Origin of the sequence: Paenarthrobacter sp. NPDC089307, from assembly GCF_040685055.1 — a bacterium.
Classification (GTDB): Bacteria; Actinomycetota; Actinomycetes; order Actinomycetales; family Micrococcaceae; genus Arthrobacter.
In genome coordinates this window covers 272,076-328,936 of the sequence record NZ_JBFBHE010000006.1, presented here as the reverse complement: position 1 = coordinate 328,936, position 56,861 = coordinate 272,076, and the positions used below count along the sequence as shown (strand labels likewise).

Genomic DNA, 56,861 nt, shown 5'->3' with positions numbered 1-56,861 from the left:
GGGCGGAGGCGGGCACGGCGTTCGTGGCGGCGGGCGATGCGGAGGCGGGCACCGCTCCCGCACTGTCCGCCACGATCCTGCCGTCCCGAAGCTCCACAACACGCTGGCAGCGGGCGGCCACCTGGGGATCGTGCGTGACCACCAGGAGCGTCCGCCCGTTGGCGGCCACAGAATGCAGCAAAACGTCCAGGACTTCAGTGGAAGTGGCCGAATCCAGGGCACCCGTTGGCTCGTCGGCAAAGACAACCCGGGCGCCTGTCACCTGGGCCCGGGCGATGGCCACGCGCTGCACTTGGCCTCCGGAAACTTCCCCCAGCCTGCGCTGTTCCATGCCTGCCAAACCCAGGGCACCGAGCCATTCCGCGGCCCGGGACTCGGACGTGGACCGGTCAGTGCCGTTCAACATGAGTGCCAAGGCAACGTTCTCCACGGCAGTCAGTTCCGGCAGCAGCATGCCCTGCTGGAACACGAAACCGAACTCTTCACGGCGCAGGCGGGAGAGCGCTGCGTCCCCCAAGCTGTCCAGGCGCAGTGGTGCCGACGGAGTGTTCAAGGTGATGGCGCCGTCGTCGGGCCTCAAAATCCCGGCGAGGCAATGCAGGAGAGTCGTCTTGCCGGAACCCGACGGACCGATGATTGCAATGGATTCTCCGGCGTTCGCGGTGAAGTCGACGCGGTCAAGGGCGATGCTGCCGGGGTAGTGCTTGGTGAGTTGCTGAGCGTGGAGGATGGCGTTCATATATCCAGCATCTCCAAAGGCCCCAGCCAGCGGCGTCCAACCAGTGGCTGAACTCTGCGGCCAGCCCTCCACCCGCGGTATGAGACCCACTGAGTCGCAGTTGAGGCCGTTCTGAGCGCTGGGAACGACCTGATCTGCGACCTAGTTGGGTTCGGCGTCCGCGATCCGCAGCTTCGCCACGTTTTCAGCCAGTACGCGGCGGGCATCGTCCCCGAGGAGTGAATCCGTGATGAGCTCGTCTGCTTCTTCCAACTGGGCAATCGAGGCAATACCCACCACACCCCACTTGCTGTGGTCAGCGAGGACGACAGTGCTGCGGGCCGACGACATGAAAGCCCTGTCAGTCTCCGCCTCGAGCAGGTTGGGGGTGGTGAAACCTGCCTGCGCATCCATGCCGTGGACACCGAGGAAGAGCAGGTCAAGGTGGAGTTGTTTCAGGGACGACGTGGCGATCGGTCCCACCAAGGCGTCCGAGGGCGTGCGCTCACCGCCGATCAGGATCACCGTGGATCCGAAACGGCCCGGGCCCGAAGAGGCTCCATGGTGGAAGAGGTCCGCAATCCGCACCGAGTTGGTCACGACGGTGATCCGGGGTCCGTTGACGAGTTCCTTGGCCAGCGCCCACGTGGTGGTGCCGGCGCTCAGGCCAATCGCCATGCCTTCCTGGACCATGGAGGCGGCCTCGACGGCGATCGCATGCTTTTCCGCTGTGAGCTGGGTGGATTTCAGCTCGAATCCGGGTTCGTGCGTGCTGGCATCGCCGGGAAGCTTTGCCCCGCCGTGGATGCGCTCAACGCGGCCTGTTTCCTCCAGGGCTTCGATGTCGCGCCGGACGGTCATGGGGGAGACGCCCAGCAGTTGGGCAAGGTCCGAAACCCGCACCACGCGTTCGCGCTGGACGGCATCGATGATGGCTGAGTGGCGTGCTGCCTGAAGCATCAGGGCCTTTCTGGAAACCTCGTCAAACATGCGTCTGGTCTGGCACCAGTCTAGGACGCGGTCCCCTTTTAACCGCACGACGACGCCGGTTAACCACACGACGGCGCCCCTCACCCCGGGAGGTGAGCGGCGCCGTCGAGCGTTCAGGCCTTGGGACGCTACTTGCGCAGCGACTCCGCGATCTGGGTCATGATGCCCGGGTCTGCCAGGGTGGTGGCGTCGCCGGTGTCGCGGCCTTCTGCGATGTCTTTCAGGAGGCGGCGGACGATCTTGCCGGAGCGGGTCTTGGGCAGTTCCGGCACGATCAGGAGCTGCTTGGGCTTGGCGATCGGGCCGATTTCCTTGCCCACGTGGTTGCGTAGTTCCAGGACGGTTTCGTCGCCGTTGTTCACGGCGTCACCGCGAAGGATGACGAACGCGACGACGGCCTGGCCGGTGGTTTCGTCGGCGGCACCGACGACGGCGGCTTCGGCGACGGACGGGTGCGAGACCAGCGCGGATTCGATTTCCGTGGTGGAGAGGCGGTGGCCGGAGACGTTCATGACATCGTCCACGCGGCCAAGGAGCCAGACGTCGCCGTCTTCGTCCTTCTTGGCACCGTCACCGGCGAAGTACATGGCCTCGAACCGGGACCAGTAGGTGTCCTTGAAGCGCTCGGGGTCACCCCAGACACCGCGCAGCATGGAGGGCCAGGGTTCGCGGACCACCAGGTAGCCGCCTTCGCCGTTGGCCACGGACTCACCGGCCTCGTCCACCACGTCCACAGCGATACCGGGGAGCGGAACCTGCGCCGAGCCGGGCTTGGTGGCGGTGACTCCGGGCAGGGGTGCGATCATCTGCGCGCCGGTTTCGGTCTGCCACCAGGTGTCCACGATCGGGGCGGGGTGTTCCTTCTTTTCGCCCTTCTTGCCGGCGTTCGCGCCGATGACGTCGCGGTACCACATCCACGCCTCCGGGTTGATGGATTCGCCCACGGAGCCCAGCACCCGGATGGAGGAGAGATCGTACTTGTCCGGGATGTCCCGGCCCCACTTCATGAACGTGCGGATGGCTGTGGGCGCGGTGTACAGGATGGAGACCTTGTACTTCTCCACGATCTCCCACCAGCGGCCCTGGTGCGGGGAATCCGGTGTGCCTTCGTACATGACCTGGGTTGCGCCGTTCACGAGCGGCGCATAGGTGACGTAGGAGTGGCCGGTGACCCATCCGACGTCGGCCGTGCACCAGTACACGTCCGTCTCTGGGTGGAGGTCGAACACGGTCTTGTGCGTGTAGGCGGTCTGGGTCAGGTAGCCGCCGGTGGTGTGCAGGATGCCCTTGGGCTTGCCGGTGGTACCCGAGGTGTACAGGATGAACAACGGGTGCTCGGCGTCATGCCCGACGGCGGTGTGTTCCGTTGCTGCCTTGTCCACGGTATCGCTCCACCAGAGGTCGCGGCCTTCAACCCAGTTGACGTCCTCGCCGTTGCGCTTGACCACCACGACATTCTGGACGGTATGACCCTCTTTGCCGAGGGCTTCGTCCACGGCTGGCTTCAGGGGGCTGGGCTTGCCGCGGCGGTAGGTGCCATCGGCGGTGACCACCAGCTTGGCTTCGGCGTCTTCGATCCGGGAGCGCAGTGCGTCCGCGGAAAAGCCACCGAATACTACAGAGTGCACGGCGCCGATACGGGCGCAGGCAAGCAGCGTGATGACGGCCTCGGGGATCATGGGCAGGTACACGGCCACACGGTCGCCCTTGGCAACGCCGAGTGACTCGAAAGCGTTGGCAGCTTTCTTTACTTCCCGGGTGAGTTCCGCGTACGTGTAGGTGCGGGTATCGCCGGGTTCGCCTTCGAAGTAGATCGCAACGCGGTCTCCCAAGCCGTTTTCAACGTGGCGGTCCAGCGCGTTGTAAGCAGCGTTGACTTCGCCGCCGACAAACCACTTGGCGAACGGCGGGTTGGACCAGTCAAGTGCCTCGGTGAAGTCCTTGTCCCAGCTCAGCAGCTCGCGGGCTTGCTTTGCCCAGAACGCCGGACGGTCAGCCTCGGCCTCTTTATAGGCATCCGCCGTTGCGATGGCGTTCGCGGCAAACTCTGCCGATGGCGCGAACTTGCGGTTCTCGTGAAGGAGGTTTTCAAGGGCCTCGACGTGTGTGGATCCGGTGGTGTCCTGGGACATGGTGAACCTCATTATTCATCGATCTTTGCTGCGGGAGCCCGCCGTCAGGCCCGCAGAGTACTGTCCGCCCTCCACACTATCGCCTTGGGAGGTCCTACGTGTGCGTGGTCACAAATGCGCCAGCGAGCGGCATATTTTTAGCGCCGAATGGCACCTTTCGCGTTTGGGAAACGCTTACATGACGAACGACGGCGACCCCCGCCTCCCGCGCGAAGGCCTCCGGGGTGGGGCGGCCGTCTGTAAGTAACCTTGGAGTTTGCTGTGGGCCGGACGCTGTGACCGTTTTCAGCTGGAACGCTGTCAGGGGGGTGGCATAGGCTGAAGAGGTCTTGGGACGCATCTTCAGGCGTGTCCGGTGATGCCGCGGAATCCTGCGGAAGTCATTGGACCGGACTGCCCAAGGCGCCGCCGCACGAAGGAGAAATACATGAACCAGCTGAGCCCAGGACCGCATGACTCACAAGCGACGGGACCGGACACCACGGCTGGAACGGCCACTGCACCAGGTGGCAACGCTGCTGCGCAGGGTACCCCTGCCGCACCAGGAAAAAGTGACACCACCGCCAGCGGAGCGTCCAAGTTCGACGCCGTCGCTGGCCCCTTCACCGTCCGGGACCTGACCGTCTTTGGCTCCGCGCTCCTGATGTTCGTTGCATCGCTTCTGCCTATGTTCGGCTCGCTCTACAACCTCTGGAACGTGGGAAGCCTGTTCTTCCTTTTGTTGGGCATCATCCTGCCGTTGATCGTTGTGGCGCTTTTCGTTGCCCGTCGGCTGCAGCCGGGAACCATCGTCCGCGTCGGGTCCCTTTCAATTGACCAGTTCGCGTCCGTCGTAGCGTCCTTTGCGTTCACGTTGTTCTTCCTGGTCGCTGCCAGTTCATTCAACGGCAGCGTACTTCTGGGCCTGGTGGGCTCCGTTGGCTTGCTGGCCTCCACGGTTCTTGCGCCGCACCTGCCTTTGCTCTCCGCCGACTTCAAGGGACGAGCCGAAACACCGGCCCATGTGGTTGCCCGTGAGGCAGCAGTTCCCAGCCGTAAGCCTGCAGCACCCAAGGCACCGAAGGAACCCAAAACCCCTAAGCCGAGCGCTGCTGCGGCCCCTACGTCCATGGCGGGCGCTTCCGGTGTGGGTGCTTCCGGCGTGGGCGCTTCCAGCGTGGGCGCTTCCAACGCTGGCGCTTCCAACGCTGGCGCCGTGTCCAGCCCCTTCGCACCGCCGGCCACATATGGAATCACGCCGTCGCAGGCAACTGAAGCTCCCGCCGTCGTGCACTCTGCCGACAGCAAGTCCGCCGGAGCCGCCGTGCCCGAAACCGCATCGGGAATTTCCGGCGCCGGTGCCTCTGCCGTGCCGGCAGCTGCGGGGGATGATTCCGTCAAGGAAGCGCCCACCCCAGACGCTCCCGCAGAAACCCCGTCTCCCTCTTCCGAGCCCGCCACCACCCAGCACGCCCAGCAGCCGGCGGCGCAGCAGCCAGCAGCTCAGCCGGCGGCGCAGCAGCCCGCAGCTCAGCCGGCGGCGCAGCAGCAGCCGTGGGCGGCAACCATGGCAACCCCGATCGTCTCCGGCGACACCCGGAAGGTCAGCGATACGATTGGCGCCACGGTGGACCCGGCGAGTCGTCCGGAAGAGTCCGACGCCCCGCAGTACGAGGCGTTTTGGTTCGCCGTAGCCCAGCCCCGCACCGCGTACGACGAACACTCGGGCGCTCCGTCCTTCACCATCGAACCCGGCGGTTGGGTGCTCGCACTCGAAGACCGAGGCCATGAGTTCCTGGTCCAGGACACCGACGGCAAGGTCGGGGTTCTCCGGGAGCTCAGCAACATCGAACGCGGCTAGGCAGGGACGCCGTGGCCATCGCCGAAGCTGGTTCGCTGCTCGCACTCAAGCGCCGGGCACGCAAGATCAACAGGGTCCTGGCAGACAAATATCCGTATGCGCATGCGGAGCTGGACTTCAGGAACCCCTTTGAGCTGGTGGTGGCCACGGTCCTTTCCGCCCAAACCACGGATGTGCTTGTCAACCAGGTCACCAAGATCCTGTTTGCCCGGTATCCGGATGCCCGCACGATGGCCGAGGCCGATCCCGCCGAGCTTGAGGCCATTCTTCAGCCGACGGGCTTCTTCAGGGCCAAGGCCCGGAACGTCCTGGCGCTCAGCACACGGTTGGTGGATGAATACGACGGCGAGGTCCCCGGCAGGCTCGAAGACCTGGTGACGCTTCCCGGCGTCGGGCGCAAAACCGCCAACGTAGTGCTGGGTAATGCCTTCGGAGTACCCGGCATCACGGTGGACACGCATTTTGGACGGCTGGCCCGCAGGTTTGGCTGGACCGCTTCGGATGACCCCGTGAAGATCGAGTTTGATGTTGCAGAACTTTTTGAGCCGCGGGACTGGACCATGCTCTCGCACCGGGTGGTGTTTCACGGGCGTCGGGTTTGCCACTCCAGGAAGCCGGCCTGTGGGGCATGCCCGGTGGCCAGCCTTTGTCCGAGCTACGGCGACGGCGAAACGGATCCCGTCAAAGCCGCCAAGCTCCTGAAATACGAGCTCGCTCCGGGCAATGAAGAACTGCTGGAAAAGCTGTTGGCCGAGACCCACCGCGCCGCGGAGATCCGCATGGAATCCCAAAGGAGGCCGGGGTGACGGCTCTGGAGGAACTGGCCGCCCTGGTGACCCGTTTCGAGACGGGCCAACAGGAGCACTCCGCTCTCTGGGACATGCTTCCCGTGACGGCCGAGACCAACCGGGCAGCTGCCGTGCTCATGCTTTTCGGCGTCCTGGATGACATTCCAGCCGAGTCGGGGCGGCCCATCGCTCCAGCCGACCTCGACGTCCTGCTGCTGGAGCGGGCACACACCCTGGACGATCATCCGGGGCAGGTGGCGTTCCCCGGCGGCAGTGTGGACCCCGAGGATGAGTCGGTAATAGCTGCGGCACTGAGGGAAGCCGTGGAAGAAACAGGGCTCGACGCCGGAGGCGTGCGCGTCCTGGGTGTCATCCCCGAACTTGGCCTCATCCGCAGCAATTTCCGGGTGACGCCGGTGCTGGCGTGGTGGGACGCCCCGTCACCGGTGCGGGTGGTGGACTACGCCGAATCCGCACAGGTTTTCAGGGTGCCCGTCCGGGACCTTCTGGACCCTGCCAACCGGGTCACGGCCACACTCTCACGCTTCGGCCGTACTTTTACGAGCCCCGGCTTTACCATCAATGGCGTTCTGGTTTGGGGTTTTACCGGAATGGTCCTCAGCGGCCTCTTCGATGAACTGGGCTGGACGGTCCCTTGGGACCGGGCCAAACTTCACCACATCGACCTCTGACCGCGCCGCCGGTGCAGCTGTTCAGGCGGCCTTGCGCTCCGGCGTCGAGCGGTCCACGATCAGTCCTGTTGCGGCGTTTTCCCGTACAGCGTTGATGCCTGCCACCACCCCGTCCAGATGGGGAAACGTGGGCGACTCGGCCACGACGGTTCCATCGGCTGCCGTGAGGCGAAACCGGTACGCGTGGTCGTTTTCCTTGAGAATTTCAAACCTGCCTGCCATGCTCTTCCCCCTTGTGATGCTTCCTTGCATGCTCCGTGGAACGTATCCACATAGTGAAAATATCGGGAAGTGGAGGCCAACCAAAGTCGCCCGTAACGGCTTGGTCATCGAACCTCATATGGGGTGATGTGACTGGATACTCCGGCCGCATCCCGCTAACCTGCGGCTACTTCGCCTTGTCGTAAGACTCGACGACGGCGACGCTCACCGGAAATTCCACCGGAATCCGCCCGAACATCAGCTCTTTGGCAGCAGCGGCGGACTCTTCAATGGCGCGGATGCAGGCGTCAACGGCGATGTCAGGGGCGTGGATCATCACCTCATCGTGCAGGAAGAAGACGAGTTCCCCGGACGGCGAACCTTCGGCGCGCAAGGTGCGCAACCGCCGTCGCAATTCAGCCAGCCAGCACGCCGCCCATTCTGCTGCCGAGCCCTGGACAACGAAGTTTCGCGTAAAGCGGCCCCGTGAGCGCGCCAGGTTGTCCGCCCGGCGTTGTTCCTCCGCGGTGGTCGATTGCTGGCTCCGCACCCAACCGGTCGACGGCGGCGGGCTGCTTCGCCCGAGCCGTGTGGTTACTGTCCGGCCGGCTTCACCCTCCCGGGCTGCCTGCTCCACGAAGCCCACTGCGCGCGGATATGTCCGTGCCAATTGGGGCATCAGCCTGCCCGATTCACCCGTGGTGGCACCGTAAATCGCACCCAGGAGCGCAATTTTTGCTTTGGCCCTGTCGCCACCAAAGCCCTGTGCTGCGATGCCCGCATAGAGGTCCTTATCGCGTGCAGCCTCGGCCATTTTCGTGTCTTGGGCCAAGGCAACCAGAACCCGGGGTTCGAGCTGTGACGCGTCAGCGACGATCAGTTTGTGCCCGGGGTCTGCGTGCACCGCCGCGCGGATGTTGCGCGGGATTTGCAGGGCGCCGCCGCCGCGCGAAGCCCAGCGGCCGGATACAACGCCACCCACCACATACTCGGGGTGGAAGCGTCCGTCGCGGACCCATGCGTCCAGCCAGGCCCATCCGTTGGCGGTGTGGAGGCGGGAGAGTTTTTTGTACGCCAGCAGGGGCTGGATGGCAGGGTGCTTCGACTCCTGGAGTTCCCACTGCCGCGTGCTCTTGACCTCGATTCCGTTGCGGTGGAGTGCACGCATGAGGTCCTGCGGGGAATCCGGGTTCAGGCTGGGGGAGTTGAGGATCGTCCTGAGCTCAGCACACAGTGCTTCCAAGGCCGGCGGCCGGTGTCCGGGGGCCGGGCGGGGCCCCAACACATCGGCCAGGATCTGCTGGTGCAGCTCCTCACGCCAAGGGACGCCGGCGTGCTGCATCTCGACGGCGATGATCGCGCACGCTGATTCCGCTGCCAGCAGCAACTGCAGGCGTTGCCTTCGCTGGTGGTCCGTGGCCACGTGGGCCACCGCCTCTTGCTGGGCAGCGAATTCCGCTTTCAGTTCAGCCAGCCCCACCTTGGGGTCCGACGGTGCGAGGTCCTCAAAGAGCAGGCCTTGATCCGCAGAGGGCGGTGGCGGCTGGAGGAGCCGGGGCGGGTTGTCGTCGTCCTGCGTGAGGTGGACCGCGTTCCTGGCATAGTCCGTGTGGGCAGTGAATTCCGAGTGCGCCAGTATTGCCCCGCACAGCGCCAAGTCATGGCATCGCTCAAGCTCGATGCCCTGGGCCAGCAGTTCCGGGTACCACTCCTGGGCCCGATGCCATACCCAGCGTGGCCGCTGGGCTTCGTATTCACGCACGACGCCGGGCAGCTCACCGCGGGTGAGGACGCGGGCGTCGGCGGTGGCCTTTCCCGAGGGAGAGAGCCGCTGTATGGCTGCGCCATCCGGGTGGGCGGCAAGCAGCAAATACATGGACTCCATTCTGCCCTGTTGGCCACGCTGCTGCCGTGCACCGGGCTTTCCCGCGGGCGACTTGTCCTCCACATCTCCGGTTGGCGCATCGTTATGGGCAGGTTTTGCACATACGGGCATCCCGTACTTATCAAGGTCAGGGGACTCGGACAGTGTGGGTCCATGAGCAAGCGAAATCGTCGGTACAGGCAACCCATCGGCCAGATGACGGAAGGGGACCCGGATGGCCACTGGCTGCCCGGGGATGCCTCCGGGGTCCTTCTTGTTTCGGGGGATCCATACCTCCAGGAGGAAGCAAAGAGGATAGTGGCCGCGGCAGGTGGAAGCCTTCGAACAACGGTTGACGTCTCGGAGGCTGTCCACGGATGGGACAGCGCCGATGTCGTCCTGGTGGGAAGCGATGTTCGTGAGCTGCCACCCCGGCGGAGGGCTCCCTCGGTGCTGCTGGGCAGGGCCGGTGAAGGAGACGATCTCTGGCGTTTGGCTGCGGCTCTGGGAGCAGAACGGGTGGCAGTCCTTCCCGAAGCGGCTGCCTGGTTGGCTGAGCACCTGAGCATGTCCGGCTCGCCCGATCCTGGAGGAACAGTTACTGGGATCGTCGGTGGGTGTGGTGGTGCAGGGGCGTCAACGGCGGCCATCTGGATGGCCCAGGCGGGGGCCTCGGAAGGCATCAGCACGCTGCTTGTCGACGGCGATCCCTGGGGAGGCGGACTGGAACTTGCCATCACGGATGAACCCGTCCCCGGCCTCCGGTGGCCGGACTTCCAGGAAAGCAGGGGAAGCATTGACCCTGGCCAGTTCCGGGATTCCCTGCCGACCGCCGGTGGTTTCACGTACTTGTCCTGGCCTGGTACCCGGGAGTCCGTGCGAAGTCCTGATGCGGGAGCCGTTGCCGCGGTCATGGATGCTGCACGCCGGGGGTTCGAGCTCATCATCGTGGACCTTGGACGGACCGGCGAGGGCGTGGGACGGCTCGCATGGGACTGCGACAAACTCCTGCTGCTGACAACCGCCCACCTGAGGGCAGCCGTGGCATCTGCCCGGATACTTGACGAGCTCCCGCACGTGGATACCGGACTTCTGGTGCGGGGGAACAATGCCTCCCCGGTGAACCCATCAGTCATCGCTGAATCGCTGGGGCTCCCACTGGTCGGGGTAGTCCCCGAGGTCCGTGGAGCCGCAGCCGGCACAGAACTGGGCCGTTTGCTTGAAGTGGGCCGCCGCAAGGACGTCGGCCGCTTCACAAACAGCGTGTTGGAACTGAACTGGGCCGTGCAATGAGCAGATATGTTCAGGGACCGCGCCGCCGGCAAGCCCCGAAGCTGGACTCCCTGCTTCTTGAGACAGTCCGCGAATCCGTACTTGCAGGCAGCGGACCGGTCACACCCTCAACCGTTGCGGCGGCCGTTCAAGCCAGCGGAAGGTTGCTGGGCACTGCCGGTGCATTGGAGGCCGCTGAATCGATCAATGCCGAATTGAACGGACTGGGACCCTTGCAGGAGCTGGCCCGGAATCCATTGGTCACAGATATTTTCGTCAACGGACCTGATTCGGTGTGGTTTGACCGCGGACGGGGCCTGGAACGCAGTTCCATACGGTTTGACGCCGAGCACCAGGTCAGGGCGCTCGCGTCCCGACTGGTAGCCGCTGGCGGACGCCGGCTCGATGACGGTTCCCCGTGCGTCGATGTCAGGCTCAACGGGGGCTACCGCGTTCACGCAGTGCTTGCGCCCATCTCCACGGCAGGCACCCTCCTGTCCATCCGCATACGACGAGAAGAGGTTTTTACGCTGTCAGAGCTGAGGGAAGGCGGCATGTTCTCCGAACAGGTTGAGGCCGTTCTGCGGGCCATCATCGCGCGGAGGCTGAGCTTCTTGATCAGCGGTGCGACGGGCTCCGGAAAGACCACGCTCCTTTCCACCATGCTGGGGCTCAGCCACCCGGACGAACGCCTGGTCCTGATTGAGGATGCCGCTGAGCTCAATCCCGTCCATCCCCACGTGGTCAGCCTTGAATCCCGCCATGGAAACCTGGAAGGAGGAGGCGCCCTGGACCTGGGCGAACTGGTCCGCCAGGCGTTGCGAATGCGGCCCGACCGGTTGATCGTCGGAGAATGCCGGGGCGCTGAGGTCCGTGAACTGCTGACAGCCCTGAACACCGGGCATACAGGTGGCGGTGGAACCATACACGCCAACACAGCTGAAGCCGTGCCTGCGCGTCTTGTGGCCCTCGGCGCGCTCGCGGGATTGAATGCCGAGGCTGTCCAGTTGCAGGTCGCTTCGGCTCTGGACGTAGTGATTCATGTGGACAGAACCCAGGCTGGGCGGAAAGTGGCTTGCATCGGTGTGATGGCCCAAACCCCCAAAGGACCCGAAGTTGTGGCAGCCCTGAGCCTGGGCCCTGCAGGTATGGTGCACGGCCCAGCCTGGCCGGAACTCTCCAGCCGGATTGCCTTGGAACCCCGCGCATGATGAGCGTCCTGGTCCTCGTTCTGGCATTTGCTGTATGGCTGCAGCTCCGGCACAAAGAGGCCAACCGCCGCCGCATCACGAGGGGCCTGGGCCGGCGCGGGGACACCGGCGCCCGTCCCTCACGCTTACTGGGCATCGTTCGTCCCCGGCTACGACGACCTCCTGATTCGCTCTCCTTGGTGGTCGTGGTCCAGCAGCTTGCGGCACTCCTGCGTGGTGGCCGCGGGACGTCGCGGTTGTGGGAGGAGCTTTGGATCGTCCACGGTCCCCGGTCATCCGGGGATCCGGCAGTTCCCCCACATGCCGAAAATGGAGCAGCGTCGCTTTCCGGTAACTCCTTGAAAGTGCTCGGAGCGGCGCGTGCCGCCTCAGGCGTTGGAAATTCTCCCGCCGATGCGATCCGCGGAACAGCGGCCGGGATCTACCCACTGCGCGGAAGCTCCGAGCGCAGGGTGTGGATGGAACTGGCCGCTTGCCTGGACATAGCTGAAACCAGCGGGTGCCCCCTTGCCGACCTCCTCACCCGTTTTGCGGCACAACTCGAAGCCGAAGAAGATGCCGAGGCCGCACGCCAGACAGCGCTCGCAGGGCCCAAGGCCACCGTTCGCCTGCTGTCATGGCTCCCATTGTTCGGACTGGTGCTCGGCATGGCCCTGGGCGTCGACCCGTTCGGTATCCTGCTGAACAACCCATGGGGCGTTGCCACTTTCGCGGCCGGACTGCTGCTCACGGCTGCCGGGCGAATCTGGTCCTCCAAGCTGGTCACAGCTGCAGCCGGAGGCATCTGATGCCCGGAGTTTCGATCCTGCTCATGATGGGTGTTCTGGCGCTGGCAGCCTTCATCTTCTTCAGGCCCCCGAACCGCGCCCGCGCATTGCTTGCGGACCAGTCTGCCTCGTCCACGGCCGGCAACGCTCCGGACAAACCCAGTTATCCAGCAGACGGTCTTCGCGATACCGCCATGATGCTGGAATTGCTTGCTTCCATGCTGGATGCAGGAGCCGGCATCGGGCGGGCGCTGGAACTCCTTGCCGGATCGGCCTCCCCTCCCATCAGCCAATCATTGAGACCCGTCGTGGCAGCTTTGGCCATAGGCGCGGACTGGGAGACCGCTTGGCACACGCCCGCGCCGCATGCAGCTGAGATCCTGCGACTGAAAGATGCGTTGGCCTTTGCTGCCCTTACCGGCGCTCCTTCGGCGTCGATCCTGTACGCACAAGCGGCCAGGGAGCGTCGTGGGCAATTCAGGGCCGCTGAGAAACGGGCGGCCGCCCTGGGCGTGAAGCTTGTGGTGCCCTTGGGACTTTGCTCCCTCCCGGCTTTCATCTGTCTGGGCATCGTTCCTGTCCTGATCGCCATGGTTCCCTCGGCATGACAGTGCGGTCCTGGGTCTCCGCTGTCCCGGGCCCGCTGTAGTCCCCGGGACTTGCACTGCTCCTCCACATTCGGGCTTTTCGGAGGGTTTATCCACTTCCGGGAATCCTGTTCTTCCGGACCTCATGGGGCCACGGAAGAGTCGAATCAGCCAGTGAGCGCTGGCATCTCTTGAAAGGAAAGCACCATGAAAGAAACCATCAGCCCTCCCGCCACCTCCCGAGCCGAGCCCGACGTCACAACATTGCCCGGCGCGGCGGAAGCAGGATCCCACAGGGCAGTCGTGGCGGTGCGGAACATGGAGCAGGGAAGTGATCCCGTACGGTCGCGGGCCCGCCCCGGGCGCCAGCCTGGCAGCCACTTAGGGAGCCGGCAACGCCGTTGGGGAGGTCGTTGGGCAAGCTTTTGGGCAAGTCTTTGGCCAAGTCCTTGGCAAAGGAGCCGGGCATGGACGGGGCCGGGACAGCGGCTCATGGGCTCGGAGTCGGGTATGGCCACGGCCGAATACGCGATTACCACGCTGGCAGCGGTTGGTTTGGCTGGTTTGCTGGTGGTCATCCTTCGCAGCGAAGAAGTCCGGGGGTTCCTGCTCAATGTGATCCGCACGGCTCTGTCCCTGCCATGACAAAAGTGCTGCTTGCTGGCAGGAAGGCGGCCGTAGGAGCGCCGGAATACGGCGCCGTTACCGCCGAGTTCGCTGTTGCTTTGCCTGCTGTGGTGCTGCTTCTGGCTTTCCTGTTGGCAGGTGGCGCTGCAGGCATCACGCAATTGCGGTTGGAGGAGGCGGTGAGGGCCGGTGCCAGGGCCTCCGCCCGGGGCGAAACCAGGGATTCGGTGGAAAACACCGTCCGACGGCTTGCGGGGGAGGGCGTCAGTTCGTCACTGACAGACGACGGCGGATGGCTGACAGTCACTGCTTCATCGCCGGTTGAGGGAGCCCTTGGCCCGCTGATCCCATGGCGACTCACGGCATCTGCGGCCGCCCGGGCGGAGGCAGGAACCCCGTGACAAAGGAAACCAGGGGCTTGGCTGCCGAACGCGGGTCGGGGTCGGTGCTTGCCTTGGCCCTGGGAGCTGTGGTGATGGCACTCCTGCTTGGGCTGCTCCTGCTGGCCCAGGCAGGAGTCATGGCGTCGCGGGCGGCATCTGCTGCCGACCTCGCGGCCCTTGCTGCAGCCGATGCTGCCCGGGGACTGACCTCAGGAGAGCCGTGTGCCGTGGCTGCAGATGTGGTGGGGCATCACAGCGCAACCCTTACCTCCTGCACGGTGGTGGGAGGCGAGGTGGTGGAGGTCGTCACCGAGCTGGCTTATCCCTTCAACTGGGGAGTCGCCAAGGGTCGTGCCAGGGCGGGACCACCTCCGTAAGGAGCAGTTGGCTAGGCGGCGTCCTTCAGCAAGACGCCAAGGAGTGTGATGGCGGCTGCCTTGTCCAAGGGATTGTTCTTGTTGCCGCATTTGGGGGACTGTACACAGGAGGGGCAGCCGGCTTCGCACTCACAGGCCTTGATGGCATCCCGGGTGGCAGTCAGCCATGTTTTGGCCTTTTCGAAGCCCCGCTCCGCGAATCCTGCGCCACCGGGATGTCCGTCGTAGACAAAGATCGTAGGAACCCCGGTATCGGCGTGCAGGGCAGTGGAAACCCCACCAATGTCCCAGCGGTCGCTGGACGCCACCAGGGGCAGGAGCCCGATGGCAGCGTGCTCTGCGGCATGCAGTGCACCGGGGAACTCCGCTTCCACCAACCCTGCTCCATGCAGGGATCTGTTGTCCACCACGAACCAGACGGCCTTGGTGAACAGGTCACGGGCGCCCAGATCCAATGGCTCCTCACCGAGGATCTCATTTGAAATCAATGCTTTGCGCTGGAAGGAAACAACTTGGGTAGTTACTTTGACGTCGCCGAAGTGCACGGTGATGTCTCCCCATTGAACCGAGCGTGTCGTTTCGAGAACCTCGATCTGCGTCACGTCCCGCGCCGTGGTGTAGAAGTCCGGATTCACCCGGCGCACCATGACGCAATGGTCGGTCTCGTTGAGATCCTCCACCAGGTAGCTGTCACCCTGATGGACATAGATGGCGCCGGTATGGGCCTGGTAATGCGTCTGCGGCGAGTCCATGGTTCCCAGGAGGGAGCCGGTTTCGGCGTCCACAATGCTGACGGGCCCGCCGCCGTCGGCCCGCAGGTTCACCATGCCTGCCGCGCTCTCCGGATGCGTCCAGAACCAGCCGGCTGGCCTTTTGCGCAAATAACCCTGGGTTACCAGCCGGTCAAGAAGGCCTTCGGCTGTGGGGCCGAAGAGATCCAGCTCCGCCGGGCCGATGGGCAACTCTGCAGCTGCCGCACACAGGTGCGGGCCCAGGACGTAGGGGTTGCCCGGATCAAAGACCGTGGCTTCCACCGACACATCAAAGATTGCCTCCGGGTGATTCACCAGGTAGGTATCAAGGGGATCGTCGCTGGCAACAAAAGCAGCGATGGCGTCCTGCCCTGCACGGCCCGCCCGGCCGATCTGTTGGAACAGGGAAGCGCGGGTACCGGGCCACCCGGCCACGAGCACGGCGTCCAGTCCCGAAATATCAATCCCGAGCTCCAATGCGGACGTGCTCGAGACCCCGAGCAGTTGGCCGGACCTCAGTGCTTGCTCCAAGGCACGCCGTTCTTCGGGCAGGTAGCCGGATCTGTAGGCGGCCACCCGCCCCGGCAGGCTGGGATCCACCTCGTCCAGGAGTCTCTTGGTGATGGACGCAATGGACTCCGCCCCGCGACGGGACTTGATAAACGCGATGGTGCGGACCCGGGAAGAAACCAGGTTGGCCAGGATGTCGGCCGTTTCGGCAACTGCTGTACGGCGTTGCTTGGCCCCGTTCTCACCCTTGACATCGGTCAGTGCAGGCTCCCAGAACGCCACGGTTGTGGATCCGTGCGGGGAGCAATCTTCGGATACTTCACGCACGGGAGCTCCGATAAGCCTCCCGAACGACACCGCGGGATCGGACGCGGTGGCAGACGCCGCGATGAACACCGGTTCGGGGAAGGAAGTCCCCGCACCGTAGTACGCGCAGATCCGGCGGAGTCGCCTCATGAGATTTGCTACATGCGAGCCAAAGACTCCACGGTAACTGTGTGCTTCGTCCACGATCACGTAGCGCAACCTGCGGAAGAACCTGGCCCACCACGTGTGGTTGGGGAGGATCCCGAAGTGCAGCATGTCCGGGTTCGCCAGGATGAAATTGGCATGGTCCCGGATCCAGCGCCGGGAGGAGACGTCGGTGTCGCCGTCGTATGTTTCTGCCCGAACAGTGGGCAGTTTCAGTGCCCGGATGGCTGCGAGCTGGTCCGCGGCCAGCGCCTTGGTGGGGGACAGATAAAGCGTGACGGCGCCGTCGTCGTGGATTTTTCCGGGATCAGACAGTACACGCAGCTCGGAACGGTGTATCGCATCCAATGCCGGCAGCTGATAGGCCAGCGACTTTCCGGAGGCTGTCCCGGTGGCGATCACCACGTGTTGGCCGCCATGGGCGATCTCTGCAGCCTGGATCTGGTGCCGGTACGGTTCGTTGATGCCCAGAGATCCGTAGGCGGCCACGACATCCGGATGTACCCAACCCGGCCAGGGCTCGTTGACCGCCTTCCGCGCCGGGATGGTGTGGACATGGCGGAGCTGCTCAGGGTCCTGGGTCCGGCCCAGCAGGGAGATCAGAGAATTCGGTGCAGCCACCGAATCATTCTGTCACTGTGCGGAGACGCCGACGGCGGCTCCCGGGAGAGCCGCCGTCGAACAGGTCCGCCGAAGGGCGCGCTTTACTTGCCGGAGAGGTCTGAACCCTCCGCGCCGCTGACGGACATCATGAGCACGTGGCACACAACGTCCCACCCAAGATGCGAGTACAGCTTCTGGCCATCCAGCGAGGCAAGGAGGAGGCCGTTTTCAACATCGTGCGAGAAAGCCTGGGCGGCCAGGGCCTTCATGATGAAGCTGCCCAACCCGCGGCGTTGGAATCCCGGCTCGGTGACGATCTTGTCGAACACGGCCGTGCCGTTCACCACAAACACCCTGCCGCTGGCAGCGACTTGTTCGCCGGAATGCACCACCGCGTGGTGCACACCGTTCGACTCAGAGGTAGCGAGTTCGAGGTCGTCGTCAGGAAGCCAGGGATCCTCGGCATCCTGGGTTTCCATGTCGACGATCATCATGGTCTGGGACGCGGACGTCACCGTCAAGCCATGTTGTTCGGCCAAGTATTTGTACCGTTGGACGTCGTTGGTGAGGATCGTCAGGATCCGGCTTGGAGCCTCCGCGGTCTTGCCCGCCAGGGCGGTGAACTCGTCGTCGGAAGGATCGTGGGCGAAGTACTCCCAGTCACCGGTCTTGTCGGCGCGAAGTGCGGCAGGGAAGCGTCCCTCTTGGCGTGACTCATAGCCGCGGCAGCCGGACCAGCCGGCCACCCAGACCTCCAAGAGGTGCGCAATGTCTTCAACCAAGGCGTCTGGACTCATGTAGAGAGACTATGCCAGCGCTCCCTGAAGGAACAGAGCGATGTCTGGGGAAGGACGGTTGCTTATTGAATTGTGACGTGGACGCTCCGCCACGCTCGGTTTTACAGCACCAAGTACCCTTTAACAGTGGCTTTGAACCGAATTGTGCTCTTCTATGGCTTTACCCCGATCGCCGACCCCGACGCCGTGCGTCTGTGGCAGCGCGCCCTCTGCGAAAAACTGGGTCTCACTGGCCGGATCCTCATTTCCAAGGACGGCATCAACGCCACCGTGGGCGGCGAGCTGAACAACATGAAGCAGTACGTGAAGACCACACGGGAGTACAAGGGGTTCCACGGGATCGATTTCAAATGGTCCGAGGGCGGAGCCGACGATTTCCCGCGGCTCAGCGTCAAGGTCCGCGACGAGATTGTCTCCTTCGGCGCTCCAGGTGAGTTGAAGGTTGACGAGAACGGCGTCGTGGGCGGCGGCAAGCACCTGCAGCCCGAAGAACTCCACGCGTTGGTGGACGCGAAAAGGGCAGGCGGTGACGACGTCGTGTTTTTCGATGGCCGCAATGCCTTCGAGGCCCAAATCGGCAAATTCAAGGACGCAATCGTTCCCGACGTCGACACCACGCACGACTTCATCAAGGAACTCGATTCCGGCAAGTACGACGACCTCAAAGACAAGCCGGTGGTCACCTACTGCACCGGCGGAATCCGTTGCGAAGTGCTCTCCAGCCTGATGGTCAACCGGGGCTTCAAGGAGGTCTACCAGTTGGATGGCGGCATCGTCCGCTACGGAGAGACCTTCAAGGACAAGGGCCTGTGGGAGGGGTCCCTCTATGTGTTCGACAAGCGCATGCACGTCGAATTCAGCGAGGAAGCCAAGACCATTGGCGAGTGCGTGAGGTGTGCATCACCCACCAACAAATTCGAGAACTGCTCCAACCCCAGCTGCCGCACGCTGACCCTTTACTGCGCCGAATGCGCTTCAAGCCCGGAAACACTCCGTTGCCCGGGTGGCTGCGACGCCGCCTGAGGGGAACTTCACAGCCTGCTCACGCGGTAGGCAAAGTTGGCATCGGCCCCGGTGCCCACTGTGATGGAAAGGACTGCGTCCTTGTCCAGCTGGACCACGCTGACCCGCGCGTTGGCGCACCCCAGGGTGAGGTCAACGAGTTCAGCCTCGCCCAGCTTGACCGCGAAAGCCACCCGCCGCGTGCCGCGGCAGGCCAAGGTCACTGCGTACGTGCCGCCTGGCAGCTGGACGGTTTGCTCGGTCCTTGACTCGCCAGCGCCCAAAAAGCCACTGCTCGAATAGAACGACTGTCCCTGCGACTGGGGCAAAGCAGCGGTGGCCCACTCGTCCAAGGCCTTGCCGGTGACGGTCTTGTCCAAGGCGGGGTCCGGCGGGAGAACTACGTTGGCCGCAGTCGAACTGGCGCTGGCCTCGGCTTTGCCGCCGTCCTCGTAGGTATATTCACAGGCACTCACGCTTCCGCACAGCACAAGGAGTCCGACGGCGGCCCTCGCCAGCCGCTGTACCGTTACGGAGGGAGCCGCCCTGCTGCCCATGAGCTGACTTTACGCCCGTGCGGGCTTCGGCTGAAGGGCACCTTTGTGAGGTGGTTACGACGCCCTAGCTGGTCGCAGGGACCAGATGGTAAGCAAAGACCAGAGGGGCGTCCACGCTGCTTGTCGAGATGCTGATGGCTCCGCTTCCCGGCACCTTGATCTTCACAACGTCCAGGCTGCCATTGCAGGCTGCGGCGGCGTCGGTGATCTTCCCTCCGCCGGAGGAGACTGCGAAATACGCCTTGCCGCCGCCATCGCACGCCATCGTCAGCGTGTAACTTCCGGCCGGAACGTTGGCGGACTCCTTGACCAGCGGATCACGGTTGAGAATCTTGCCCGAATCCTCCAACACGGCCGTGCTGGCTGCGGGGAGCACCTTTTCCCTCCAGGCAGGGACGTCCGCGTCCTGGATGTTGACCGGAGCCTGGCACGCTGAGACTCCCAGCAGCGAAGCAGCCGAGATGGCAACAAGGCCGGCAAAGCGCCCTGTGGAGGAGAAGTTGAGCATGGTTCCAACGCTACCGGGTTCAAGAGCCCTGCTTTGTCCACATAGCGCCAATGACGAACCCACAGTGCAGCTGCGCCACCCCTACACTTGCAAGGTGACTGACACAGCTTCCTTCTTTACCGCAGGCAATACAGACGATGCTCCCCGCAGTGACCAGCCGGACCTCCTGAGGGCCCTCGCCGCGGATCTTCGCGCCATCTCCTACACCGTGGACGGAGTGGCCGCACTCTTGGGGGAGTCGGCCTCGGAAGCACTGTCCAGGGACCAGCTCGTTCCCGCCCTTTTGGCCAGTGAGCGCCAGGTGGCCTCTGAAGAACCGGCCCTCCGCGCACTGGCAGTCATCGTCCGCCTGTGGCTGCTCGCGGTTCCGCAGACCGTCGCCGACGTCGATTCCGCCCTGCCGGGGACAGGATCCCGGGGGCTTGAGGTACTCGGACTGGTTATCCTCGAGTCTGGGATGGTCCGGGCAAAGGTGGACCTCCGCCCTTATGGCTGGGATGCCAACGCCGATGGCACTGGGGGAGCGGAACTCTGGGTGGCCAGCGACCTCGCCGCCCACCAGCAACCCGGAGTCTTGAGGCACGATCATGTGCTGGGAATAGGCCGGGCTTCCACCACACTCGTCCAGACGACATCCAGGCAGCACACTGCACGGGCCCTGGACCTTGGCACCGGCTGCGGCATCCAGACGTTCCACCTGCTCCACCACTGCGAGCATGTCACCGCCACGGACATCTCCGTCCGGGCGCTCGCCTTCACCCGCTTCAACCTCCTGCTCAACGCCGAGGAGCTGGACCTGGACCCGAACAACCTTGAGGGCCGCGTGAGCCTGAGGCTGGGCTCGCTGCTCGAGCCCGTGGCCGGGGAATTGTTCGGCCTGGTGGTGTCCAACCCGCCCTTCGTCATTACACCCCGTACCGGTGGGGAGTCGTCGGCCGAGCAATTCACTTACCGGGATGGGGGATTGCCGGGGGACGAGATTGTGGCATCACTGGTGCGGTCCCTGGATACGGTCCTTGAACCGGGTGGGACGGCCCAGATGCTGGGGAACTGGGAGGTTGCTGCAGGCGCCGGATGGAAGGACCGTCCCCAAGCTTGGCTCAAGGACTCCGGCCTGGATGTGTGGTTTATCCAGCGCGAGCAGGTTGGACCTGAACAATATGCCGAAACCTGGTTGCAGGACGCCTCGCAGAACCGTGAGGGTGAGCAATACAAGGACGCCTATGCTGCCTACCTCAGCGACTTCGCGTCCAGGAATGTCCAAGGAATCGGTTTTGGAATGATCTGGCTCCGCCGCCCCGGGCCCGGGCGCGGTGCGGTCATCAACCGTTTCGAGGAGATCACCTATCCCATCGAGCAGCCGATCGGGCCGCACCTGGGGGCCGCGGTAGAGCGGGCTGACTGGGTGGCCGCAAACGCCATCCCCGAGGCACATCTGGTTGTGGCGGAGGACGTTACCGAAGAACGGCACCAGCGTCCCGGAGCCGCGCACCCGGGAGTCATCCTTCTGCGTCAGGGCGCTGGCCTCCGGCGAACCAATTTGCTGAGTACTGAACTCGCCGGCTTCGTCTCGGCCTGCGACGGACAATTGTCCGTCCGGCAGATAGTTTCTGCTTTGGTGGCGCTCCTTGGCGGTGGCGACACCTTTGATGAAGATGCCTTCCGTGAGGGCCTGTTCAGCGAGGTCACCAACCTCGTCCTGGAGGGTTTCCTGCTTCCGGACCCTGACCGGTACAGCTCGTGAGTGGACCAGCCGCACCTGGGGCACCGGAATCCGGCTCCCCCGTTAGTGACCCTGACTACACTGATGAAGTGATTGCGAACAACGAGACATCCCAAACGTCAGGCGACGTTCCGCGACGGAAGCGGGCAGAGAAGACGGTTGAGATCACCGATCCCAAGGCCATCCGCGCCCTGGCACATGCGGCCCGGATTGAGGTCATCTCCGAGCTTTACGCGACCCAGGTCAGCCATACAGCCACCGAACTGGCAGCAAGGACCGGCCTGACGCCCAGTGCCATGAGCTATCACCTTCGGGCGCTTCAGAAGTGGGGAATCGTGGCGCCTGCGGAGAACTCCGGAGACGCCCGCGAAAGGCGTTGGAAGGCTGCCGGGACCGACTTCACCATCTCCGGCGGCAGCGTTGCCAGCCCGGAGATCGCAGTGGTGGACCTGGAACTTGATGCGTTCCGGCGCAGGGCCTCGGCATTTGCCAAAGCACGCGGTGAGCGCAGGCAGCGGGGCGGCTCGGGGGAGGAGCCGGCAGCCGTGGTCCTCTCAAGCAACCTGCTGTACCTGACCAACGAGCAGCGCAAGGAGCTGGCAGACAGGATTCGGGAAGTATTCCGGGAGTACGAACTTGAGGATCCCACCCGGATTCCCGAGGGCGCAGAGCGCATGGCAACCCTGTGGTCGATGATCCCGGATGACCGCGTGGCGCCGGGCCAGTAGCACCATCCCCGGTCCTCGAAGGGCCACCTGGTTTTCCCTGCCAAAACGCAGGATTCTGCAAACTATGGTGAACTAGGCCAATATGGGCAGCAGCCCAATTACACATTTTTTCTGTAGGAGCATCGTGCCCAGCAAGGCAAAAACCGGCAAGAAACTCGTGATCGTGGAGTCTCCGGCCAAGAGCAAGACCATCGCCAAGTACCTTGGCGAGGGCTTCATCGTCGAGGCTTCCATCGGCCACATCCGGGACCTTCCGCAGCCCTCCGACCTCCCTGCAGAACTGAAGAAGACTTCGCTGGGCAAGTTCGCCGTCGACGTCGAAAACGACTTCAAGCCGTACTACGTCGTGTCCCCGGACAAGAAGAAAAAGGTTGCCGAACTCAAGGCACAGCTGAAAGATGCTGATGCTCTCTATCTCGCAACCGATGGGGACCGCGAAGGCGAAGCCATCGCGTGGCACCTCCTGGAGGTCCTGAAGCCCAAGGTTCCCGTCTACCGCATGACCTTCGGTGAAATCACCAAGGAAGCCATCCACCGTGCCATGGACAACCTGCGCGATGTTGATACTGCGCTGGTTGATGCCCAGGAGACCCGTCGAATTCTCGACCGGCTCTACGGTTACGAGATTTCGCCGGTACTGTGGCGCAAGGTTGCCCGCGGCCTGTCGGCTGGTCGTGTCCAGTCCGTGGTGACCCGCATGGTGGTGGACCGCGAACGCGAACGCATGGCGTTCCGGGCTGCTTCCTACTGGGACCTGACGGGCCAGTTCGGCGCAGGGTCAGGCTCGTTCAAGGCCAAGCTCGCTGCCGTTGACGGTGCCAAGGTTGCCAGTGGCCGCGACTTCAACGACAACGGCCAGCTCACTTCCTCGAATGTGGTCCACCTCAACGAGGAACTGGCCACGTCCTTGGCTTCCGGGCTGGAAAAGGCTGACTTCAGTGTCCGCTCCGTTGACACCAAGCCCTACACCCGCAGGCCTGCAGCTCCGTTCACAACCTCGACCCTGCAGCAGGAAGCCGGCCGCAAGCTCCGGTTCTCCTCGAAGAGCACCATGCAGATTGCACAGCGGCTCTATGAAAACGGCTACATCACCTATATGCGTACGGATTCCTCGGCGCTGAGCGACGAAGCACTGACAGCTTCCCGCCGCCAGGCCGCGGAACTGTACGGGCCCGAGTACGTGCCCCAGAGCCCGCGTGTCTACGCGAACAAGGCAGCCAACGCCCAGGAAGCACACGAAGCCATCCGTCCTGCCGGTGACTCCTTCCGTACGCCGGCCCAGGTGGCCAAGCAGCTCAGCGGTGACGAGTTCCGCCTGTACGAACTCATTTGGAAGCGCACCGTCGCCTCGCAGATGGCTGACGCCAAGGGCTCCACTGCGACGATCCGCCTGGGTGCGGTGGCCACCGACGGACGTGACGCAGAGTTCTCCGCCTCCGGTACCGTCATCACCTTCCCCGGCTTCCTGGCTGCCTACGAAGAGGGCAAGGACGAAAGCCGCGGCGACGACGATTCCGATGAAGCCCGCCGCCTGCCGAACGTCGCCAAGGGTGATTCCCTCACGGCTTCGGACATTGTGGCCGTGGGGCACGAGACGTCCCCGCCTCCGCGCTACACGGAAGCGTCCCTCACCGCTGAGCTGGAAAAGCGCGGCATCGGACGCCCCTCCACGTACGCCTCCACGATCTCCACCATCCAGGATCGCGGGTACGTCCGTAAGCAGGGTTCGGCCCTGGTTCCCAGTTGGATTGCGTTCTCGGTGATCCGCTTGCTCGAGCAGCACTTCACGGACTACGTCGACTACGAATTCACGGCCGACATGGAAGGCGACCTCGACAAGATCGCCAACGGACAGGCCGCCGGTACTGCTTGGCTGAAACACTTCTACTACGGTGAAGATGCCGATCCCGGCCTGCTCAGCATCGTCAACAACCTCGGCGAGATTGACGCACGCGAGATCAACTCGGTGCCCATCGCAGAAGGCATTACGCTCCGCGTTGGTAAGTTTGGTCCCTACCTGGAAAGCTCCATCCCCACGGTGGACGAAAAGACAGGCGAGGTTGTTGAGTCCGCCCGCGCCAACGTGCCCGAAGAACTCGCTCCCGACGAGCTCACGGCGGAAAAAGCCAAAGAGCTGATGGAGACCGCGGCCCCGGAGGAACGGGTGCTGGGAACGGATCCCCACACCGGCCACACGGTGGTAGCCAAGAACGGCCGCTATGGTGCCTACGTCACTGAGGTCATCCCGGAGATGACCGAGGAACAGCTGGCCAACCAGCCGGTGGAGTACTACAAGAACGGCAAGCCCAAGCCTCCCAAGAAGCCGGTCAAGGCCAAGCCGCGCACCGGTTCGTTGTTCAAGTCCATGACGGTGGACAGCGTGACCCTGGATGAGGCCTTGCAGCTTATGAGCCTTCCACGGGTACTCGGCGAGGACGCTGAGGGTAACCCCATCACGGTCCAGAACGGCCGTTTTGGTCCCTACTTGAAGAAGGGCACCGACTCCCGGTCCATCGGATCCGAAGAGGAGATCTTTACGATCACCCTGGACCAGGCCCTGGAGATATACTCGCAGCCCAAACAGCGCGGTGCACGGGCAGCCGTTCCGCCGCTTGCCGAGTTTGGCCCCGATCCGGTTTCCGAGAAGAACATCGTGGTGAAGGAAGGCCGCTTCGGGCCCTACATCACTGACGGCGTCACGAACATTACCGTCCCGCGCTCAACCTCGCTCGAGGAACTGACCCGGGAACGCGCCGTCGAGCTTTTGGCGGAAAAGCGGGCCAAGGGACCGGTCAAGCGGACCACCACACGCAAGGCTCCTGCGAAGAAGGCAGCAGCCAGGAAGTAACCGCAGCGTCGGCCGGGCAGCATTTGCGAATTGCTTCCCGGCCGGCATCGTGGTCGAGTAGAACCATGACTGAACAGACGGTTTCACCGGATAACGGACCCTTGAACGACCTTGAGGCAAAGCTTGCCCTGGCCGACCAGCCGGATGCAAACCCCGTGGACGTCATCCTCGCTTTCCTGAACAACGAGGTCTACCTGGTCAGCTCGGAAGCTGTGGACGGCCCCGATTCCTCGGTTGAGCCCTTGGTGCTCTCGAACGCTGACGGCCAACCGGTCCTGGCCGTGTTCAGCCACCCCAGCCGCGTTGACGAGCGTTTCCTCGAAGCCGCCCCGCACGTCCTGGGCACCATGGGTTCAGCGATCCTTGGCAACATCGGTGACGAACTGGGCATGGTCATTAACCCCGGGAGCGAATTCGGCTTCGAAATCGATCCCGAGGGCATTGCCAACATCCGGCGCGACTTCAAACGGGCCGACGAGGCAACAGATCAGGCCGAATAACCACAAGGACTCCGTTCCCGTCGGCGAAACGTCATCGCCAAGTTGCTTACCGGGCTTCGAATCGGTGAATAATGGCAGAATGCGTCTTGGCGTTCTCGACATCGGGTCCAACACCGTCCACCTCTTGCTGGTGGATGCACACCCCGGCGCGCGCCCGGTGGCTTTCGCCTCCCACAAGCGACCGCTTTCCTTGGTGCAGTACCTCGACGGCGATGGCAACATCAGCGACGCCGGCCAGCACGAGCTCATTGAATTCGTTCTGGAGGCTTGGGAGTTCGCCGCCAGCCATAAAGCGGAAGATCTCCTGGCTTTCTGTACTTCGGCCATCCGGGAGGCAACCAACGGTCCCGAGGTCCTGGCAAGGGTCAAGCATGAAACAACAGTGACCCTCCAGGAGCTCACGGGCAGCGAAGAAGCCTCCATGACGTTCTTCGCCGTGCGGCGTTGGTACGGCTGGGGTGCCGGGCCGATCCTTGACCTGGACATTGGAGGCGGCTCCTTCGAAATGGCCTACGGCACTGACGAACTCCCGGAATTCGCCACGTCGGTTCCTCTGGGTGCCAGCCGTCTGACGCGGGACTGGCTCCACGACGACCCTCCCAGTGCCAAGAGCGTCAAGGAACTCCGGCGCTACATCCGCTCCACTTTGAAGCCTGTTGTTCGCGACTTCCACGAACTTGGCCGCGCGAACCTCGTAGCCGGAACGTCCAAGACCTTCCGTTCATTGGCCCGCATTGCCGGTGCTGCCCCCAGCGCGGCCGGGCCCTACGTAAAGCGCGAGCTTCATGCCGCGGACCTGGGCCTGTGGGCGCAGCGGATTTCCGCCATGACCGTGGAAGACCGGCTATACCTGCCCGGAGTCTCGGACGCCCGGGCACGCCAGCTGCTGGCAGGCGCGCTGGTAGCTGAAGCGGCCCTTGAACTTTTTGAATTTCCCACCATGGAGATCTGCCCCTGGGCCCTGCGCGAAGGCCTGATCCTCCGCAGGCTGGACCAATTGGTCTTTGAGGAAGCCCTGGACCCCGCACCCCATGTGGGCAAAAGGAAGAAAGACAAATCCAAGAAGAAAGCCAAGGACCACCCGGAAGTAAAAGAGTTTCCGGTCCCTGTAAATACCCCTGCCCCTTCCCCAATACCAGCCCCCGCGGCAGGCGGGCTGGCCTCCTGAGATGAGCAACGACGTCGAACCTGAAGTGAATGACCGCCAGATCCCAGTGGCGCTTTCCAGCGCCTCCGTATACCCCTTGAGCGTCCATGACGCCTTCGCCGTAGCCCAGGACCTTGGCTACGAGGGCGTCGAGGTGATGGTCACCAACAACGCCGTGAGCCAGGACCCAGCTGCCCTGATCCAGCTCAGCCACCGCTACAACCAGGAGATCGTCTCGATCCACGCGCCGACTTTGCTGCTGACCCAGCAAGTGTGGGGCACGGCGTGGAACAAGATCGAGAAATCCTGCCAGATGGCCGCTGAAGTAGGGTGCGACACCGTGGTGGTGCACCCCCCTTTCCGCTGGCAGTCCAACTATGCGGAGAATTTCGTTGAGGGGGTCCGGGAAATCGCCACGATGTACCAGGTCCGCATCGCGGTGGAGAACATGTACCCGTGGCGCGTTCGCGGGCGGGAGGCCGTGGCTTACCTGCCGCACTGGGATCCGCTGGGACAGGATTACGACGACGTCACGTGGGACTTCTCGCACGCCGCCACTGCCGGGGCCAACAGCCTGGAAGCCATCAAGGCGCTGGGAAGCAAACTCCGGCACGTCCACCTGACTGACGGCTCGGGTTCAGGCAAGGACGAGCACCTGGTTCCCGGTACCGGAACACAGCAATGCGCCGACGCCCTGCAGCACCTGGCAGCGACGGGCTTTGACGGCGTCGTGGTGGCTGAGATTTCCACGCGCAAGGCAAAGGTTGCGGGGGAGCGCGAGGAAATGCTCGCCGAAACGCTGAGATTCGCGCGGCGGCACCTGAGCGTTCCTGCGCCGGTGGAGCGCGGCTAGGCAGCAATCTGCCGGGTTTGTTCGCTTGGCCCGCAGTTTTCAACTGCCGGTCGGGCGAACAACTCCGGTGTCCAGGGGGCTTAAAAGCGAAAGCACCGGCGGCCGAATCGGGAAATGGGGGAAAACCCGCCCGGCCACCGGTGCTGCTGGCGGACATCCCCATGCCCGCCTCATCACTCGCACCCTCAATGAGGTAACTACTAAGTTACGGACCAAGCTTGAGTGCTGCCTGCAATAACCTTGGGAACAAGCTGTGAATCCGGAATCCATTCGACCCCGTCCGAGCCCAACTGCAATGATGGAGCCATGAGCAACCGAATCGCATTCCTTGGCTGTGGATCCATGAACGAGGCAATTCTGGGAGGTCTGCTCGCCGCGGGCACGGACCCTTCCGACATCGTAGCCACCGTGCGCCGTGCTGAGCGGGCGGACGAGCTGGCCCAGCGCCACGGTGTCATGGCCATCGCGGGGGAGGAAGAGCCGGACAACAACAAGCTGGCTGCCAAAGGCTCCGGCATGGTCATCCTGGGCGTCAAGCCGGTGGGCATCCTGGACCTGGCCCGGGAAATCAGCCCCGCGCTGAGTAAGGACACGATCGTTGTAAGCGTCGCAGCGGCGGTTTCAATCGCCCAGCTCGAAGCGGCTTTGCCAGAGGGTCAACCGGTCATCCGCACCATGCCCAACACGCCTGCACGGCTTGGCCGCGGCGTCATTTCCGTCTCCCCGGGCACCCATTGCACCCCTGAGCAGCTCGAACAGGCCAAGAAGGCGCTGGCTGGCGCCGGGAGGGTTGTGGAGATTCCTGAGGAGCAGGTGGACGCGTTGTCGGCCATCAGCGGTTCCGGGCCGGCTTACGCGTTCTATCTCGCCGAAGCCATGGCCGCTGCCGGCGTCGAACTCGGTTTGGATGAAGAGCTGTCCGTCATGCTTGCCCGCGAAACCGTTGCAGGGGCCGGTTTCATGCTGGCCGAACCGGGGGCGGACCCCCGGGCCCTTCGCATCGCCGTCACCAGCCCCAACGGCACCACTGAACGTGCCATCGCGGCATTCGACGACGGCGGGATCCCCAGGATTATCGCCGATGGCGCCAGAGCCGCAGCGGCCCGGGCCGCCGAGATCACCAAACAGCTCGGCTAGTTTTTGTACAGCTAACGCCCTCAAAAGCCTGTCTTAAGGGCGTTAGCTGTACAAAAACTCCAGAGGGGTTAGGGGCGTGCGGCGAAGCGCTCCAGCAGGTCCACGTGTCCGGACACGATCAACATGTCGTGGCCGGACACTTTGGTCTCCGGCCGCGCGTAGGTGAAGTCCTCGCCCGGGGTCTTCACGCCCACAATCGTCACGCCGTATTTGGAGCGGACCTTGGATTCCTCCAGCGTGAAACCCACCGTTTCCTTGGGTGGGTACATCTTGACGATCGCGTAGTCGTCGTCGAACTCGATGAAGTCCAGCATCCTGCCGGAGACCAAGTGGGCGGCGCGCACCCCGGCGTCGGCCTCAGGGTAGATCACGTGGTTGGCCCCGATCCTGGTGAGGATCTTGCCGTGGGAAGGGGTGATGGCCTTGACCCAAAGGTGCTGGATGCCCAGATCCACGAGGTTCACGGTGATCAGCACGGAGGACTCGATGGAAGTGCCCACCCCTACGACGGCGGAGCTGAACTCCTGGGCGCCAAGCTGTCGGAGGGCGTCGATGTTGGTGGCATCGGCTTCCACTACGTGGGTCAATACCGGGGCCCACTTTTGGACCAGCGTACGGTCGCGCTCGATCGCCAGGACTTCACGGCCCTGCTTGACCAGCTGCTCGGCCGTAGCAGAGCCGAACCGGCCCAAGCCGATGACCAGCACTGGAGCATTGTGTGCGGGGCGGTTGGCAGCCCCCGTGGTACTAGCCAATGATTGGCCTCTCTTCCGGGTAGTGGAACAGCTGGCTGCGCTGGCGTAGCGCCAGCCCGGCAGCAAGGGTTACGGTGCCGACGCGACCGGCGAACATCAGCGCCGTCAGGACATAAACGCCCGACGGCGGCAGCTCGGCACTGAGGTTGGTGCTCAGTCCCACAGTGGCGAAGGCGGAGATCGATTCGAAGAGCACCCGGTCCAATGATGCTCCGCTGATGGAGAGCAACAAGAACGCAGCTACGGACACCAAAGTGGCGCCGGCGACAATAACGGAGATGGCCACCCGCATGGTGCCCTGGGGGATGGTCCGGCCGTAGACCTTGACGTCTGCGTCGCCTCGGGCTTCGGCCATGATCGCGAGGAACATGACGGCGATGGTGGTCACCTTGATGCCGCCAGCCGTTGAGGCAGATCCGCCGCCTGCAAACATCAGGGCATCTGTAAGGAGCATGGTGGTGGACTCCATGTGGTTCTGGTCCACCAGGTTGAAGCCGCCCGAGCGAGTCATGACCGAGGCGAACAGCGAATGCGTGATCTTGTCGCCCAGGTCCATGTGGGCGATGGTCCGCACGTTGTCCCACTCCATCAGGGCCCAAAGGACAGTGCCGGCGGCCAGGAGGATGAAGGAGACCTGGATGGTGAGCTTGGTGTGGAGGTTCCACTTTTTCCAGTTGAGCCCGTTCTGTTGGAGCACCATCACCACGGGGAAACCCAGGCTGCCAAGGAAGACACCCAGCATCAGGGGGATCAGGATCCACAGGTCGGTTTCGTAGGGCACGATACCGTCGGAATGGGGAGTGAAACCGGCATTGTTGAAAGCAGAAATCGAGTAGAAGACGCCGTGCCACACGGCCTGCCATAAGTCTTCGCCGAGCACGATGAAACGCGGAATCAATGCCAGGGCCAGGGCGCCCTCAATGACCACGGAGGTGACGATGACGATCCGGAGCAGGGTACCCACTTCGCCGAGGCGGCCGGCATTGTTCATGGCTTCCTGGGCGATGAGCTTGCCACGTACGCCCAGCCGCTTGCTGACCATGAGGGCCAGGAGTGAGGCGAGGGTCAGGGTGCCCAAGCCTCCCACGAAGATGCCCACCAAAATCACGAGCTGGCCGAAGAACGTCCAGTGCGTAGCCGTGGAGACCACGGTCAAGCCCGTTACGCAGACACTCGACACCGCAGTGAACAGGGCCTGGTGCAACGGCGTCACAGTCCCATCAGCGGACGCAGCAGGCAAGGAGAGCAAACCAGTGAAGAACAGGATGACAACTGCGAACACCGTCAACGCCAAGCGCGCTGGTGAGGTGTTGGCAATGTTGTCCACGAAGTCGCGTACACGGGTGAAGATCCACAGACCTTCCCGCTCCTGCTGGATGGGTTGCCAGTTGGTCGGGCTCGCGGACCGCGACTGGCTGTGGGACATGGCGCTCTTCCTTGGTTGAAACAAGCTTTCCTGAGTAGTAAACCACTATTCGCGCGGCGTAACCGGGCGTTGGGGCGTTCCAGGCTCAGGTAGCCTGTTCTGGATGAACTCCAGGCTTGGAACTACGGCTTCCAGCATTACGCGGTCCGCACTGCCAACGACGGTGGTGTGGGATCCAGCCATGACTGCCTACAATTTTGGTCCGGGCCACCCCATGGCCCCGCAGAGGCTTGAACTGACGGCCCGCCTGGCCGAATCGCTCGGCCTCTTTGATCACCAGCACGTGGCCGTCGAGGCACCTGGCCTGGCAACCGACGTCGAACTTTTTTCTGTCCACAGCCCCGAGTACGTGGCGGCCGTCCGGCGGGTCAGTGCGGACCCAAGCCACCCGGAAGAAAGCCGCGGCCTGGGCACCGAGGACGATCCCGCGTTCGCCGGAATGCATGAGGCCAGCGCGCGCCTGGCAGGGGGTTCGCTGCTGGCAGCGGAGACCATTCTGTCCGGCCAGGCGGTGCGTGCAGTCAACTTCAGCGGCGGCATGCACCACGCCGCCCGTGAGCGTGCCAGCGGATTCTGTGTCTACAACGATGTCGCCATGGCTATCCAGCGGCTGCTCGACGGCGGCGTGCAGCGGGTGGTGAGCATCGACGTCGACGCCCACCACGGGGACGGAACGCAGGGCATTTTCTGGAACGACCCCCGGGTCATGACCATCAGCCTCCACGAAACAGGACTTACCTTGTTCCCCGGGACAGGTTTTGCCAACGAAACCGGGGGACCGGATGCGCCGGGGACGGCGGTGAACGTCGCGCTTCCCACATTCACTGGCGACGCCGCCTGGTTGCGTGCGTTCCATGCGGTGGTCCCCCAGCTGGTGGGGGCCTTCCAGCCGGAGGTGATTGTGAGCCAGCACGGCTGCGACTCCCACCGCGACGATCCCCTCACGCACCTCAACCTCAGCGTCGACGGGCAGCGTGAGGCTGCGTCCGCCGTCGCGAGCCTTGCCGCCCGCTACTGCGAGAACCGCTGGATCGCAACCGGGGGAGGCGGGTACGACGTCACAGGCGTGGTGCCCCGGGCCTGGAGCCACTTGATCGGAATGGTCACGCAGCGCCCCGTGCCGCTCAGCCTCCCCGTGCCGGAGGCGTGGCGGACGTACGTCAGGGAAGCCTACGGCGTGTGGGCTCCAGAGTCGATGGGCGATGACGTGGACGTGTGGTGGCGCTCCTGGGAAGTTGGCTACGACCCCGCCGACGAGGTGGACCGGACTGTCATAGCCACCCGCAAGGAGATCTTCCCGCTGTACGGCCTGGACCCTTGGTTTGACTGACTCCGGAGGGATGCACGCAAGGAAACAGGGATGCCAATCGGCGTATATGTCGCTAGGGTGTAAGGCATGGTGACTGACGACGTATTTGCCGTCATTGCTGAGGCAACCAGGCGCGACATCCTGGTCTCCCTCCGCTCTGGGGATAAAGCTGTAGGCGAACTGGTGGAGGAACTGGCTGCAAGCCAGCCCACCATCTCCAAGCATCTGAAGGTGCTCCGCGAGGCCGACCTCGTCAGCATGCGCGCACAGGGCCAGAAGCGCTTCTATGCCCTCAATCCCAAGCCGCTCGCCGGCGTCGCCAGTTGGCTTGAAACGTTCGACGTCGGACCAGCCGCACCCGCCGCCGTCGCGCCTGCCGCTGCGCCCGCTGTTGCTGAACCGGTAGCGGCCCCCGTTGAGGTGCCGACCCTCCCTGAAGCCATCAACCAGGCAGCGAAGGTCCATTCGAGTGGTACCCCCGTCTCGCTGGATCCGGCATCGGACGATACTGTTCCACAACAAATCGGCCGCACGGTGGGCCGTGCTGCCACCAAGGCTGCTGACTTGTTGGCCAATCTTCCCAACCTGCCCAACCTTCCCAAGTTCGGGCGCAAGCGGTAATCAGTGTGATCATGCTCACAATGTGAGGCGGGCGTGCCGCCACGCTTCCTTGGCTTTTCACCGTTTTTCTACAGTTGTGTTAACTCCGGCCGGAGGGTCACATTGGCTCCGGATGGAGATCCTATGTCCTCTGATGCAAGCATGGGCGGGACTGATTCGTCCCGCCGCTGGCCGGCGCACCGAGGATAGGAAGACGCATGGATTCAAGGCTCGAAGCCGTCCGCGACACCGTTTTGGCGCGGAACCCGGGGGAGAAGGAATTCCACCAAGCCGTCAGCGAAGTGTTCGAAAGCCTTGGCCCGGTCCACGATCGGCACCCCGAGTTCCTCGAAGGCGCCGTCCTGGAGCGCCTGTGCGAACCTGAGCGCCAGATCATCTTCCGCGTACCTTGGACCGACGACGCCGGACGCGTCCACGTGAACCGCGGCTTCCGGGTGGAGTTCAACTCCGCACTCGGTCCCTACAAGGGCGGCCTGAGGTTCCACCCCTCCGTCTACTTGGGAATCGTCAAGTTCCTCGGCTTCGAGCAGATCTTCAAGAACGCGCTCACGGGCATGCCGATCGGCGGAGGCAAGGGTGGCTCGGACTTCGATCCCCGTGGCCGTTCCGACGCTGAAATCATGCGCTTCTGCCAATCGTTCATGACCGAGCTCTACCGCCACATCGGCGAATACACGGACGTTCCTGCCGGCGACATCGGCGTGGGTGGCCGCGAAATCGGGTACCTCTTCGGCCAGTACAAGCGCATCACCAACCGCTACGAATCCGGCGTCCTCACCGGCAAGGGTATCTCCTGGGGCGGCTCGCTGGTCCGTCCCGAGGCCACTGGCTACGGCACGGTGATCTTTGCCCAGGAAATGCTCAAGACGCGCGGTGCTTCCTTTGATGGCCAGCGCGTGGTGGTGTCGGGTTCCGGGAACGTTGCCATCCACGCCATTGCCAAAGCCCAGTCCCTCGGTGCCACGGTGGTGGCCTGTTCCGACTCCGCCGGTTATGTCGTGGACGAGGCGGGGATCGACGTCGGGCTGTTGAGCCAGGTCAAGGAGGTCGAGCGCGGGCGCCTTACGGAATACGCTGCCCGGCGTCCGGGTGCCAGCCACGTTGCCGGCGGTTCTGTCTGGGATGTCAACGGTACTGTGGCGCTTCCCTGCGCCACGCAGAATGAACTCGACGGGGAGGCCGCGGCCAAGTTGGTCAGCAACGGACTGATCGCCGTGGCCGAAGGTGCCAACATGCCCTCCACGCGCTCGGCGGTGTCGGTCTTCCAAGAGGCGGGGATCCTGTTCGGGCCGGGCAAGGCCGCAAATGCCGGCGGTGTGGCGACGTCCGCGCTGGAAATGCAGCAGAACGCCAGCCGTGATTCCTGGTCCTTCGAGCACACCGAGCAGCGCCTCACGGACATCATGGTGGGCATCCACGACCGCTGCGCTGAGACGGCCGAGGAATATGGAGCCCCGGGAAACTACGTGGTGGGCGCCAATATCGGTGGCTTCGTCAAGGTAGCCGATGCCATGTTGGCCCAAGGCTTGATCTAGCGCCCGCGTACCCAACTGGGTCGCAGATGACGCCGTTTTGAACGCTCAAAACGGCGTCATCTGCTACTTACTTGGGTGGGGGCTATCGCTGGAGCAGCCGCACGTGGTCCGGGTTGAGGTCCGAGACCTTGCTGACGCCCAGGAGCGCCATGGTCCGGGTCATGTCCTTCTCCAGGATTTGTATGGTGCGGTCCACGCCCTCGCGTCCACCCGCCATGAGGCCGTAGAGGTATGCCCGGCCGATCAGGGCAAAGTCTGCACCCAAAGCCAGCGCTGCCACGATGTCTGCACCGCTCATGATGCCGGTGTCCAGGATGACCTCCGCCCGGCTGTTGTCAGCCTTCAATGCCGACGTGACCTCGGGCAACAGGTGGAACGGAATAGGTGCGCGGTCCAGCTGGCGACCGCCGTGGTTGGAAAGGATGATGCCGTCCGCGCCGTGATCCACTACCTTCCGGGCATCTTCAACGGTTTGGATGCCCTTGACCACCAGCTTGCCTTTCCAGGTTTCGCGGAGCCAATCCAGGTCCTGGTAGGTCAGCGTGGGGTCGAACATGGAGTTGATGAGGTCCGCTACCGTGCCGGTGTAGCGCGAGAGCGACGCGAACGTCAGAGGCTCGTGCGTCAGGAAGTTGAACCACCAGGCCGGGCGGTAGGAAGCGTCCAGCACGGTCTTCAGCGTCAAGGCCGGGGGGATGGTCATGCCGTTCCGGACGTCGCGCAGGCGGGCCCCGGCCACCGCGGTGTCCACGGTCACCATGAGGGTGTCATTGCCTGCCTTGGCTGCGCGTTCGATCAACTCGAGGGAGCGGTCCCGGTCGGTCCACAGGTACAGCTGGAACCAGTTGCGGCCGTTCGGTGCAGCCGTAGCCACGTCCTCGATGGATGCCGTGCCCATGGTGGACAGCGTGTACGGGATGCCAGCAGCTTCTGCGGCTTGCGAACCGGCATATTCGCCCTCGGACTGCATCATGCGGGTGAAGCCTGTGGGTGCGATGCCGAAGGGGAGGCGTGATTCCTTGCCGAGGATCTCTGTGCGAAGGTCGATCCTGGAGACATCGCGCAGAATGCCGGGACGGAATTCGATGTCCTGGAAGGCCTGGCGGGCGCGGCGAAGGGTGATCTCCTCTTCAGCTGCGCCATCAGTGTAGTCAAAGGGTGCCTGCGGGGTGCGTCGCTTGGCGATTTCGCGCAGTTCCCAGATGGTGCTGGCCCGCTTCAGCCGTGCACTCTTGCTGAATTCGGGCTTCTTGAACTGCATCAGCGGTGCGAGGTCTGCCACTTTCGGGATGCGGCGCTTCAGTGCCGGCGGCAGTGCGGATTGGTGCACGACGCCGGTATGCGGCTGCGGCGGCCGGGTCACGTTCTGGTCGCTCCCGGCGTTGGCGGGCGCGGCCGTGATCTTGGGATCGAGGGTGTCGGTCATGCGGTTCTCCCTTGAATGCTGTGTGGTCTAACCACACTGTAAACCATGTGGTTGGACCACATCAACTAGTATTCCGGTATGCGTACCCATGAGTTGGTCCTGCAGTGGATCGAGAAGCAGCTGTCTGACGGAGAACTGGTCCTGGGTGGTCGCCTGCCCGGTGAGCGGACCATGGCTGAGCAGTTGCAGGTATCCCGGACCTCCGTTCGTGAAGCCGTGAGGATTCTTGAGGCCATGGGAGTGGTGCGTGCTGGGGTGGGTTCCGGGAAGGATGCTGGAACGGTGGTCATCGCGGAGCCGGGGTCTGCTCTGGGCTCAACCTTGCGCCTCCACGTGGCCACGAGGCATCTGCCGGTGGCCGACATCGTCGAGACGCGTGTCCTTCTGGAATCCTGGGCCGCGCAACGAGCCAAAGTGGGCGTGCCCGCACTGGACGAGGCTGCGGAGCTTTTGGACCAGATGGACTCCACTCAGGACATCAAGGCGTTCCTTGCCCTGGATGCCCGTTTCCACGTGGCTCTTGCGCAGGCGGCGGGCAATTCCGTGGTCAGCGCCATGATGGCTTCGTTGCGGGGTGCGATCGAGAACTACGCGGGCGAGCTCACCGAAAACCTGCCCGACTGGAATTCGACGTGCGGCAGGCTCCGGACTGAACACCGGGCTATCCTCGCCGCCGTCAACAATAACGACGGCGGCAAAGCGGCCCAGCTGGTGGCGGCCCACATCCAAGGCTTCTACGGGGAAGCCGGAGTGGGCTCAACCAACGGCTCTTAGAGCAACGCGGGGTCACTTATGGCCCATGATGGGCTTCCGGATGGGCCATAAGTGACCCCGCGTTGCATTTCTACGCGGGCTTGAGGGCCGGCGCAGCGGTGCTCTTGCGGAGCTCCACCCTGGGTGAAAACTCGTCCTGCGCCTGGGCGGGGGCCTCTCCGGCCTGCTGGATCTGTTCCCGCATCCTGCGCCAGGCCAGGCTCCCCAGCTCGTTGATGGGCACGGCGGCCGTGGTCAGTGGCGGGGTGGTGTACTTGGCGAACGGAATGTCGTCGAAGCCGGTGACGGAGATGTCCTCCGGAACCCGGATGCCGCGCTCGTGCAGGCCACTGAGCAAGCCCATGGCTACGAGGTCGTTGAAGGCAAGGATTCCTGTGCCCCCGCTGGAGATGATGGCATCAGTGGCTTCGTGGCCGGAATCGAAGTTGGAACCGCCCGGGAGCATCTGCAGTTCAATCTCCGGATGTTCTTTCCGGAACTGGTCCAGGCCCACCAGTCGCTGCCGGTTGGAGGCGCTGTGCTCGGGTCCTGAGAGGAACACCAGCCGGCGGTGGCCCAGGGATACGAGGTGTTGGGCCAGTTCCTGGATGCCCTGGCCGTAATCCACGCTCAGGCTCGGAGTGTTGGTGGCAATGGTGGTCCGGTTGATGAGGACCAGCGGGTGCAGGGTTGGCGCCAGTTCTTCGAGTTCGGCATCGCCCATGCGGGGTGCGCAAAGGACCACGCCATCGCAGCGGCGCCGCGCTTCCCCGGCCAAAATCGCTTCCTCGCTGGTGACTTCCGAGGAGTCGGCGATCAGGACGCGGTATCCATCCTGGGCCGCAGCGATGCTGAGTCCGCGCAGGATGGCTTGGAAGGTGGGATTGGCCAGGTCCGGGACGACGATGCCGATGGTGTCGGTCTTCCCAAGCGCCAGGCTCCGGCCTACGGGGTTCGGCTGGTATTTGAGTTCAGCCGCTGCGGCTCGGACCCGCGAAGCGATGCCGGGGTCCACCGCGGCGTTACCGTTCATGACGCGTGAGACCGTGGCGTGCGAAACGCCTGCCTTCTCCGCGACGTCGGCAATCCCAATGCGCCTGTTGGTGTTCCTGCGTGCCATGTGGCCCCTTCCCTTTTCCCGCCTCCCGCAAGCTCCATCGTTGGAGCAGTGGTTGACGTGACCACCAGAGTCTTGATAGAAAGCTTATAACCCTCTGAGAAAACGCTTTCTCGCTTATTCTTCCACACGAACCCGGGCCGTCAAGCGGTTCACTCCTGCCTTTTGAAAGGGGCATTCACATGGTCACCGTCGACTCAGCCGAGACCCGGACCCCGAACGCAGAAACGGACACGCCGTCCAAAAGCCACCCACGGACCAGGATCGCCCTGATCGGAACCGGTGGCCGCTCGGAAATGTACATCCGGGCCATCTACGGTCAGCACGCGGACGTAGCCGAACTCGTCGCCCTGTCAGACGTGAACCAGGGCCGCGTGGAGTTCTATCAGGAACTCATCAAGGAACTCGGCGGAACAGAACCCGTGGCTTCCTTCGAGCCGGGCGAGCTGACCAGCTTCATCCAGTCCAACAACATCGAGCGCGTCATCGTGACGACGCCTGACTACACCCACGCGGACTACATCGTTGAGGCACTCGAGGCCGGTGCCGACGTCGTGGTTGAAAAGCCGTTGACCATCGACGTCGAGGGTTGCCGCCGCATCACTGAAGCCGTGGCGAAGACCGGGCGCAACGTGGTGGTCACGTTCAACTACCGCTACTCGCCGCGCAACTCCGCCCTGAAAGAGGTGATCCAGAACGGTGTGATCGGCAAGGTCACGTCCGTCGACTTCAGCTGGGTGCTGGACACTGTTCACGGAGCGGACTACTTCCGCCGCTGGCACCGTGACAAGAAGAACTCCGGCGGGCTGCTCATCCATAAGGCCTCGCACCACTTCGACCTCGTGAACTGGTGGATCAATGATGTTCCGGAGCGGGTGTTCGCCTCCGGCGGCCTGCGCTTCTATGGCGACAGGAACGCGGCAGAACGCGGCCTGGGTCCCCGTCCGGAGCGCGGTACCGTGGACGGCCTCGAGCACGATCCTTTCCGCCTGGACATGCGCGAGGACGAGCGCCTGAAGGCGCTCTACTACGACAACGAGAAGTTTGACGGCTACCTCCGCGACCAGGACGTCTTCACCGAAGGCATCACCATCGAGGACAACCTCGCCCTCGTGGTGGATTACCAGGGCGGACCTACGCTGAGCTACTCGCTGAACGCCCACAGCCCTTGGGAAGGCTACCGCGTGAGCGTCAACGGCACGGAGGGCAGGGCCGAACTTGAAGTGGTGGAGCGCGCCGCAGTGGAGCAAAGCACCGACAAGAAGACGGTGGTTGATCCGAGCGCCACACCCATTGAGGAAGATGACGCAGTCCGCCGCAACGGCGAGCGCCTGGTGGTCCAGCGCCACTGGGAAGCGGCCTATGAGGTTCCCATCATCAACGGTGAAGGCGGCCATGGCGGCGGCGACAACCTGCTGCTCTCGGATCTCTTCAACGGCCCCGGTGCTGATCCGCTGGGCCGCCCGTCCGGCTACCTCGACGGACTCCGTTCGGTCTCCGTGGGCATCGCCGGCAACCAGTCCTTGGACACTGACCTGCCCGTCCGCATCAGTGAACTCGGCCTCGGCGCCGACCTCAGCCGCAACCAGGCCTGACCGGTCATCACCAGAGAAGGAAACAGAGCAATGAGCAGGATTTTCGTCACCGGCGGTTCGGGCAGGCTCGGCCGCAGTGTCGTGTCGGGCCTCGCCGGAGCAGGCCACACGGTGATTTCCGTGGATCGTGATGCCGTCCCGGCGGAACTGCTGCCGGCCGGCGTCGAGCAATACAGCGCAGACCTGCTGGCGCCTGGGGAGGCGGAGCGGCTTATCCGGCAGACAGCGCCCGACGCCGTCATCCACCTCGCTGCTATTGCCGTACCTTTCAGCGCGCCTGAGGATGTCATCTTCAGTACGAACACCCGGCTCGCCTATGCGGTGGTCAGTGCGGCCACCGACGCAGGAATCCCGAAGATCGTCACGGCCAGCAGTCCCACCGCCCTGGGCTATGGTTCGCCGGCCGGATGGCTGCCGCCGTCGTTTCCGTTGAATGAGCAGACGCCGCCCAAACCGTGGAACGCCTATGCGTTGTCCAAGCTGATCGCAGAACAAACGGTGCAGATGTTCGCCGCGGCGCAGGGGGACAAGATCAGGTATGCGGCGTTCCGTCCGTGCTTCGTGATCTCCCCGGAGGAATGGGACGGAGCGCCCACCCAGCAAGGGCACACCGTCCGGGAGCGCCTGGAGGATCCCGCCTTGTCCGCCCCGGCCCTGTTCAACTACGTGGACGCCCGGGATGTGGCTGATTTCCTGGACGTGCTGCTGGGCGCAATGGATTCCATTCCCAACGGCGAGGTGTTCTTCGTTGGCGCGGAGGATGCCCTGGCCACGGCGCCCCTGGCCGAGTTGTTCCCGCGCTTCCTGCCCGGCAGCGAGGGCATCACGGCGCACCTCACCGGAACCAGTCCGGCATTTTCGATCGACAAGGCCCGCCAGCTCTTGGGCTGGGAACCGAAGCGCACTTGGCGGACCGAACTCAACCCTCCCTACGCGGGCCCCGATACTGCAGCAAAGCAAGCACCACTCAATGACGAGATCAACGCCGGCCTGGTCCCGGCGGGAGCAACCAAGGAGACACCATGAATTTCGACGGCGTACTGTTCTTCCCCGTCACGCCCTTCGCCGAGGACGGCAGCGTGGATGTTGCCCTGCTGAAGGAGCACATCACCTCGCGGCTTCCGTTCGGCCCGGGCGGCGTTTTCCCCGCGTGCGGCACCGGTGAATTCCATGCGCTCTCCCTCGATGAGATCCGCACGGTGGTGACTGCCGCCGTCGAGGCTGTTGCGGGTGCTGTCCCCGTGGTTTCGGGCGCTGGGGGACCGCTGGGCCACGCGATCGCCGCTGCGAAAGCTGCCGAGGAAGCCGGAGCGGATGCGCTCCTGGTGCTCCCTCCGTATCTGGTGACCGGTCCCACCGACGGCGTTGTGGCGTATGTGGAAGCCGTCGCGGCGGCCAGCAGCCTCCCGGTGATCGTGTACCACCGTGGCACTGCCAAGTTCACCGCCGAAGCCATCACGCGCCTCACCGCGAACCCGAAGGTGGTTGGCTTCAAGGACGGAATTGGCGACGTCGGACTGGCCCAGGAAATCGTGTCCGCCATCAATGCCAGCGGCCGCGCCGACTTCGCGCTGTTCAACGGCCTGCTGACGGCCGAACTGACGCAGGGCGCCTACCGTGGCCTGGGTATCCCCTTGTACTCTTCGGCAGCTTTCGCCATGGCGCCGGAAATCGCCAAGGCCTATTACGACGCGTACATCTCCGGCGACGAGGACCGGCGCCACGCCCTCCTCGAAGGGTTCTACGCGCCGCTTGTCCGCCTCCGTGACCAGACGCCCGGCTTCGGTGTCTCACTGATCAAGGCCGGGTTGCGCCTCGCAGGCCTTCCCGTAGGCCCGGTCCGACCGCCGCTGGTCGATCCCACGGAAGAACAATTGCTTGAGCTCAAAGCCATCCTGGCCAAGGGCCACGAGCTGGCAGGCAGCTGATGCCGGCCCGCATCACGGGCCTCACGAGCCGCCTGATCACGGTCCCGCTGCTGCGCAGCTGGGGTTCGGAGGCCCCCGAGAACCATGTGATTGTCACCAGGCTGACCACGGACGACGGCGGCACGGGCCACGGTTTGTCATGGACACCTACCATTGGTCCCCAGGCAGTGAAGGCGCTGTTGGATCACGACATCGCACCGTTCGTCACTGGTTTGGAGGCGAATCCGGAAACGGTGTGGGACCTGCTCTGGAAACGACTGCATGAAGCCGGCGGTGGAGGTTTGACCACCATCGCGATGGCCGGCGTCGACCTCGCCCTCTGGGACCTGAAGGCGCGGCAGGCGGGAACGTCCGTCCCTGGGCTTTTGGGCCAACGCCAGGAGTCCGTGGAGGTGTACGGCTCCGGGGTGAACCTGCACTACACCCTTGACCAACTGGTGGAGCAGGCCCAGCGATGGGTCGCCGCTGGACATATGGCCGTGAAGATCAAGGTGGGCAAGCCCGAACTCCGTGAGGACGCTGAGCGGGTCGCCGCAGTCCGGCAGGTCGTAGGTCCCGAGCGCCTGCTGATGATCGATGGCAACCAGCGCTGGGACCTGGCCCACACGTTCCGTGCCTTGGAGGTGTTGGGGGAGTACGGACTGGAATGGCTGGAAGAACCGATCCGTGCTGATGACCTCTGGGCCTACCGGCGCTTGCGCAAGCATTCGCCGGTGCCCATAGCGTTGGGCGAAAACGTCCACACCATTTACCGTTTCCGCGATTTCATCGAGGCGGAGGCAGTGGACATCATCCAGCCCAATATCGTACGCGTGGGTGGCATCACCCCTTTCCGCAGGATCGTTGAGCTGGCCCGAACACACAGCATCAGGGTGGCGCCGCACTTGCTCCCGGAACTCTCGGGACAGCTGGCGCTCACTATGGCTGAGCCGGTCAGCGTGGAAGACGTCGAAGACGCCTCCTTCGGGCAACTCGGGCTCTTGGCCGGACCTTCACCAGTCCGGATCAGCAACGCTACGGGTATAACCAGGCTCAGTTCAGCGGGCCTGCCCGGCCTCGGCTTCGAGTTTTCAGATGCAGTGCAGCCGGCCACTGATACTTCAGCCCCAGAGAGCAAAGGAAAAAGCATTGAGTACAGCAACTCTTGACCTGACAGCAATCACCGCGGCTGCCACCGCTGCGGCCAAGGTGACCGCAGCGGCCAGTGATGCCGAACGCGCGTCCTGGTTGGCCGCCGTCGCGGATGCCCTGGACGCCAACGTCACCGAGCTCGTGGCGATCGCCGACTCCGAGACGAGCCTTGGCGCTGTCCGCCTGACCGGTGAAGTGGCACGGACCAGCGGCCAGCTGCGGTTGTTCGCCGGCGTGATCACAGAGGGCTCCTACCTTGAAGCGGTCATTGACCACGCCGATCCTTCATCCACCCCGCCCAAGCCCGACTTGCGCCGCATCCTGCGTCCGATCGGGCCCGTGGCCGTGTTCTCGGCGTCGAACTTTCCGTTTGCCTTCTCGGTAGCGGGCGGCGATACCGCCTCCGCGCTGGCCGTCGGATGCCCGGTGATCGTCAAGGCGCACTCGGGACACTTGCGGTTGTCGGAGCGGACTGCGGAGATCGTCACTGAAGCCCTGTCCAAGGCAGGTGCTCCGGACGGTATCTTCGCGTTGGTCAGCGGACGGGAGGCCGGCACGGCACTTGTTCAGGATCCGGCCATCAAGGCCGTTGGCTTCACCGGTTCCATCCCCGGCGGCCGGGCACTTTTCGACCTCGCAGCATCCAGGCCCGAGCCCATTCCTTTCTACGGGGAGCTCGGCAGCCTTAACCCCGTGGTCATCACCGCGGACGCCTTGGCCGAACGTGGCCAGCAGCTCGCCGCCGGACTGGCGGGTTCCTTCACCATGGGGGCAGGGCAGTTCTGCACCAAGCCCGGGCTCGTGTTCATCCCCGCGGGCACGGACTTCGCCGCACGCCTCGCCGAGGCCAGCAAGGACAAGCCCGCAGCGGCCATGCTGACCGAGCGCATCGCGGAGGCTTATCCGGACGGGTTGCGGAACGTCGCGGACCAGCCGGGAGTTGCGGTGGTCAGCGGCGCCGTGCAGCAGGACAGCCTGGCCGACGGCGCTGCGCCGGTGGTCTTCTCCACCAGCGCTGCCAACGTCCTTGAACGCCCGGAGGAACTGCTGGAGGAGTGCTTCGGTCCCACCACTTTGCTCATCGAGTACGCCAACCAGGAGGAGTTGTCCGCGGCCCTTGCGAAGGTTCCCGGAAGCCTCACCGGTACCGTTCACGCACAGCCGGGCGAGGACGTTTCTTCGCTCGTGGAGCAGCTGAGCGGCTTGGCCGGCCGGGTGTTGTTCGACGGCTGGCCCACAGGTGTGGCCGTGAATTGGGCACAGCAGCACGGCGGTCCGTACCCGGCCACTACCTCACTGTTCACTTCGGTGGGAGCTACGGCAGTCCGACGCTTCCAACGCCCCGTGGCCTACCAGGACGCCCCGGAAAGCGTGCTGCACCCGGCCCTTCGTGACGCCAATCCGTTGGGCATCCCGCGGCGCGTGGACGGCGTGCTGACCCTGGGCTGACCCCTGGTTGGGCAGGCACCACAAAAGGGGCGGGGCCACCATTCCGGTGACCCCGTCCCTTTCGTGTGGTCGCTGCGGTTACGGGCGCAAGGTGACGGGACGACGGCGGCCGTCCACTTCGGTGGTCGGCCAACGTTCGTCCACGGTCAAGACGCGTATCCCCGAATCCGTGAGCAGCACGGTGTCCTCGATCTTCACCGCGGGGCCGGAGGGATTCCAGGTGAAGGGCTGGTTGAGGACAATCGTGTCAGTGACCTCTGCCGTGACGCGTGGATCCCGGCCCGCGTATCCGGCGGGACCGCCCTGGTGATGAAGCTTCCACTGGTCCCGGCCGAAGCCGTGCCGGGCGTACGCCTCCTGGATCCCGGCGAACACCTGGTTGAGCCTGGCCCCCGGAACCGTAGCCCGGAAGATGTCGGCCTCGACTGCTGCGATGCGTGCCTCGGCGTCGACCTCCTCCGCCGTGCCGGCGTCGAATGCCACCCACCGGGTCACGTTGGCCACCAGACCGTTGCGGCGGGCGCACACCACGGCCATGGCGCGGCGCCCGATGGGGCTGTGGGTGGCCAGCGGGTGGCGGTAACCGCTGCGTCCTGCGCCGTTGCAGAGCAGCACGAGTGGCTCTGCCCCGGCTGCCACGACACGGGCGGCAAGCTCCGACACCAGCTGGAATTCCGTGGTTTCCGGTGTCACCGACCCCAGGACGTCCGTCATGGCGCGCGCTGCGTCAGCAGAAAGTTCCGCATAGCGCGATGCCTCGGCAGGCAGCAGCTGTTGGCGGGCAGCACGCAGTTCGGCGGTGACGGCGGCTTCCACCAGCGGGTCGCCGTCGAGGGCCAGTTTGGCTGCTGCCGCATGCAGTTGGCCGTGCCACGGGACGGTGTCCAGGCTGACCCCCTCAGGGAGTTCCTCGGCGGCGATCCGTTCGGCCTCGTTGTTGAACGTCACCAGGTGATCGCCGGAGCGGTCCACCAGGAGCGCCGCGATGGGATCGCCGGCCAGGCTGATGTGGACGCGGCTGCCGTCCAGGTACCAGGTGAGGACGGTATTGGACGTCAGCAGCAGCGAGTCGCGGCCGGCGGCGTCCAGGATGTCCAGGACCCGGCGACGCTTCACCGCGCGGTCTGCAACGTTGCCGGGGGCGGTCATTGCCCGGGGCGTTATGGATTGAGCAGGTGTGGTCATGCCGTTTCCCCCAAAGTGGTGATGAGCTGTTCAATGTCTTGTGTTGCCAGGAAACCGTCCGCGATAAGGACGGTCACGGTCCGGTGGACAGGGTGGCCCGGTTCGGTGGCCACGGGGCTGTCCCACGCCAGGGATAGCCCGACGCCGGGATAGCCCTCGTGCCGCACGAACCATGGATCCGGCGCCTGCGGTGAAGCGAGGAAGACCAGTGTTGCCGGGTGGCCCAGTCCCGTATCACCAACCGTTCCGGCGTCGAATGTCCCCGACCACGCCAGCCAGGGTGCCACGCTGCCGTGCACGGCGTCCTCGCCGCGCAGGTCCGGAGTCCAGATGGTGGCGTCGCCCACCTTGGGCAGCCGCCAGAAGAAGCCGCCGTATCCGCCCTGCGGCCGGCCGTTGGAGCCCGGGCTGCCCAGCAGCACCGGACTTCCCGTGGCTGACTCAAGGACGAAGTCCAGGGTCAGCTTCCACGCGGAATTCCCGACGGCGGCCCAGCGCCAGGTGCGCTGTTCGTGGAGTATGGGTGAGTTGTCGGGGCCGATCCAGCTCAGCTTCTCGTGCCGGTACCCGTCGCCCTGTTCCGCGAAGTCCGTGACGATCCTGCCGTGGTCCTTGCGCCAGACATACATCCCGGCGTCGCGGGTGTAGGTCCGGCCACCCCAGAAGTTGATCCCGTCCACGTCCTGCAGGGCCACGCCGGCACCCAAGTGCCAAACATGGTCTTCCGGGACGTGGTCGGTGACTACTGTTCCGGCCAGGGTCCTCACGGGATGGAGGTAGGGGCGTGGCGAAGAGGTCGGGCGGACATGGGATCCGTCCTGCACGCCGGCAACCACGGTGGCGTTGACAGTCAGTTCAGGCGTGGGGGAGGTGGTCCATGGGGCGCCGAGTTCGGCGAACGTGGCTTGGCCCAGTGCCGCGCGCTGGATCAAGGACCCGATGCCCTTCACTACGGCGTGGGCGTCGTCGCCCTGGCCTTCCCACACGAGGTATTCGGCAGGTATTTCCCGGGGTGCATCGGCCGTGCGGATTGCTTCGAGTACTGCCATGTATGCGCCAGAGCCGCTGAGGGGGCTGAGGAGTTCTTTCTCGCTGCGGGCCGCCAGGAGGTTTTCAAGGAGATCCGTTCGCCCGTACGTCTCCTCCCTGGTTCCGTGTGGGGTGTTGATCTCCACGCGATCCTCCGTGTAGTACAGGGTCAGCTGGCCCAATGTGCCGTACACGGTGACAGTTGGCGGGGACTGCGCCGGTGCGCCCAGCGTCAGGGCGCAGGTCAGGACGGTCCCGGTTTCAGTGCGGACCCTCACCACTGAAGTGTCATCGCTTTCGGTGTCGTTTGCCCGGTAGAGATCCGTCTCAACGGAATGTACGTCTTCCACCGTGCGGGCCCCGGCAAGCCTCAACCCGGTGGCCACAGCGTGGGCCAAGGCATTGGTGGCCACCCCGTCCACAACATCGGTCCCGTCGAGGTTGCGCTTGCCCGCCCAGCGGGAGCGCTTGAAGTAGGCCTTGTCCCGTAGCCACAGGCCCGTGGCGCTGATGCCCCGGACCTCTCCGATCACGCTGGATGCCACGAGTGCGTCGATGGCAGGCAGTGCGTCCGACCCCAGGCTCTGGAAGCCCACCTGGACCAGGCAGCCGGCATCGGCTGCGGCGGCCATGACCTCCTGGTACTGCGCCATGGAGGCTACAGGAGGCTTCTCCACGTAGACCTTGGCTCCGGCTGTGATGGCGGCAAGCGCCAGCGGAGCGTGGGTCTGGATGGGCGTGGAGATGATGACAACGTCCGGTGCAAGGCCGGCCGCCAGGAGCTCGTCCAGGGATGCGAAAACCCCTACCTCGTCAGCGAGTGTTCCTTCCGCGGGCGGCTGGGGGTCGGCGACTGCCACAAGTTCCAGGGCCCCGGCCGCCGTCAGCCGCTCCAGGTTTTCCAGATGGCGTTCGCCAAAGCCGTGCACTCCCACCAGGGCTATCCGGGGGAGGTGGGTGCGCTCCTCCGGGGAGGCTGCGGTGAGGGGTTGCGTCATGAGGGAATCCTTGCGGGGTCAGGAGCGGAGGGCGAGACGGCCTGGACGGAACAGCAACGAGGCGGTGACGTCGTCGTCATTCCGCTCCCAAGGCAGGCGGGGTTGGTGGGAAACAATGGTGTCCTGCCTTGTCGGATGCGGTGGGTATGCGAAAGCGCACGCCGGGCTTCTTCAGCGTGGAAAACCGTGTGAAGCGACTTCACCAGAAAACGCTTTCTCAAAAATTAGCAAAAGGCTGTACATGGGTCAAGAAAACGTTTACTTTGGTACGGAGCCGCCGAAATCCGGGACCGCATCCTGGCACTTCGAAGGGGTAGCGCCAGAGGACCGGCGACGTCCTGGCAGGCAAGCACCAACCACACTCGTACTCCGTGGATGGCCACGATGACCAAAGGAGACCACATGGCCGTATATGAACACGCGGGGACGCCGCAAGGCGCTCGCGGGACGGCGAGGGGGAAGCAATGAGCGCCATCGGCGAACTCTCATCGATGACCCGCCGCAAGGGCCCCATGACCAAGGAAGAGAAGAAGGCGAACGGCCGCGACAACAAGGCCGCCTATGTCTTCCTTCTTCCATGGCTGCTGGGCCTGGCGGTCATCACAGTGGGCCCCATGCTCATGTCGTTGTACCTGTCCTTTACGGACTACAACCTCCTGCAGCCGCCCGAATGGGTGGGCCTGGACAACTTCGTCCGCATGTTCGGCGACGCCAGGCTTCACAATTCGCTGCGGGTCACGTTCACGTATGTCCTGGTGGGTGTTCCCCTCCAGCTCGCGGTTGCCCTGGTGATTGCGCTGGTGCTGGACAAGGGGCTGCGCGGCTTGCCGTTCTATCGCTCCATCTTCTACTTGCCCTCACTCCTGGGTGGCTCGGTGGCCGTTGCCATCCTGTGGAAGCAGATTTTCGGTACCACCGGCCTGGTAAACCAGGTGCTCGCGATGCTCGGCATTGAGGGTCCTGGATGGATCTCTGATCCCAACACGGCCCTGGGTTCCATCATCCTGCTGCACGTCTGGACTTTCGGCAGCCCGATGATCATCTTCCTGGCCGGCCTGCGCCAGATCCCCGTGATGTACTACGAAGCCGCGAAAGTGGACGGCGCCACCACCCTCCAGCAGTTCTGGCGGATCACGCTTCCCATGCTGAGCCCCATCATCTTCTTCAACCTGGTGCTGCAGATCATCGGCTCGTTCCAGTCGTTCACCCAGGCGTTCATCGTCTCCGGCGGCAACGGTGGCCCGTCGGATTCCACCATGTTCTTCACCCTGTACCTGTACCAAAAGGGCTTCGGCCAGTTTGATATGGGCTACGCCTCAGCGATGGCCTGGTTCCTGCTGGTCATCATCGGTGTCTTCACTGCCATCAACTTCATCGCTTCAAAGTATTGGGTGTTCTACGATGACTAAACTCCAGACCCTCCCCGCCGCCAGCGGCAATCCCACCCCCAAATCCGGCAAGAACCCTCGCCGTCGTGAATCCCGCGGAAGCCTGGCCTTCAGCCGCAGCGCCCGCATCAAAGGCCTGATCAAGCACATCATCCTGATCATCGTTGGTGGCGTGATGATCTACCCGCTGCTGTGGATGGTCATTTCCTCACTGCGGCCGAACGACCTCATTTTCCGTGAGCCCGGCCTGTGGCTGAACAGCCTGGAAATGAGCAATTACACTGACGGCTGGTCAGCGCTGACGCACCCGTTCGGGCACTACATGATCAACTCGGCGATCGTGGTGCTGGGTTCGATCGTGGGAAACCTGGTCTCGTGCTCCATGGCCGCCTACGCCTTCGCCCGCCTGCAGTTCACCGGCAAGAAGCTGTTCTTCGGCATCATGCTGCTGACCATCATGCTGCCGTTCCACGTGGTGATCGTGCCCCAGTACATCCTCTTCTCCCAGATCGGCTGGGTGAACACCTTCTGGCCGCTGATTGTGCCCAAACTGCTGGCCACGGACGCGTTCTTCGTGTTCCTCATGGTCCAGTTCATCCGCGGTATTCCCAAGGACCTTGACGAGGCCGCCCGCATTGATGGCGCCGGCCACCCCCGCATCTTCCTCCGGGTCATCCTTCCGTTGATGGTTCCGGCACTGGCCACCACCACCATCTTCACCTTCATCTGGACCTGGAACGACTTCTTCGGAGCCCTGATCTACCTGACGGACCCGGACATGTTCACGGTGCCGGTTGCCCTGCGCGCCTTTGTGGACTCGCAGTCGGCCACCAGCTGGGGATCGCTCTTCGCGATGTCCATCGTGTCCCTCCTGCCGGTCTTCCTGGTGTTCCTTTTCGGCCAGAGGTTCCTCATCAAGGGCATCGCCACCACCGGTATCAAATAGCGGGAGGTTCCCGCCTTGAGGGGGCGGAACACTCCCACCTGGCGGAATCCCGCCGTCTAAGTTCGCCATGACAGGAACAAGCACGTATCTTGTAACACAAGAATGTGACTTGTATCATAAATCTACGCAAGAAAACGCTTTCTCACTTCCTCGCATCGAGATCAACGAAGATCGGAGTCACAAGTGCCCGCATATCCAGAGGGTGAAGCAGTCGCCCCCGCTGCAGCAAAAACAACAGGAGGTTCCTTGGTTGCCAAGGCCACACGTACCAAGCGCAAGCTCCGTGCCTCCGCCCTGATCGCCGCCACGGCCGCCGCCGTCCTCGCACTCACGGCCTGTGGAGGAGGTTCGGAGGCGAAGAGCGCCGATGGCAAAGTGGAGCTCCGCTTCTCCTGGTGGGGTGGCGACAAGCGGGCACAACTGACGCAGGAAGCCATCAAGGCGTTCGAAGCCGAGAACCCCAACATCACCATCAAGGCCGAGTACGGCGACTGGTCGGGATACTGGGACAAGCTGGCTACCCAGGTGGCTGCCAACGACGCTCCGGACATCATCCAGATGGACGAAAAGTACATCACCGAGTACTCCACGCGCGGTGCGCTGCTTGACCTTTCCAAGTACAAGATCGACACCTCAAAGCTCGATGAAGCTGCGCTGAATGCGGGCAAGGGCGAGAAGGGCCTCACGGGTATCGCGGCCGGCATCAACGCAGCCACCATCCTCGCCAACCCTGCAGTGTTCCAGGCCGCGGGTGTTCCCCTCCCGGACGACAAGACCTGGACCTGGGAGGACTTCGAGCGTATCGCTGCGGAGGTGACGGCAAAGTCGCCCAAGGGCACCTACGGTGCTGCGGCCTATGGCACGGATGAGGCATCCCTTGGCGTGTGGCTGCGACAGAATGGAAAGTCGCTGTACACGCAGGACGGGAAGCTTGGCTTCGAGCCCTCCGACATCAAGGGCTACTGGGAGTTCCTCAAGGACATGAGCGACAAGAAGGCTGTGCCCTCGGCGTCGGAAATCGTTGAAGCGGAGGCGGCACCGCTGGACCAGAGTGGGCTCGCAACCGGCAAGAACGGCATGGCTTTCTGGTGGTCCAACCAGCTCCCCGCCCTGGAGAAGGCAGCCGGTGGAGAACTCCAGATCCTCCGGTTCCCGTCCAAGACGGGCAAGGCTGATGATGCCGGTCTTTGGTACAAGGCCTCACAGTTCTGGTCTGCGTCCTCACGGACCAAGCACCCTGAAGAAGCTGCCAAGTTCATCGACTTCCTGACCAACAACGTCAAGGCCGGCGAGATCCTGCTGGCAGACCGCGGCGTCTACCCGAACTCCGACGTCCGCGAAGCAATCGCACCCAAGTTGGCCAAGGCCGACGTCAAGGTTGTGGACTTCATCAGCTCCATCAAGGACGAGCTCGGCGACGCGCCGGCTGCTCCGCCGAAGGGCGCCGGTGCCATCCAGGAAATCATCAAGCGTTACACCTCGGAGGTCATGTTCAACAGGCTTTCGGCGGAAGAAGCGGGCAAGAAAGCCGTGGACGAAATGAAGTCCGCCATCAGCTAGCTACCCCCGGGTACGAACCGCGCCCCGGGTTGGTCGATTATGGCCAACCGGGGGCGCTTTTCGTTGTCTGCCCACCTTGCCTGGGTCAGTTTTCCGCGATGACGGCCACCGCTCCGGCGGGAACCACGCCGCTGAAACGCCCGCCGCTGAGGAGGTCGTCGCCGTCGGCCTTCACGGTTGCGTCCTCGGTGCCATGGTTGATGGCGAACAGGAAGGTGCGGCCGTCGTCCGCCGTGCGCCGCGAAAGCTCGACGCCGGTGGAAGCCTCGGTCACGGACCTCACCCCGGCTTCTTCCACAAGCCGCGCGGTCAGAGAGTCGATCCCGGCTGCGTCCGGGAGTGTTGCGAGGTACCACGCTGAACCCGCCCCGACGCTGTTCCGGGTTACGGCGGGGACACCCTCCAGCGGGTAGTTGGTGAACGTCGCCTCCACATGGGTGTCCGGTCCCGCATGGACGTGCTCGCTCCACACGGAGCCAACGGTTCCATCGCTCAGGGTAAGCGTGGTGCCGGGGAACAGCGGGTGGAATTCCTCGGTGCGGATCCCCAGCAGATCCCGGAACGCGCCCGGGTAGCCGCCCAGGCGAACGTGGTCCCTTTGGTCAACGATGCCGCTGAAATAGCTGACCAGGACCGTGGCTCCGGCCTCCGCTGCTGCAGCGATCGAGGCCGCCGCCGCGTCCGTCACGGAGTACAAGGTGCACACCAGGATCAGGTCGTAGCCGGACAGGTCCGTGGTCGGATGGACGAAGTCCACGGTGATTCCGCGGAGGTAGAGCGCCCGGTGGAATGCCCGCATGGTGTCCAGGTACCTCAGTGAATTGCTTGGATGTGAATCGAGTTCCGAAGCCCACCATGCCTCGTAGTCGAAGACGATGGCCACGTTGGAGGTGACCCGCGAACCTTTGACGGGTTCGAGCTTCGACAGGGCCTGCCCGAGATCCACCACGTTCCTCCACACCTGCGTGTCGCGGCCGCCGTGGGGGACCATGGCGGAGTGGAATTTCTCCGAGCCTGCCTTGCTTTGCCGCCATTGGAAGAACATCACGGCATCGGCGCCGCGGGCTACGTGGGTGAGTGAGTTGCGCAGCATTTCGCCGGGCATTTTGGGCTGGTTGTGTGGCTGCCAGTTGACCGCCGACGTCGAGTGTTCCATGAGGATCCACGGCATGCCGCCCGCCACTGCGCGGGTGAGGTCGGAGCTGAAGGCCAGTTCGATGTGGCGCTCGGGGTCTGCGGCCACCAGGTAGTGGTCGTTGGCCACCACGTCCATGTCCTTGGCCCAATCGAAGTAGTCCAGCGTCTTGGTGGCGCTGGAGACCATGAAGTTGGTGGTGGCCGGTATTGCCGGCGTGACTTCCCGGAGGACTGCCAGCAGTTCGCGATAGTAGTCGATGAAGACCCACGAATTGAATCGGGCGAAGTCCAATTGCTGGCCGGGGTTCAGGGTGGTGGGAGCAGGCCCCGGTGGGATGATCTCGTCAAAGGACGCGTAGTGCTGGGACCAGAACGCCGTTCCCCAGGACTCGTTGAGCTCCTCAATGGAGCCGTACCGGCGCTCGAGCCAAGCCCTGAACGCGGCGGCGTCTTCTTCGCCGTGGAACTCGCCAACGTGGCAGCCGAGTTCATTGTCCACGTGCCATAGCGCCAGGGCCGGGTGGTCTTTGTAGCGTTCAGCGATCACGCGCGTCATGGTGGTGGCGTACCTGCGGTACACGGCTGACGACGGCGTGTAGTGGCGTCGCGAGCCCCGCTCAAGTCGTGTTGCTTCCGCAGTCACGGGCAGGATTTCGGGGTATTTACGGGCCAGCCACGCCGGGGGAGACGCGGTGGCCGTAGCCAGCGCCACCTTGATCCCGGCGCCGTGGAGGTTGTCCATCACGTCGTCCAGCCAGCCGAAATCGTAGTTGCCTTCGGAGGGTTCAAGCAGTCCCCAGGAGAATATGCCGACGCTCAGGAAGTTGACGCCGGCTTCCTTCATGAGCTCGATGTCCTCCAGGCGCACGTGCTCCGGCCACTGTTCCGGATTGTAGTCACCGCCGTACGCAAGGCCGTCCAAGCGGCCCCAAACAGAGGGATGGCGGGGTGTTTCCGGGGAGGTCATAGGGACTCCTTCGTCGGGTTGGCGGATCTTGCTGGCGGTCGCGTGCGGGAAACGTTGGAAAACCCAAGGGTTTGGAAAACGCTTGCCCAGATTCTCCATTGGGGCTATTGTATCGATTCAGAACGAGTGTAAGCGAGATCACTGCCACGTTGCAGAAACTCTCAGGAACTTGCACCAACTGAGCAAGGAGGCTCTCATGATCGATAGAAGGAAATTCCTCACCACGGTGGCTCTCGGCACTGCATCTGCCGCGTTCCTCTCTGCCTGTGGCCAGTCTTCAGCCCAGTCCAAGGCAGGCTCCGCGGACAACCCCGTCACCATCAACTACACGTGGTGGGGCAACGACGACCGTGCGGAGCGTACCCGCAAGGCCATTGCCTTGTTCGAGTCCAAAAACCCCGACATCAAGGTCAACGGTAACTTCACCGACTTCGCCGGCTACTGGCAGAAGCGGGCAACGGAAGCTGCAGGCGGCGGCCTGCCGGACGTCATGCAGTGGGATCTCTCCTACTTGCGGGACTACGGCCAGCGGAACCAACTCCTGGACCTGGGGACCGTCAAGATCAACACCGACGCTTTCGACAAGTCACTCCTTCCTTCCGGCCAGATCCGTGGCAAGACCTACGGCATCCCCACCAGCACCAACGCCTTTGCCGTCTACTACGACCCCGCCAAACTCCAAAGCCTGGGGGTCGCAGAGCCCGATGGCCAGTGGACCTACAAAGAGTTCAACGCCTTCATGGCCGAAGTTGGACAGAAGAGCAACGGCGCCTTGTTCGGTGGCACGGACTACACGGGCGTGTGGTGGATGTTCAACATCTGGCTGCGCCAGAACAACATCCAGGCCTTCACGAATGAAGGAAAACTGGGCTTCACCAAGGACGACCTCAAGAAGTGGTGGAACACCTCGGCAGGGCTGAGGGGCACTCCCGCGCTGGTTCCCGAAGAGCGCGTCACCCAGCTCGCACCCAAGTCCGCCATGGGTTCCAACGTCACTGCAAGCGAGGTCACCTGGGACAACTTCATGGCCGGTTACCTGGGCGACAGCGGAGCCAAGGAACTCAAGCTGGTGCCCGTCCCCTCCGATGACCCCGACAACCTGGGCCTCTTCCTCAAGCCGTCCATGCTGATGGTGGCCAGTGCCAAGACCAAGTACAAGGATGCTGCCGCCCGCTTCATCGACTTCATGGTGAACGACCCCGAAGTCGGCCAGATCTTCAAGACATCCCGCGGCGTACCGGCGTCGAAGACCCAGCGTGACGGGACCACCTTCGAAGGCACAGACAAGCTGGTTGTGGACTACGAGAAGTCCATCGAGAAGTACCTCAAGGACGCTCCGGAGCCGCCCATTGTGGGTTTCGGGACCCTGGAAGCCTCCTTCAAGCGCGTCAGCTCAGACCTGAACTACGGCAAGCTAAGCATCGACGGCGCAGCCGATGCTTGGTTCAAGGAAGCCGAAGACCTCATCAAGCAGAACGCCTGATACAGGCTTTCCCGATACTGACGGACCGATCCCGTGACTCAAAGCCCAACCCTGAGCAGGCGTTCCCAGACGTCCGCGTCCCTGCAACCGCGCAAGCCGCGGCGGCGCGGGGCGGACACCCGCGCCGGCTACACCTTCCTGCTTCCCTGGCTGCTGGGATTCATCGCCCTGACTGTGGGCCCGATGATTTCCTCGCTCTACCTTTCCTTCACCAACTACAACCTCTTTGATGCCCCCAAATGGATAGGCTTCGATAACTACGCCACCCTCTTCCAGGATGAGAGATTCCTCCAGTCCGTGGGTGTGACCCTGAGCTACGTCGTGTTCGGTACTCCACTGAAGCTCGCGGCGGCCCTCGCGGTCGCCATGCTGTTGAACAGCAAGCGAAAAGGCCAGGGCTTCTACCGCTCGGCCTTCTACGCACCGTCCTTGATCGGTGCCTCGGTTTCGATCGCGATCGTCTGGAAGGCCATGTTTGGCGATTCCGGTCCCGTGGATGAAAGCCTGTCATTCTTCGGCATCAACCTCGGCGGCTGGGTAGGCAACCCGTCCATGACCATGCCCATGATGATCCTGCTGACCGTCTGGCAGTTCGGCGCCCCGATGGTAATCTTCCTGGCCGGCCTCAAGCAGATCCCTGCGGATCTCTACGAGGCAGCATCGATGGACGGGGCAGGCCCTTTCCGCAAGTTCATGAACATCACCTGGCCCATGCTTTCCCCGGTGATCTTCTTCAACCTGCTCATGGAAACCATCCACGCGTTCCAGATCTTCGCCTCTGCCTACATCATCTCCAACGGTGAAGGCGGCCCGGCAGGCTCAACCCTCTTCTACACCCTCTACCTGTACTTGCGCGGTTTCAGCGATTTCCGGATGGGCTACGCCTCGGCGATGGCCTGGCTCCTGGTTGTCGTGGTCGGCATCATCACGCTGATCTTCTTCAAGACCTCCAAGTCCTGGGTCCACTACAGCGGTGATTCAAAATGACAACCACGGCAACTCCCATCCAATCCTCGCCCAGCACTCCGGTTCCGGCCTACAACCCGAAAGCCGAATCCGGGACCGCCAAACGGATCAAGAGCGTCATCTTCCACATCGTTGCATTGGGCCTGGTGGCGATGGTGCTCTACCCGGCACTGTGGATGATCGCCTCGGCCTTCAAGCCGAACTCGGAAATCGGCGGCGCAAACAACGCACTGTGGTCCAGCAACTTCAGCCTGGACAACTTCGTCACGGCCATGGAGGGAATCGGTGGCGTCTCCACGCTGACGTTCTTCACCAACTCCCTGATCCTGGCCGTGGGTGCTGTTGTGGGCACTGTCCTCTCGGCCAGTGTCTCGGCCTATGCGTTCGCCCGGATCAACTTCCCGGGCCGCGGGGTGTTCTTCGGCATGATGATCGCCACGCTCTTGCTGCCGTTCCACGTGGTGATCATCCCGCAGTACATCGTGTTCCAGCAGCTGGGCCTGGTGGACACCTACGTGCCGTTGCTGATCGGCAAATTCCTGGCCGCCGATGCGTTCTTCGTGTTCCTCATGGTCCAGTTCATGCGGGGACTTCCGGCTGAACTGGATGAAGCGGCGCGCATCGATGGTGCAGGGCACGTGCGGATCTTCCGGTCCATCATGCTGCCGTTGATGAAGCCCGCCCTGATCTCGACGTCCATCTTTTCCTTCATCTGGAGCTGGAACGACTTCCTCGGGCCGCTGCTCTACCTGAACACCCCGGAAAAATATCCGCTTCCCTTGGCATTGCGGCTCTTCGTGGACCAGACCCAGAGCTCGGATTACGGAGCCATGATCGCCATGTCGGTCCTGGCGCTGCTGCCCGTGTTGGTGTTCTTCCTGGTCTTCCAGCGCTACATCGTCGAAGGCGTTTCAACGCAGGGCCTCAAGGGCTAGGGAGCAACAAGAGATGAGCACCATGGACAGTACCGGTACGTCCCCGGCGAAACCCGGGATCCCGGTCAACCGTTTCGCCCTCTTCGCCGAGACCATCCTGGCGGGAGTCATCGTGCTCCTCCTTTCCATCCCCTTGGTGACGGCGCCGGCTGCCTACGCGGCCGGCGTCGCGCACCTGGAAAGGCACCTCAGCGGCAGGGACGATTCGCTCCGCAGCCTGTGGGGCAACTTCCGCAGGGCGCTGCCCGGCAGTTGGAAGCTGGGAATCACGACGGCGGCAGCCGGCGTCGTGATGGTCCTGAACCTGATGCTCGCACTGGTTGGTCAGCTGCCCGGCGGTGCAGTGGTCCTGCCGGCCACCCTGGTCCTGGCGGGGTTGGGCGCTGTGCTCTTGCTGAGGACAGTCGCAAACTGGAGCGGTGCGGTCCAATGGGAAGGCGGGGAAGCAACGTCCGCAGACTCCGCCCCGCGTGAACGGTGGGCCTTGGCGTATTCCACCGCCAAGGAGGAATCGCTCAGGGACTGGAGCGGCTCGCTTCTCCTGCTCGCCGCCGTCTTCATGGCCGTGGTGTTCGTGTGGATGCTGCAGGCTCTTTTCGTCATCGTTCCCGGAACCCTGATCCTGGCCGCCGCGGCC

At 63.8% G+C, this 56,861-nt stretch carries 50 protein-coding genes and 1 pseudogene (2 of these 51 cut by a window edge); 34 read left to right on the top strand and 17 right to left on the bottom strand.

The window, feature by feature from the left end; translation table 11 throughout:
- From AB0N72_RS16920 to acs, 3 genes are all read right to left on the bottom strand, one after another.
- Positions 1-739: the 5' portion of an ABC transporter ATP-binding protein gene (locus AB0N72_RS16920; protein ID WP_363932725.1), read on the bottom strand. 38 nt of this gene lie to the left of the window's left edge; 739 of the gene's 777 nt are visible here — the first part of the coding sequence; the start codon lies at positions 737-739; its stop codon lies beyond the left edge, outside the window.
- Between the two features lie 141 nt (positions 740-880).
- Entirely contained in the window at positions 881-1,678 is a 798-nt protein-coding gene (locus AB0N72_RS16915) for a DeoR/GlpR family DNA-binding transcription regulator (RefSeq protein WP_363933300.1), read from the bottom strand.
- A gap of 158 nt (positions 1,679-1,836) precedes the next feature.
- On the bottom strand, positions 1,837-3,840 hold the full coding sequence (gene acs, locus AB0N72_RS16910) for an acetate--CoA ligase (protein WP_363932727.1): 2,004 nt from the start codon (positions 3,838-3,840) through the stop codon (positions 1,837-1,839).
- A 427-nt stretch (positions 3,841-4,267) separates the two neighbouring features.
- Here acs and AB0N72_RS16905 point away from each other — a divergent pair, with 427 nt between their 5' ends.
- The 3 genes from AB0N72_RS16905 to AB0N72_RS16895 are packed head-to-tail and all read left to right on the top strand — an operon-like array spanning position 4,268 to position 7,160.
- Positions 4,268-5,680 (top strand): hypothetical protein, encoded by a 1,413-nt coding sequence (locus tag AB0N72_RS16905; protein WP_363932729.1) that lies wholly within the window; start codon positions 4,268-4,270, stop codon positions 5,678-5,680.
- Between the two features lie 11 nt (positions 5,681-5,691).
- The gene (gene nth, locus AB0N72_RS16900) at positions 5,692-6,486 is read left to right on the top strand and encodes an endonuclease III (RefSeq protein WP_363932731.1); all 795 of its coding nucleotides are present in this window, start codon (positions 5,692-5,694) and stop codon (positions 6,484-6,486) included.
- The gene (locus tag AB0N72_RS16895; protein ID WP_363932733.1) at positions 6,483-7,160 is read left to right on the top strand and encodes a CoA pyrophosphatase; all 678 of its coding nucleotides are present in this window, start codon (positions 6,483-6,485) and stop codon (positions 7,158-7,160) included. Before nth ends, AB0N72_RS16895 begins: the two co-directional genes overlap by 4 nt.
- 21 nt (positions 7,161-7,181) lie before the next feature.
- Here AB0N72_RS16895 and AB0N72_RS16890 read toward each other — a convergent pair whose 3' ends face one another.
- Positions 7,182-7,382, bottom strand: a complete 201-nt coding sequence (locus tag AB0N72_RS16890; protein WP_363932736.1) for a DUF1508 domain-containing protein — start codon at positions 7,380-7,382, stop codon at positions 7,182-7,184.
- A gap of 166 nt (positions 7,383-7,548) precedes the next feature.
- Positions 7,549-9,237 (bottom strand): bifunctional 3'-5' exonuclease/DNA polymerase, encoded by a 1,689-nt coding sequence (locus AB0N72_RS16885; protein ID WP_363932739.1) that lies wholly within the window; start codon positions 9,235-9,237, stop codon positions 7,549-7,551.
- A 162-nt stretch (positions 9,238-9,399) separates the two neighbouring features.
- On the opposite strand from AB0N72_RS16885, the gene ssd reads away from it, so the two are divergent.
- From ssd to AB0N72_RS16850, 7 genes and pseudogenes are all read left to right on the top strand, one after another.
- Positions 9,400-10,518, top strand: a complete 1,119-nt coding sequence (gene ssd / locus AB0N72_RS16880; protein WP_363932741.1) for a septum site-determining protein Ssd — start codon at positions 9,400-9,402, stop codon at positions 10,516-10,518.
- Positions 10,515-11,708, top strand: a complete 1,194-nt coding sequence (locus AB0N72_RS16875; protein ID WP_363932744.1) for a TadA family conjugal transfer-associated ATPase — start codon at positions 10,515-10,517, stop codon at positions 11,706-11,708. Before ssd ends, AB0N72_RS16875 begins: the two co-directional genes overlap by 4 nt.
- Positions 11,705-12,496, top strand: a complete 792-nt coding sequence (locus tag AB0N72_RS16870) for a hypothetical protein (protein WP_363932746.1) — start codon at positions 11,705-11,707, stop codon at positions 12,494-12,496. Before AB0N72_RS16875 ends, AB0N72_RS16870 begins: the two co-directional genes overlap by 4 nt.
- Positions 12,496-13,083, top strand: coding sequence for a type II secretion system F family protein (locus tag AB0N72_RS16865; RefSeq protein WP_363932747.1), 588 nt, complete (start codon positions 12,496-12,498; stop codon positions 13,081-13,083). Before AB0N72_RS16870 ends, AB0N72_RS16865 begins: the two co-directional genes overlap by 1 nt.
- Before the next feature lie 465 nt (positions 13,084-13,548).
- Positions 13,549-13,707 (top strand): annotated as a pseudogene (locus AB0N72_RS16860) (DUF4244 domain-containing protein); the annotation flags it as partial.
- Entirely contained in the window at positions 13,704-14,090 is a 387-nt protein-coding gene (locus AB0N72_RS16855; RefSeq protein ID WP_363932750.1) for a TadE family type IV pilus minor pilin, read from the top strand. The pseudogene AB0N72_RS16860 and the gene AB0N72_RS16855, both read left to right, overlap by 4 nt.
- Positions 14,087-14,449 carry an Rv3654c family TadE-like protein gene (locus AB0N72_RS16850; protein ID WP_363932752.1) on the top strand — a complete coding sequence of 121 codons (363 nt, stop codon included), beginning with the start codon at positions 14,087-14,089 and terminating at the stop codon, positions 14,447-14,449. The genes AB0N72_RS16855 and AB0N72_RS16850 overlap by 4 nt, the downstream gene beginning before the upstream one ends.
- A gap of 11 nt (positions 14,450-14,460) precedes the next feature.
- Here the strand turns inward: AB0N72_RS16850 and AB0N72_RS16845 are convergent, their stop codons facing one another.
- The gene (locus AB0N72_RS16845) at positions 14,461-16,803 is read right to left on the bottom strand and encodes a DEAD/DEAH box helicase (RefSeq protein ID WP_363932753.1); all 2,343 of its coding nucleotides are present in this window, start codon (positions 16,801-16,803) and stop codon (positions 14,461-14,463) included.
- A gap of 83 nt (positions 16,804-16,886) precedes the next feature.
- Positions 16,887-17,582, bottom strand: a complete 696-nt coding sequence (locus AB0N72_RS16840; RefSeq protein ID WP_363932756.1) for a GNAT family N-acetyltransferase — start codon at positions 17,580-17,582, stop codon at positions 16,887-16,889.
- A 126-nt stretch (positions 17,583-17,708) separates the two neighbouring features.
- Here AB0N72_RS16840 and AB0N72_RS16835 point away from each other — a divergent pair, with 126 nt between their 5' ends.
- Positions 17,709-18,605 carry a rhodanese-related sulfurtransferase gene (locus tag AB0N72_RS16835; protein ID WP_363932758.1) on the top strand — a complete coding sequence of 299 codons (897 nt, stop codon included), beginning with the start codon at positions 17,709-17,711 and terminating at the stop codon, positions 18,603-18,605.
- Positions 18,606-18,613: 8 nt separating this feature from the next.
- Here the strand turns inward: AB0N72_RS16835 and AB0N72_RS16830 are convergent, their stop codons facing one another.
- Both AB0N72_RS16830 and AB0N72_RS16825 read right to left on the bottom strand, forming a co-directional pair.
- Positions 18,614-19,141: a hypothetical protein gene (locus tag AB0N72_RS16830; RefSeq protein WP_363932761.1), complete on the bottom strand. Its 528-nt coding sequence runs from the start codon at positions 19,139-19,141 to the stop codon at positions 18,614-18,616.
- A 64-nt stretch (positions 19,142-19,205) separates the two neighbouring features.
- Positions 19,206-19,649: a hypothetical protein gene (locus AB0N72_RS16825; RefSeq protein ID WP_363932763.1), complete on the bottom strand. Its 444-nt coding sequence runs from the start codon at positions 19,647-19,649 to the stop codon at positions 19,206-19,208.
- Between the two features lie 94 nt (positions 19,650-19,743).
- Between AB0N72_RS16825 and AB0N72_RS16820 the strand changes: the two genes are divergently transcribed.
- The 7 genes from AB0N72_RS16820 (at position 19,744) to proC (ending at position 28,585) form a co-directional block, all read left to right on the top strand.
- The gene (locus tag AB0N72_RS16820; RefSeq protein ID WP_363932764.1) at positions 19,744-21,393 is read left to right on the top strand and encodes a methyltransferase; all 1,650 of its coding nucleotides are present in this window, start codon (positions 19,744-19,746) and stop codon (positions 21,391-21,393) included.
- A 68-nt stretch (positions 21,394-21,461) separates the two neighbouring features.
- Entirely contained in the window at positions 21,462-22,100 is a 639-nt protein-coding gene (locus tag AB0N72_RS16815) for a helix-turn-helix domain-containing protein (RefSeq protein WP_363932766.1), read from the top strand.
- Positions 22,101-22,224: 124 nt separating this feature from the next.
- Positions 22,225-24,948, top strand: coding sequence for a type I DNA topoisomerase (gene topA / locus AB0N72_RS16810; protein WP_363932768.1), 2,724 nt, complete (start codon positions 22,225-22,227; stop codon positions 24,946-24,948).
- Between the two features lie 65 nt (positions 24,949-25,013).
- A complete protein-coding gene (locus tag AB0N72_RS16805) occupies positions 25,014-25,448 on the top strand; it encodes an SseB family protein (RefSeq protein WP_363932770.1) in 435 nt (144 codons plus the stop codon).
- A gap of 79 nt (positions 25,449-25,527) precedes the next feature.
- Positions 25,528-26,616, top strand: a complete 1,089-nt coding sequence (locus tag AB0N72_RS16800) for a Ppx/GppA phosphatase family protein (protein WP_363932772.1) — start codon at positions 25,528-25,530, stop codon at positions 26,614-26,616.
- A gap of 1 nt (position 26,617) precedes the next feature.
- Complete coding sequence (locus AB0N72_RS16795; protein ID WP_363932773.1) at positions 26,618-27,448, top strand: sugar phosphate isomerase/epimerase; 831 nt, start codon at positions 26,618-26,620, stop codon at positions 27,446-27,448.
- 306 nt (positions 27,449-27,754) lie between these two features.
- On the top strand, positions 27,755-28,585 hold the full coding sequence (gene proC / locus AB0N72_RS16790; protein ID WP_363932775.1) for a pyrroline-5-carboxylate reductase: 831 nt from the start codon (positions 27,755-27,757) through the stop codon (positions 28,583-28,585).
- A gap of 68 nt (positions 28,586-28,653) precedes the next feature.
- On the opposite strand, the gene AB0N72_RS16785 is transcribed toward proC, so the two are convergent.
- The 3 genes from AB0N72_RS16785 to AB0N72_RS16775 are packed head-to-tail and all read right to left on the bottom strand — an operon-like array spanning position 28,654 to position 30,949.
- Complete coding sequence (locus tag AB0N72_RS16785) at positions 28,654-29,340, bottom strand: TrkA family potassium uptake protein (protein WP_026541351.1); 687 nt, start codon at positions 29,338-29,340, stop codon at positions 28,654-28,656.
- Positions 29,333-30,766, bottom strand: a complete 1,434-nt coding sequence (locus AB0N72_RS16780; RefSeq protein ID WP_363932777.1) for a potassium transporter TrkG — start codon at positions 30,764-30,766, stop codon at positions 29,333-29,335. Before AB0N72_RS16780 ends, AB0N72_RS16785 begins: the two co-directional genes overlap by 8 nt.
- Before the next feature lie 45 nt (positions 30,767-30,811).
- On the bottom strand, positions 30,812-30,949 hold the full coding sequence (locus AB0N72_RS16775; protein WP_363932778.1) for a hypothetical protein: 138 nt from the start codon (positions 30,947-30,949) through the stop codon (positions 30,812-30,814).
- Here AB0N72_RS16775 and AB0N72_RS16770 point away from each other — a divergent pair.
- The 3 genes from AB0N72_RS16770 to gdhA all read left to right on the top strand — a co-directional run bounded on the left by AB0N72_RS16770 (position 30,948) and on the right by gdhA (position 34,231).
- Positions 30,948-32,096: an acetoin utilization protein AcuC gene (locus AB0N72_RS16770; RefSeq protein WP_363932781.1), complete on the top strand. Its 1,149-nt coding sequence runs from the start codon at positions 30,948-30,950 to the stop codon at positions 32,094-32,096. The genes AB0N72_RS16775 and AB0N72_RS16770 overlap by 2 nt on opposite strands.
- Positions 32,097-32,162: 66 nt before the next feature.
- Positions 32,163-32,696 carry a metalloregulator ArsR/SmtB family transcription factor gene (locus AB0N72_RS16765; protein WP_363932783.1) on the top strand — a complete coding sequence of 178 codons (534 nt, stop codon included), beginning with the start codon at positions 32,163-32,165 and terminating at the stop codon, positions 32,694-32,696.
- Positions 32,697-32,893: 197 nt separating this feature from the next.
- Positions 32,894-34,231 (top strand): NADP-specific glutamate dehydrogenase, encoded by a 1,338-nt coding sequence (gene gdhA, locus AB0N72_RS16760; RefSeq protein WP_363932785.1) that lies wholly within the window; start codon positions 32,894-32,896, stop codon positions 34,229-34,231.
- A gap of 82 nt (positions 34,232-34,313) precedes the next feature.
- Here gdhA and AB0N72_RS16755 read toward each other — a convergent pair whose 3' ends face one another.
- Entirely contained in the window at positions 34,314-35,657 is a 1,344-nt protein-coding gene (locus tag AB0N72_RS16755; protein WP_363932787.1) for an alpha-hydroxy acid oxidase, read from the bottom strand.
- A 78-nt stretch (positions 35,658-35,735) separates the two neighbouring features.
- On the opposite strand from AB0N72_RS16755, the gene AB0N72_RS16750 reads away from it, so the two are divergent.
- Complete coding sequence (locus AB0N72_RS16750) at positions 35,736-36,431, top strand: FCD domain-containing protein (protein WP_363932790.1); 696 nt, start codon at positions 35,736-35,738, stop codon at positions 36,429-36,431.
- A 70-nt stretch (positions 36,432-36,501) separates the two neighbouring features.
- Here AB0N72_RS16750 and AB0N72_RS16745 read toward each other — a convergent pair whose 3' ends face one another.
- Positions 36,502-37,530: a LacI family DNA-binding transcriptional regulator gene (locus AB0N72_RS16745; RefSeq protein ID WP_363932792.1), complete on the bottom strand. Its 1,029-nt coding sequence runs from the start codon at positions 37,528-37,530 to the stop codon at positions 36,502-36,504.
- A gap of 179 nt (positions 37,531-37,709) precedes the next feature.
- On the opposite strand from AB0N72_RS16745, the gene AB0N72_RS16740 reads away from it, so the two are divergent.
- From AB0N72_RS16740 to AB0N72_RS16720, 5 genes are read left to right on the top strand one after another with little or no spacing between them, the layout of a single operon-like run.
- Entirely contained in the window at positions 37,710-39,122 is a 1,413-nt protein-coding gene (locus tag AB0N72_RS16740; protein WP_363932795.1) for a Gfo/Idh/MocA family oxidoreductase, read from the top strand.
- A 30-nt stretch (positions 39,123-39,152) separates the two neighbouring features.
- Complete coding sequence (locus AB0N72_RS16735) at positions 39,153-40,148, top strand: NAD(P)-dependent oxidoreductase (protein WP_363932797.1); 996 nt, start codon at positions 39,153-39,155, stop codon at positions 40,146-40,148.
- Positions 40,145-41,050, top strand: a complete 906-nt coding sequence (locus tag AB0N72_RS16730; RefSeq protein ID WP_363932799.1) for a 5-dehydro-4-deoxyglucarate dehydratase — start codon at positions 40,145-40,147, stop codon at positions 41,048-41,050. Before AB0N72_RS16735 ends, AB0N72_RS16730 begins: the two co-directional genes overlap by 4 nt.
- Positions 41,050-42,198 carry a mandelate racemase/muconate lactonizing enzyme family protein gene (locus tag AB0N72_RS16725; RefSeq protein WP_363932802.1) on the top strand — a complete coding sequence of 383 codons (1,149 nt, stop codon included), beginning with the start codon at positions 41,050-41,052 and terminating at the stop codon, positions 42,196-42,198. Before AB0N72_RS16730 ends, AB0N72_RS16725 begins: the two co-directional genes overlap by 1 nt.
- On the top strand, positions 42,179-43,630 hold the full coding sequence (locus AB0N72_RS16720; RefSeq protein ID WP_363932804.1) for an aldehyde dehydrogenase (NADP(+)): 1,452 nt from the start codon (positions 42,179-42,181) through the stop codon (positions 43,628-43,630). Before AB0N72_RS16725 ends, AB0N72_RS16720 begins: the two co-directional genes overlap by 20 nt.
- A 78-nt stretch (positions 43,631-43,708) precedes the next feature.
- Here AB0N72_RS16720 and AB0N72_RS16715 read toward each other — a convergent pair whose 3' ends face one another.
- Together AB0N72_RS16715 and AB0N72_RS16710 are read right to left on the bottom strand one after the other, a co-directional pair.
- On the bottom strand, positions 43,709-44,815 hold the full coding sequence (locus AB0N72_RS16715; protein ID WP_363932807.1) for a M24 family metallopeptidase: 1,107 nt from the start codon (positions 44,813-44,815) through the stop codon (positions 43,709-43,711).
- Positions 44,812-46,842: a DUF6807 family protein gene (locus AB0N72_RS16710; RefSeq protein WP_363932810.1), complete on the bottom strand. Its 2,031-nt coding sequence runs from the start codon at positions 46,840-46,842 to the stop codon at positions 44,812-44,814. Before AB0N72_RS16710 ends, AB0N72_RS16715 begins: the two co-directional genes overlap by 4 nt.
- A 464-nt stretch (positions 46,843-47,306) precedes the next feature.
- Here AB0N72_RS16710 and AB0N72_RS16705 point away from each other — a divergent pair, with 464 nt between their 5' ends.
- The 3 genes from AB0N72_RS16705 to AB0N72_RS16695 all read left to right on the top strand — a co-directional run bounded on the left by AB0N72_RS16705 (position 47,307) and on the right by AB0N72_RS16695 (position 50,736).
- Positions 47,307-48,251: a sugar ABC transporter permease gene (locus tag AB0N72_RS16705; protein ID WP_363932813.1), complete on the top strand. Its 945-nt coding sequence runs from the start codon at positions 47,307-47,309 to the stop codon at positions 48,249-48,251.
- Positions 48,244-49,176 (top strand): carbohydrate ABC transporter permease, encoded by a 933-nt coding sequence (locus tag AB0N72_RS16700; protein WP_363932816.1) that lies wholly within the window; start codon positions 48,244-48,246, stop codon positions 49,174-49,176. Before AB0N72_RS16705 ends, AB0N72_RS16700 begins: the two co-directional genes overlap by 8 nt.
- A 183-nt stretch (positions 49,177-49,359) precedes the next feature.
- On the top strand, positions 49,360-50,736 hold the full coding sequence (locus tag AB0N72_RS16695) for an extracellular solute-binding protein (RefSeq protein ID WP_363932818.1): 1,377 nt from the start codon (positions 49,360-49,362) through the stop codon (positions 50,734-50,736).
- Positions 50,737-50,821: 85 nt separating this feature from the next.
- Here the strand turns inward: AB0N72_RS16695 and AB0N72_RS16690 are convergent, their stop codons facing one another.
- Positions 50,822-52,840: a beta-galactosidase gene (locus tag AB0N72_RS16690; protein WP_363932821.1), complete on the bottom strand. Its 2,019-nt coding sequence runs from the start codon at positions 52,838-52,840 to the stop codon at positions 50,822-50,824.
- 196 nt (positions 52,841-53,036) lie between these two features.
- Between AB0N72_RS16690 and AB0N72_RS16685 the strand changes: the two genes are divergently transcribed.
- The 4 genes in view from AB0N72_RS16685 to AB0N72_RS16670 are tightly spaced (at most 33 nt apart) and all read left to right on the top strand, a layout consistent with a single transcriptional unit that may run on beyond the window.
- On the top strand, positions 53,037-54,323 hold the full coding sequence (locus tag AB0N72_RS16685) for an ABC transporter substrate-binding protein (RefSeq protein WP_363932823.1): 1,287 nt from the start codon (positions 53,037-53,039) through the stop codon (positions 54,321-54,323).
- 33 nt (positions 54,324-54,356) lie between these two features.
- Positions 54,357-55,310, top strand: coding sequence for a sugar ABC transporter permease (locus tag AB0N72_RS16680; RefSeq protein WP_363932826.1), 954 nt, complete (start codon positions 54,357-54,359; stop codon positions 55,308-55,310).
- Complete coding sequence (locus tag AB0N72_RS16675) at positions 55,307-56,224, top strand: carbohydrate ABC transporter permease (RefSeq protein ID WP_363932828.1); 918 nt, start codon at positions 55,307-55,309, stop codon at positions 56,222-56,224. The genes AB0N72_RS16680 and AB0N72_RS16675 overlap by 4 nt, the downstream gene beginning before the upstream one ends.
- A gap of 22 nt (positions 56,225-56,246) precedes the next feature.
- A protein-coding gene (locus AB0N72_RS16670) for a Poxvirus protein I5 (RefSeq protein WP_363933301.1) crosses the window boundary here: on the top strand, positions 56,247-56,861 show its 5' portion. Its footprint extends 30 nt past the window's final position; the window shows 615 of its 645 coding nt (coding positions 1-615); the start codon lies at positions 56,247-56,249; its stop codon lies off the right edge, out of view.

Excerpts from the sequence above, each read along its gene's own strand:
- AB0N72_RS16745 (WP_363932792.1), bottom strand. The coding sequence starts at position 37,530 with ATGGCACGCAGGAACACCAACAGGCGCATTGGGATTGCCGACGTCGCG.
- AB0N72_RS16885 (WP_363932739.1), bottom strand. The coding sequence starts at position 9,237 with ATGTATTTGCTGCTTGCCGCCCACCCGGATGGCGCAGCCATACAGCGG.
- AB0N72_RS16775 (WP_363932778.1), bottom strand. The coding sequence starts at position 30,949 with ATGGCTGGATCCCACACCACCGTCGTTGGCAGTGCGGACCGCGTAATG.
- AB0N72_RS16710 (WP_363932810.1), bottom strand. The coding sequence starts at position 46,842 with ATGACGCAACCCCTCACCGCAGCCTCCCCGGAGGAGCGCACCCACCTC.
- AB0N72_RS16715 (WP_363932807.1), bottom strand. The coding sequence starts at position 44,815 with ATGACCACACCTGCTCAATCCATAACGCCCCGGGCAATGACCGCCCCC.
- AB0N72_RS16730 (WP_363932799.1), top strand. The coding sequence starts at position 40,145 with ATGAATTTCGACGGCGTACTGTTCTTCCCCGTCACGCCCTTCGCCGAG.
- AB0N72_RS16890 (WP_363932736.1), bottom strand. The coding sequence starts at position 7,382 with ATGGCAGGCAGGTTTGAAATTCTCAAGGAAAACGACCACGCGTACCGG.
- AB0N72_RS16795 (WP_363932773.1), top strand. The coding sequence starts at position 26,618 with ATGAGCAACGACGTCGAACCTGAAGTGAATGACCGCCAGATCCCAGTG.
- AB0N72_RS16805 (WP_363932770.1), top strand. The coding sequence starts at position 25,014 with ATGACTGAACAGACGGTTTCACCGGATAACGGACCCTTGAACGACCTT.
- AB0N72_RS16705 (WP_363932813.1), top strand. The coding sequence starts at position 47,307 with ATGAGCGCCATCGGCGAACTCTCATCGATGACCCGCCGCAAGGGCCCC.
- AB0N72_RS16915 (WP_363933300.1), bottom strand. The coding sequence starts at position 1,678 with ATGCTTCAGGCAGCACGCCACTCAGCCATCATCGATGCCGTCCAGCGC.
- AB0N72_RS16755 (WP_363932787.1), bottom strand. The coding sequence starts at position 35,657 with ATGACCGACACCCTCGATCCCAAGATCACGGCCGCGCCCGCCAACGCC.
- AB0N72_RS16830 (WP_363932761.1), bottom strand. The coding sequence starts at position 19,141 with ATGGGCAGCAGGGCGGCTCCCTCCGTAACGGTACAGCGGCTGGCGAGG.
- AB0N72_RS16725 (WP_363932802.1), top strand. The coding sequence starts at position 41,050 with ATGCCGGCCCGCATCACGGGCCTCACGAGCCGCCTGATCACGGTCCCG.
- acs (WP_363932727.1), bottom strand. The coding sequence starts at position 3,840 with ATGTCCCAGGACACCACCGGATCCACACACGTCGAGGCCCTTGAAAAC.
- AB0N72_RS16685 (WP_363932823.1), top strand. The coding sequence starts at position 53,037 with ATGATCGATAGAAGGAAATTCCTCACCACGGTGGCTCTCGGCACTGCA.
- AB0N72_RS16700 (WP_363932816.1), top strand. The coding sequence starts at position 48,244 with ATGACTAAACTCCAGACCCTCCCCGCCGCCAGCGGCAATCCCACCCCC.
- AB0N72_RS16735 (WP_363932797.1), top strand. The coding sequence starts at position 39,153 with ATGAGCAGGATTTTCGTCACCGGCGGTTCGGGCAGGCTCGGCCGCAGT.
- AB0N72_RS16825 (WP_363932763.1), bottom strand. The coding sequence starts at position 19,649 with ATGCTCAACTTCTCCTCCACAGGGCGCTTTGCCGGCCTTGTTGCCATC.
- proC (WP_363932775.1), top strand. The coding sequence starts at position 27,755 with ATGAGCAACCGAATCGCATTCCTTGGCTGTGGATCCATGAACGAGGCA.
- AB0N72_RS16740 (WP_363932795.1), top strand. The coding sequence starts at position 37,710 with ATGGTCACCGTCGACTCAGCCGAGACCCGGACCCCGAACGCAGAAACG.
- AB0N72_RS16690 (WP_363932821.1), bottom strand. The coding sequence starts at position 52,840 with ATGACCTCCCCGGAAACACCCCGCCATCCCTCTGTTTGGGGCCGCTTG.
- AB0N72_RS16780 (WP_363932777.1), bottom strand. The coding sequence starts at position 30,766 with ATGTCCCACAGCCAGTCGCGGTCCGCGAGCCCGACCAACTGGCAACCC.
- AB0N72_RS16865 (WP_363932747.1), top strand. The coding sequence starts at position 12,496 with ATGCCCGGAGTTTCGATCCTGCTCATGATGGGTGTTCTGGCGCTGGCA.
- AB0N72_RS16750 (WP_363932790.1), top strand. The coding sequence starts at position 35,736 with ATGCGTACCCATGAGTTGGTCCTGCAGTGGATCGAGAAGCAGCTGTCT.
- AB0N72_RS16765 (WP_363932783.1), top strand. The coding sequence starts at position 32,163 with ATGGTGACTGACGACGTATTTGCCGTCATTGCTGAGGCAACCAGGCGC.
- ssd (WP_363932741.1), top strand. The coding sequence starts at position 9,400 with ATGAGCAAGCGAAATCGTCGGTACAGGCAACCCATCGGCCAGATGACG.
- AB0N72_RS16675 (WP_363932828.1), top strand. The coding sequence starts at position 55,307 with ATGACAACCACGGCAACTCCCATCCAATCCTCGCCCAGCACTCCGGTT.
- AB0N72_RS16770 (WP_363932781.1), top strand. The coding sequence starts at position 30,948 with ATGACTGCCTACAATTTTGGTCCGGGCCACCCCATGGCCCCGCAGAGG.
- AB0N72_RS16905 (WP_363932729.1), top strand. The coding sequence starts at position 4,268 with ATGAACCAGCTGAGCCCAGGACCGCATGACTCACAAGCGACGGGACCG.
- AB0N72_RS16800 (WP_363932772.1), top strand. The coding sequence starts at position 25,528 with ATGCGTCTTGGCGTTCTCGACATCGGGTCCAACACCGTCCACCTCTTG.
- AB0N72_RS16870 (WP_363932746.1), top strand. The coding sequence starts at position 11,705 with ATGATGAGCGTCCTGGTCCTCGTTCTGGCATTTGCTGTATGGCTGCAG.
- AB0N72_RS16875 (WP_363932744.1), top strand. The coding sequence starts at position 10,515 with ATGAGCAGATATGTTCAGGGACCGCGCCGCCGGCAAGCCCCGAAGCTG.
- AB0N72_RS16855 (WP_363932750.1), top strand. The coding sequence starts at position 13,704 with ATGACAAAAGTGCTGCTTGCTGGCAGGAAGGCGGCCGTAGGAGCGCCG.
- gdhA (WP_363932785.1), top strand. The coding sequence starts at position 32,894 with ATGGATTCAAGGCTCGAAGCCGTCCGCGACACCGTTTTGGCGCGGAAC.
- AB0N72_RS16840 (WP_363932756.1), bottom strand. The coding sequence starts at position 17,582 with ATGAGTCCAGACGCCTTGGTTGAAGACATTGCGCACCTCTTGGAGGTC.